The organism is Halomonas eurihalina (assembly GCF_008274785.1).
In the GTDB taxonomy this organism is placed as follows: domain Bacteria; phylum Pseudomonadota; class Gammaproteobacteria; order Pseudomonadales; family Halomonadaceae; genus Halomonas; species Halomonas eurihalina.
Genome location: NZ_VTPU01000010.1, coordinates 114,182 through 165,315 on the forward strand (window position 1 = coordinate 114,182; position 51,134 = coordinate 165,315).

46 protein-coding genes (1 of these 46 cut by a window edge) are annotated in these 51,134 nt (G+C 62.4%); 26 read left to right on the forward strand and 20 right to left on the reverse strand.

Annotated features, from left to right (window positions below; translation table 11 throughout):
• Positions 1-48 carry the start of an acyl-CoA thioesterase gene (locus FZZ93_RS11525; RefSeq protein ID WP_149322477.1) on the reverse strand. Its footprint begins 375 nt before the window's first position, so the window shows 48 of its 423 coding nt (coding positions 1-48); it begins with the start codon at positions 46-48; its stop codon lies off the left edge, out of view.
• Positions 49-201: 153 nt separating this feature from the next.
• Here FZZ93_RS11525 and FZZ93_RS11530 point away from each other — a divergent pair, with 153 nt between their 5' ends.
• The 8 genes from FZZ93_RS11530 to nth all read left to right on the forward strand — a co-directional run bounded on the left by FZZ93_RS11530 (position 202) and on the right by nth (position 9,402).
• Complete coding sequence (locus FZZ93_RS11530) at positions 202-1,134, forward strand: recombination-associated protein RdgC (protein WP_149322478.1); 933 nt, start codon at positions 202-204, stop codon at positions 1,132-1,134.
• A 25-nt stretch (positions 1,135-1,159) separates the two neighbouring features.
• Entirely contained in the window at positions 1,160-2,323 is a 1,164-nt protein-coding gene (locus FZZ93_RS11535; RefSeq protein WP_149322479.1) for a 1-acyl-sn-glycerol-3-phosphate acyltransferase, read from the forward strand.
• 6 nt (positions 2,324-2,329) lie between these two features.
• Entirely contained in the window at positions 2,330-3,493 is a 1,164-nt protein-coding gene (locus tag FZZ93_RS11540; RefSeq protein ID WP_149322480.1) for a cation diffusion facilitator family transporter, read from the forward strand.
• Between the two features lie 85 nt (positions 3,494-3,578).
• Positions 3,579-3,860 carry a hypothetical protein gene (locus FZZ93_RS11545; RefSeq protein WP_149322481.1) on the forward strand — a complete coding sequence of 94 codons (282 nt, stop codon included), beginning with the start codon at positions 3,579-3,581 and terminating at the stop codon, positions 3,858-3,860.
• A gap of 256 nt (positions 3,861-4,116) precedes the next feature.
• A complete protein-coding gene (thiI, locus tag FZZ93_RS11550; RefSeq protein ID WP_149322482.1) occupies positions 4,117-5,595 on the forward strand; it encodes a tRNA uracil 4-sulfurtransferase ThiI in 1,479 nt (492 codons plus the stop codon).
• A 126-nt stretch (positions 5,596-5,721) separates the two neighbouring features.
• On the forward strand, positions 5,722-7,758 hold the full coding sequence (metG, locus tag FZZ93_RS11555) for a methionine--tRNA ligase (RefSeq protein ID WP_149322483.1): 2,037 nt from the start codon (positions 5,722-5,724) through the stop codon (positions 7,756-7,758).
• A 9-nt stretch (positions 7,759-7,767) separates the two neighbouring features.
• Positions 7,768-8,745, forward strand: a complete 978-nt coding sequence (locus FZZ93_RS11560; RefSeq protein WP_149322484.1) for an RnfABCDGE type electron transport complex subunit B — start codon at positions 7,768-7,770, stop codon at positions 8,743-8,745.
• Positions 8,746-8,766: 21 nt separating this feature from the next.
• The gene (nth, locus tag FZZ93_RS11565) at positions 8,767-9,402 is read left to right on the forward strand and encodes an endonuclease III (protein ID WP_149322485.1); all 636 of its coding nucleotides are present in this window, start codon (positions 8,767-8,769) and stop codon (positions 9,400-9,402) included.
• An 83-nt stretch (positions 9,403-9,485) separates the two neighbouring features.
• Here nth and FZZ93_RS11570 read toward each other — a convergent pair whose 3' ends face one another.
• The 4 genes from FZZ93_RS11570 to FZZ93_RS11585 all read right to left on the reverse strand — a co-directional run bounded on the left by FZZ93_RS11570 (position 9,486) and on the right by FZZ93_RS11585 (position 13,348).
• Positions 9,486-10,508: an ArsA family ATPase gene (locus FZZ93_RS11570; protein WP_407650227.1), complete on the reverse strand. Its 1,023-nt coding sequence runs from the start codon at positions 10,506-10,508 to the stop codon at positions 9,486-9,488.
• A 9-nt stretch (positions 10,509-10,517) separates the two neighbouring features.
• Positions 10,518-10,811, reverse strand: coding sequence for a cory-CC-star protein (locus tag FZZ93_RS11575; protein WP_013332491.1), 294 nt, complete (start codon positions 10,809-10,811; stop codon positions 10,518-10,520).
• Positions 10,812-10,825: 14 nt separating this feature from the next.
• On the reverse strand, positions 10,826-12,496 hold the full coding sequence (locus tag FZZ93_RS11580) for a carbon starvation CstA family protein (RefSeq protein WP_149322486.1): 1,671 nt from the start codon (positions 12,494-12,496) through the stop codon (positions 10,826-10,828).
• Positions 12,497-12,670: 174 nt separating this feature from the next.
• On the reverse strand, positions 12,671-13,348 hold the full coding sequence (locus tag FZZ93_RS11585; protein ID WP_149322487.1) for a glutathione S-transferase family protein: 678 nt from the start codon (positions 13,346-13,348) through the stop codon (positions 12,671-12,673).
• Between the two features lie 159 nt (positions 13,349-13,507).
• Here FZZ93_RS11585 and FZZ93_RS11590 point away from each other — a divergent pair, with 159 nt between their 5' ends.
• The 4 genes from FZZ93_RS11590 to FZZ93_RS11605 are packed head-to-tail and all read left to right on the forward strand — an operon-like array spanning position 13,508 to position 18,851.
• Positions 13,508-13,879 carry a response regulator transcription factor gene (locus FZZ93_RS11590; protein WP_149322488.1) on the forward strand — a complete coding sequence of 124 codons (372 nt, stop codon included), beginning with the start codon at positions 13,508-13,510 and terminating at the stop codon, positions 13,877-13,879.
• Positions 13,879-15,921 (forward strand): exonuclease domain-containing protein, encoded by a 2,043-nt coding sequence (locus FZZ93_RS11595; protein WP_149322489.1) that lies wholly within the window; start codon positions 13,879-13,881, stop codon positions 15,919-15,921. The genes FZZ93_RS11590 and FZZ93_RS11595 overlap by 1 nt, the downstream gene beginning before the upstream one ends.
• Positions 15,918-16,103: a hypothetical protein gene (locus tag FZZ93_RS11600; RefSeq protein ID WP_149322490.1), complete on the forward strand. Its 186-nt coding sequence runs from the start codon at positions 15,918-15,920 to the stop codon at positions 16,101-16,103. The genes FZZ93_RS11595 and FZZ93_RS11600 overlap by 4 nt, the downstream gene beginning before the upstream one ends.
• 6 nt (positions 16,104-16,109) lie before the next feature.
• Positions 16,110-18,851 (forward strand): ATP-binding protein, encoded by a 2,742-nt coding sequence (locus tag FZZ93_RS11605; RefSeq protein ID WP_149322491.1) that lies wholly within the window; start codon positions 16,110-16,112, stop codon positions 18,849-18,851.
• Between the two features lie 139 nt (positions 18,852-18,990).
• Here FZZ93_RS11605 and FZZ93_RS11610 read toward each other — a convergent pair whose 3' ends face one another.
• On the reverse strand, positions 18,991-19,305 hold the full coding sequence (locus FZZ93_RS11610) for an HlyU family transcriptional regulator (protein WP_149322492.1): 315 nt from the start codon (positions 19,303-19,305) through the stop codon (positions 18,991-18,993).
• 105 nt (positions 19,306-19,410) lie between these two features.
• A complete protein-coding gene (locus tag FZZ93_RS11615) occupies positions 19,411-20,631 on the reverse strand; it encodes an argininosuccinate synthase (RefSeq protein ID WP_149322493.1) in 1,221 nt (406 codons plus the stop codon).
• 168 nt (positions 20,632-20,799) lie between these two features.
• On the opposite strand from FZZ93_RS11615, the gene rnt reads away from it, so the two are divergent.
• Positions 20,800-21,465, forward strand: coding sequence for a ribonuclease T (gene rnt / locus FZZ93_RS11620; RefSeq protein ID WP_149322494.1), 666 nt, complete (start codon positions 20,800-20,802; stop codon positions 21,463-21,465).
• A gap of 234 nt (positions 21,466-21,699) precedes the next feature.
• On the opposite strand, the gene FZZ93_RS11625 is transcribed toward rnt, so the two are convergent.
• Complete coding sequence (locus FZZ93_RS11625) at positions 21,700-22,047, reverse strand: Grx4 family monothiol glutaredoxin (RefSeq protein ID WP_149322495.1); 348 nt, start codon at positions 22,045-22,047, stop codon at positions 21,700-21,702.
• A gap of 156 nt (positions 22,048-22,203) precedes the next feature.
• Between FZZ93_RS11625 and argF the strand changes: the two genes are divergently transcribed.
• From argF to ampC, 7 genes are all read left to right on the forward strand, one after another.
• Positions 22,204-23,124, forward strand: a complete 921-nt coding sequence (gene argF / locus FZZ93_RS11630) for an ornithine carbamoyltransferase (protein ID WP_149322496.1) — start codon at positions 22,204-22,206, stop codon at positions 23,122-23,124.
• Between the two features lie 196 nt (positions 23,125-23,320).
• Entirely contained in the window at positions 23,321-24,241 is a 921-nt protein-coding gene (locus tag FZZ93_RS11635) for a beta-keto acid cleavage family enzyme (RefSeq protein WP_149322497.1), read from the forward strand.
• The gene (locus FZZ93_RS11640; protein WP_149322498.1) at positions 24,238-25,194 is read left to right on the forward strand and encodes an L-carnitine dehydrogenase; all 957 of its coding nucleotides are present in this window, start codon (positions 24,238-24,240) and stop codon (positions 25,192-25,194) included. Before FZZ93_RS11635 ends, FZZ93_RS11640 begins: the two co-directional genes overlap by 4 nt.
• Entirely contained in the window at positions 25,194-25,658 is a 465-nt protein-coding gene (locus FZZ93_RS11645; protein WP_149322499.1) for a thioesterase family protein, read from the forward strand. The genes FZZ93_RS11640 and FZZ93_RS11645 overlap by 1 nt, the downstream gene beginning before the upstream one ends.
• A 168-nt stretch (positions 25,659-25,826) precedes the next feature.
• The gene (locus FZZ93_RS11650; RefSeq protein WP_149322500.1) at positions 25,827-27,428 is read left to right on the forward strand and encodes a BCCT family transporter; all 1,602 of its coding nucleotides are present in this window, start codon (positions 25,827-25,829) and stop codon (positions 27,426-27,428) included.
• The gene (locus FZZ93_RS11655) at positions 27,428-28,246 is read left to right on the forward strand and encodes an alpha/beta hydrolase fold domain-containing protein (protein ID WP_149322501.1); all 819 of its coding nucleotides are present in this window, start codon (positions 27,428-27,430) and stop codon (positions 28,244-28,246) included. The genes FZZ93_RS11650 and FZZ93_RS11655 overlap by 1 nt, the downstream gene beginning before the upstream one ends.
• A gap of 157 nt (positions 28,247-28,403) precedes the next feature.
• Positions 28,404-29,540, forward strand: coding sequence for a class C beta-lactamase (ampC, locus tag FZZ93_RS11660; protein ID WP_187774518.1), 1,137 nt, complete (start codon positions 28,404-28,406; stop codon positions 29,538-29,540).
• Between the two features lie 75 nt (positions 29,541-29,615).
• Here the strand turns inward: ampC and FZZ93_RS11665 are convergent, their stop codons facing one another.
• Both FZZ93_RS11665 and FZZ93_RS11670 read right to left on the reverse strand, forming a co-directional pair.
• Positions 29,616-30,578: a GlxA family transcriptional regulator gene (locus FZZ93_RS11665; protein ID WP_149322503.1), complete on the reverse strand. Its 963-nt coding sequence runs from the start codon at positions 30,576-30,578 to the stop codon at positions 29,616-29,618.
• 68 nt (positions 30,579-30,646) lie between these two features.
• Positions 30,647-31,585, reverse strand: a complete 939-nt coding sequence (locus tag FZZ93_RS11670; RefSeq protein ID WP_149322504.1) for an ABC transporter substrate-binding protein — start codon at positions 31,583-31,585, stop codon at positions 30,647-30,649.
• A gap of 186 nt (positions 31,586-31,771) precedes the next feature.
• Here FZZ93_RS11670 and FZZ93_RS11675 point away from each other — a divergent pair, with 186 nt between their 5' ends.
• Positions 31,772-32,731, forward strand: coding sequence for a GlxA family transcriptional regulator (locus tag FZZ93_RS11675; RefSeq protein WP_149322505.1), 960 nt, complete (start codon positions 31,772-31,774; stop codon positions 32,729-32,731).
• 112 nt (positions 32,732-32,843) lie between these two features.
• Positions 32,844-34,070, forward strand: coding sequence for a TauD/TfdA family dioxygenase (locus FZZ93_RS11680; RefSeq protein WP_149322506.1), 1,227 nt, complete (start codon positions 32,844-32,846; stop codon positions 34,068-34,070).
• 145 nt (positions 34,071-34,215) lie between these two features.
• Here FZZ93_RS11680 and FZZ93_RS11685 read toward each other — a convergent pair whose 3' ends face one another.
• Positions 34,216-36,876 carry an aldehyde dehydrogenase family protein gene (locus FZZ93_RS11685; RefSeq protein ID WP_149322507.1) on the reverse strand — a complete coding sequence of 887 codons (2,661 nt, stop codon included), beginning with the start codon at positions 36,874-36,876 and terminating at the stop codon, positions 34,216-34,218.
• 156 nt (positions 36,877-37,032) lie between these two features.
• Between FZZ93_RS11685 and FZZ93_RS11690 the strand changes: the two genes are divergently transcribed.
• Positions 37,033-39,342, forward strand: a complete 2,310-nt coding sequence (locus FZZ93_RS11690; protein ID WP_149322508.1) for a hypothetical protein — start codon at positions 37,033-37,035, stop codon at positions 39,340-39,342.
• A 15-nt stretch (positions 39,343-39,357) separates the two neighbouring features.
• On the opposite strand, the gene FZZ93_RS11695 is transcribed toward FZZ93_RS11690, so the two are convergent.
• From FZZ93_RS11695 to FZZ93_RS11705, 3 genes are read right to left on the reverse strand one after another with little or no spacing between them, the layout of a single operon-like run.
• Complete coding sequence (locus FZZ93_RS11695; RefSeq protein ID WP_149322509.1) at positions 39,358-40,431, reverse strand: phosphotransferase; 1,074 nt, start codon at positions 40,429-40,431, stop codon at positions 39,358-39,360.
• Positions 40,432-40,442: 11 nt separating this feature from the next.
• Positions 40,443-41,207, reverse strand: coding sequence for an SDR family NAD(P)-dependent oxidoreductase (locus FZZ93_RS11700; RefSeq protein ID WP_187774519.1), 765 nt, complete (start codon positions 41,205-41,207; stop codon positions 40,443-40,445).
• Between the two features lie 47 nt (positions 41,208-41,254).
• Positions 41,255-41,713 carry a MaoC family dehydratase gene (locus FZZ93_RS11705; protein ID WP_149322511.1) on the reverse strand — a complete coding sequence of 153 codons (459 nt, stop codon included), beginning with the start codon at positions 41,711-41,713 and terminating at the stop codon, positions 41,255-41,257.
• A 177-nt stretch (positions 41,714-41,890) separates the two neighbouring features.
• On the opposite strand from FZZ93_RS11705, the gene FZZ93_RS11710 reads away from it, so the two are divergent.
• Genes FZZ93_RS11710 through FZZ93_RS11720 form a run of 3 tightly spaced genes read left to right on the forward strand, consistent with a single transcriptional unit; the run spans position 41,891 to position 45,275 of the window.
• Positions 41,891-42,553: a histidine phosphatase family protein gene (locus FZZ93_RS11710; RefSeq protein WP_187774520.1), complete on the forward strand. Its 663-nt coding sequence runs from the start codon at positions 41,891-41,893 to the stop codon at positions 42,551-42,553.
• Between the two features lie 14 nt (positions 42,554-42,567).
• Positions 42,568-43,356: an SDR family NAD(P)-dependent oxidoreductase gene (locus FZZ93_RS11715; RefSeq protein WP_149322513.1), complete on the forward strand. Its 789-nt coding sequence runs from the start codon at positions 42,568-42,570 to the stop codon at positions 43,354-43,356.
• On the forward strand, positions 43,353-45,275 hold the full coding sequence (locus FZZ93_RS11720) for a feruloyl-CoA synthase (protein ID WP_149322514.1): 1,923 nt from the start codon (positions 43,353-43,355) through the stop codon (positions 45,273-45,275). The genes FZZ93_RS11715 and FZZ93_RS11720 overlap by 4 nt, the downstream gene beginning before the upstream one ends.
• Positions 45,276-45,495: 220 nt before the next feature.
• Here FZZ93_RS11720 and FZZ93_RS11725 read toward each other — a convergent pair whose 3' ends face one another.
• From FZZ93_RS11725 to FZZ93_RS11750, 6 genes are all read right to left on the reverse strand, one after another.
• A complete protein-coding gene (locus FZZ93_RS11725) occupies positions 45,496-46,854 on the reverse strand; it encodes a TRAP transporter large permease (protein ID WP_149322515.1) in 1,359 nt (452 codons plus the stop codon).
• A 54-nt stretch (positions 46,855-46,908) separates the two neighbouring features.
• Positions 46,909-47,418 (reverse strand): TRAP transporter small permease, encoded by a 510-nt coding sequence (locus FZZ93_RS11730; RefSeq protein ID WP_149322516.1) that lies wholly within the window; start codon positions 47,416-47,418, stop codon positions 46,909-46,911.
• Between the two features lie 107 nt (positions 47,419-47,525).
• A complete protein-coding gene (locus FZZ93_RS11735) occupies positions 47,526-48,518 on the reverse strand; it encodes a TRAP transporter substrate-binding protein (RefSeq protein WP_187774521.1) in 993 nt (330 codons plus the stop codon).
• Positions 48,519-49,150: 632 nt separating this feature from the next.
• A complete protein-coding gene (locus FZZ93_RS11740; protein WP_149322518.1) occupies positions 49,151-49,945 on the reverse strand; it encodes an IclR family transcriptional regulator in 795 nt (264 codons plus the stop codon).
• Positions 49,946-50,132: 187 nt separating this feature from the next.
• On the reverse strand, positions 50,133-50,900 hold the full coding sequence (locus tag FZZ93_RS11745; RefSeq protein ID WP_149322519.1) for an enoyl-CoA hydratase: 768 nt from the start codon (positions 50,898-50,900) through the stop codon (positions 50,133-50,135).
• 20 nt (positions 50,901-50,920) lie between these two features.
• Positions 50,921-51,134 (reverse strand): 4Fe-4S dicluster domain-containing protein (locus FZZ93_RS11750; protein ID WP_187774522.1); only part of this gene is annotated, 214 nt, incomplete at its 5' end.

A 51,134-nucleotide genomic window follows, 5' to 3' on the forward strand; every position in this document is an offset into this window, starting at 1 on the left:
GTGATAGCCTCGTACACGCAAGCGAATAGTGGACCAACGCGAATCCATGGGTGATACCTCTATATCAGGAAAGACTCGATTCTAGCCATGGCGGCACCATACACTCAAACTCCCGTTTGAATCGGCAATCCCTTGAGCACCGCTGGCACCGCCGCCTCCCTTTCGCCATAATGTGCGTCCTTTGCATGCAGGAAAGGCTCCATGTGGTTCAAGCACTTGCATCTGTATCGCCTGCACGGCGCCCCCGAACTCGATCCGAGCGAGCTGGAAACAGCGCTGGAAGCACAGGCCTTCCGCCCGCTGGGAGGTAGCGAGGCGCGTCGCCTCGGCTGGTGCGCCCCCGCCGGGCGGGCCAGCACCCAGCGGCTCCACGAACTCCAGGGCCAGCGACTGCTGACGGCGCTGCGCCAGGAACGCCTGCTGCCGGCTGCCGTGGTGCGCGAGGAACTCGAGGAGCGCGTAGACGCCCTCGAGACCGCCGAAGGTCGCAAACTGCGACGTCAGGAAAAGCTCGCCCTCAAGGAACAGATCTACGAGGAATTGCTGCCACGCGCCTTCGTGCGCAACCAGAAAGTCGACCTCTGGTGGGACACTCGGCGTGGCTTGATCGCCATCAACACCAGCAGTCGCAAACGCGCCGAAGAGCTCCTCGACCTGCTGCGCGAGACACTGGGCACTCTTCGCGTCACTCCCTTGGCGAGCCAGACACTCCCCATGCGCGCCATGACAACCTGGCTCGGCGACCCGGCCTCACGCCCCGCTGATCTGCAGCTCGGCGATCAGGTAGAACTCAAGGCCAAGGGCGATGACGGCGTGCTTCGGGCTCGCCAGGTGGATCTGGACAGCGACGAGATCCAGCAATTGCTGGAGAGCGGCCGACAGGTCAGCAAGCTCGCACTCGCCATCGAGGGCCGCCTGAACTTCGTGCTGCACGATGACCTCGCCGTAAAAGGCCTGAATTTCGACGATGCCCTGATCGACGAGGCCTCCCAGTCGGATGACGGCGACGACGCCGTGGTTCGCCTGGAGACCGACTTCCTGCTGATGACTCAGGCGCTGGCCGAGAGCATCGAGCGACTGATCGCCTGGCTGGGCGGTGAATCCAGCCCGGCGAACAACGCCCCATCCGCATGACCGATACCGACCACGGCCGCATCCAATGAACAACACGCAAGCGACACTCTCCGACGATCCCTGGGCCGAGATTCGCCCCTATCAGGACGAGGAGGTGGCCGATGTCCTCGCGCGACTGGCCAGGGACCCGGAACTGCTGGACGCGCTCACCCGCTTCCGGCTGCCGCGCCTGGCCCGGCTGATGCCACGCCTTTCCCGCGCCCTCGCCAGCTTTGCCATTCGCCGCGAGGTACGCGGCGTCAGCGACATCAGCGCCTTTCAGGATCGCATCGCCGACTACATGCAACGCATGATCCGCAACTCGACCACCGACTTCCGAGTCGATGGCCTCGATCAACTGGATCCCAATACCGCCTATCTGTTCATCGGCAACCATCGCGACATCTCGCTCGACCCGGCCTTCGTCAATTACGCCCTCTATCTCGCCGGGCGCGACACGGTGCGCATCGCCATTGGCGACAACCTGCTCCAGAAGCCATACGTCAACGACCTGATGCGCCTCAACAAGAGCTTCATCGTGCCGCGCAGCGCGCGCGGCAAGCGCGCCATGCTGGCCGCCTACCAGAAGCTTTCTGCCTATATTCGCCACTCCATCATCGAAGACAATCACTCGATCTGGATGGCCCAGCGCGAGGGGCGCGCCAAGGACGGCATCGACCGCACCGACCCGGCCATCATCAAGATGCTGACCATGGCGCGGCGCGGTGCGGAGCGCCAGGCGGGCACCGGCGAGGCCATTGCCGAACTGCGCCTGGTGCCCGTATCGATCAGCTACGAGTACGACCCCTGTGACGTGCAGAAAGCGCGCGAACTGCACGCCATCAATGCCAGCGGCAACTACGAGAAGAGCGAGTTCGAGGACATCCGCTCAATCGTCGCCGGCATCACCGGCCAGAAAGGCCGCGTCCACCTGCGTTTCGGCACGCCGCTGAGTGCCGACTTCGACAGCCCCGAAGCCGTCGCCGAGGAGATCGACCGTCAGGTACTCGCGGGCTATCATCTGTTCCCCAGCCACTATCTGGCACTCGAGGCGCTGGGCGATGCGCCGCACCTGCTCGATCTGAGCGAGGTTACCGATGCCGATCGCGCCCGCTTCCAGGCTCGTCTGGCCGAAGTCCCCGAGGAGCTGCGCGACTGGTGGCTGACCCAGTACGCCAATCCGGTCCGCAACTGCGCCACCAGAGAGTGACGTCCCATGAGCACCGCCCAGGAACGTGCGGCACAGGCACGCGAAGCCCACAAGGTCACACTGCTCGGCGCCGCTGTCGACCTGGTAGTGGGACTGGCCAAGCTGGTCGCCGGCTGGCTGGTCGGCTCGGCCGCCTTGATCGCCGACGGCATCCATTCCTTCTCGGATATCGTCACCGATCTCTTCGTGCTCGCGGCCACCCACTTCGGCCGCCAGGCGCCGGACCACGATCACCCCTATGGCCATGGCCGCATCGAGACCCTGGCCACCCTCTGGCTCGGCGGCATGCTGATCTTCGTCGCCGGCGGCATCGCCTGGGCCAGCCTGGCCCGCCTGCTGGCCGGTGATGTCGCCACGGCCCCCGGGCTCTGGGCCATCGGCGTCGCCATCGTCGCACTGCTGGCCAAGGAATGGATCTTTCGCTATACCCTGCGCATTGCTCAGCGTATCGACTCTCGATTGCTCGAAGCCAACGCCTGGCACTCGCGCTCCGACGCGCTCTCTACGCTGGTCGTGCTGATCGGCCTGCTGGCGGCACAGATCGGCATCGGCTGGATGGACGCCGCGGCGGCCATCGTGGTCGGCGTGATGGTCGGCCAGGTCGGCGGGCGCCTGCTGTGGGAATCCGGCCAGGAACTGGTCGACACCGCCCTGCCCGAGCAGGACCAGGCTACCCTCTACGATGCCGCCATGGCCGTTCCCGGCGTCGAGGGCGTGCACGACCTGCGTACTCGACGGATCGGTGGCGAGGTGCTGCTCGACCTGCACATCGTGGTATTCCCCAGGGTGACGGTCTCGGAGGCCCACGAGATCGGCAACGAAGTCAGTCGTCGATTGCGTGGCGTCTACCCCAACCTGTTCGATGTCACCTTCCACATCGACCCCCAGGACGATGCCGGCGAAACCGAACACAGCCTGCGCCCCGGCCTGCCCCTGCGCGCCGACATCGAAGGCATCCTGAACGAGGCCTGGCATGGCCTGTCGGCCTGGCACGATCGAGTGGCGCTGGATCTTCACTACATCGATGATCATGTCGATGTCTCGGTCTATGTTCACTCCCTGCCCGAAGGCCAGGATCTCGATGACGCCGCCCAGACCCTGCGCGACGCCTCACATTCACTGACCTGGGTGGGCCGCCTGCGGGTCTGGCAGGGGCCGGGCAAGAGCTGAGACTCACCACCTGGATGTCCCATGCCAAGAGACAATCATGATATCGTACCGGCAGGTAATGACTGTCGCGTACAAGGAGAGCGCCATGTCCTCATCGGAGATTCAAAAGACCCGTGTCATCAATGAGCTACGCGGCTTCATCAAGAAGCTGCTACAGGATCCCCGGATCATGGAGCAGTCCCTTGAGATCACGCGCCACGAGCTCACCAGCGACGACCAGAGCGACGCCATGACCCGCATCGCCAACCGGATCTCGGATACCACCAGCGTGCACATCCCGGATGACCCTGCCGAACACTCCGAAGCGGACAAGCTGTTCCTGGAGTTGCTCAAGGAGGTCGTGAACGAAGAGCAGGCCCTGTATTAGGCACTGTCCGAAAAGTGCCTACGCTCGGTTATACGACGTTGAAAATCCGCTCAAATGCTCATTTACTCCTTGTAAACTCCGCGTTTTCGCAAATTTTCGCCTTGTCTAACCTTCGCTCGTCGACTTTTCAGACAAGGCCTAGGAAAGCGCTTCCTTGGATAGAGAACGGCCCTCCGCACGACCCGCTCAGCGGAGGGCCTGCGCCGCAGCGGCTCGGCTGGTAGAATACGGCGACACTTTCTTCTTGCACTGTCGCATGACCTACCTGATCAAGCTCTACCCCGAGATCACCATCAAGTCCCGCTCCGTGCGTCAGCAGATGACCCGTTGCCTGACGTCCAACATCCGCAATACGCTGAAGCGTCACGACGAGGGCGTGCGCGTCCGCGGTCGCTGGGATGCCATTCAGGTACGCCTCTCGCCCGACCTGGATGCCGCACGAGTTCGGGATGCCGAAAGCGCGCTGACGCGGATCTCCGGCATTCACCAGATACTGGCCGCCGAGGAAATCCAGATCGACGACCTGACCTCGATCGCCGAGCACGTCGTGCCGCTCTGGGGCCCGGAGATCGCCGGGCAGCGTTTTCGCGTCAAGGCCAAACGGCGTGGCCAGCACGATTTCAGCTCGATGGATCTCGAGCGCTACCTGGGCGCGCGCCTGCTCGAGGCAGCGCCGGACGCCCAGGTGGATCTGACCACGCCCGAGGTCATCGTGCCGGTCGAGGTCACCCACAACCGTCTGCAGTTGATTCGCGCCAAGTGGCCAGGGCTCGGTGGCTTTCCCATGGGCATTCAGGGACAGGTCCTGAGCCTGATCTCCGGCGGCTTCGACTCCCCGGTGGCGGCCTGGCGCATGATGCGCCGTGGCGTCAAGTCGCACTTCGTCTTCTTCAACCTCGGCGGCCCCGCCCACGAGGCGGGCGTTCGCGAAGTGACGCATCATCTCTGGCAACGTTACAGCGCCTCGCATAACGTTCACTTCATCTCGGTGCCTTTCGAAGGCGTGATCGGCGAAATCCTCAAGACCATTCCCGACGGCCTGATGGGCGTGGTGCTCAAGCGCATGATGGTCCGCGCCGCCAGCCGGATCGCCGAGCGTGCCGACATCCCCGCACTGGTCACCGGCGACGCCATCGCTCAGGTTTCCAGCCAGACGCTATCCAATCTGGCGCTGATCGACGCCGCCAGCCCGATGCCGATACTTCGCCCGCTGCTCACCGAAGACAAGCAGGCGATCATCGACCAGGCGCGACAGATCGATACCGCCCGTCACGCCGAAGTGATGCCGGAATACTGCGGCGTGATCTCAAAGCGCCCGCACATCAAGGCTGATCCGGCCAAGGTCGCCGAGGCCGAGGTAGACTTCGATTTCGGTGTTCTGGACGCCGCCATCGAAGAAGCCGTCACCACGCGCAGCAACCGCCTGCTGGAGCGCCCGGCCCCGGTGTCCGACGACGCCTTGCTGGTCATCGACTCCCCGGAAGCGCTGGGTAGCGTTGATGCTCCCTGCGTGATCGACATCCGCGCGCCGCACGAACGCGAGGACGCCCCGCTGGAACTCGACCGGGTACCGCAACTGCAGATCCCGTTCTACGAGCTTCAGGAACGCGCCCCGACGCTCGACACGGACCACCACTACCTGCTGTTCTGCGACCAGGGCGTGATGAGCCGCATGCAGGCCCTGCATCTCATGGACCGTGGGCTGCGGCACTTCGGCATCTACCGTCGCCCCTGAAACGTCGGGTGCAGCCACCCTGCAAAATGCTACAATCCCTGATTTCACGGACATTTCTCGTGGCGACTCCGGCTCCAGGAGACGTCGAGTCGCCACGTCACGCTTCACGGGAAACCCAACGTCGCCATGTCGAATACCGCTCCGCGCAAGATTCTGGTCACCAGCGCCCTGCCCTACGCCAACGGTGCCATTCACCTGGGCCATCTCCTGGAATACATCCAGACCGATATCTGGGTGCGCTTCCAGAAGAGTCGTGGTCACGACTGCCACTATGTGTGCGCCGACGATGCCCATGGCACCGCCATCATGTTGCGCGCCGAACTGGAAGGCATCACCCCGGAAGCGCTGATCGACCGAGTCTCTCGCGATCACCAGGCGGATTTCGCCCTTTTCGGCGTGGGTTTCGACAACTATCACTCGACCCACTCCGAGGAAAACCGCTATTTCAGCGAGTTGATCTACACCCGGCTGCGTGAAAAGGGGCATATCGCCACCCGCGATATCGAGCAGATGTACGATCCGGAGAAGGGACTCTTCCTCGCCGACCGCTTCATCAAGGGCACCTGCCCCAAGTGCCGGACCGATGACCAGTACGGCGACAACTGCGAGGCCTGCGGCGCCACCTACACGCCAGCGGAGCTGATCGATCCCGTCTCGGCGATCTCCGGGGCCACGCCCGAAGTACGCAGCTCGACCCACTACTTCTTCAAGCTGCCCGACTTCGCCGACTTCATGCATGAATGGATCAATGACGGCCACGTACAGCCCCAGATCCGCAACAAGCTGCTGGAGTGGTTCGAATCCGGCTTCAACGAATGGGACATCTCCCGGGATGCGCCCTACTTCGGCTTCGAGATTCCCGACGCGCCGGGCAAGTATTTCTATGTCTGGCTCGACGCGCCGATCGGCTACCTGGCGAGCTTCAAGAACCTCTGCGACCGCGAGGGCATCGACTTCGACGCCTACTGGAAGCGCGATTCCGAGGCCGAGGTCTACCACTTCATCGGCAAGGACATCGTCTACTTCCACGCCCTGTTCTGGCCGGCCATGCTGCACGGTGCCGGAATGCGCACACCCACCGCGGTGAACTGCCATGGTTTCGTGACCGTCAACGGCGCCAAGATGTCCAAGTCGCGCGGCACCTTCATCAAGGCTGCCACCTACGCCGAGCACCTGAACCCGGAGTACCTGCGCTACTACTTCGCCGCCAAGCTTACCGCCGGCGTCGACGACCTGGACCTCAACCTCGAGGACTTCGCCCAGCGCGTCAATTCGGATCTGGTCGGCAAGGTCGTCAACATCGCCAGCCGCTGTGCCGGCTTCATCAAGAAGCTCGGCGGCGGCAAGCTCTCCGCCCATTGTGCCGAGCCCCAGCGCCTGGCGCGCTTCATCGCCGCCGGCGACGAGATCGCCGAACACTACGAGGCCCGGGAATTCGGCCGCGCCATGCGCCGCATCATGGAGCTCGCCGACGAGGCCAACACCTACATCGCCGAGGCCGAGCCCTGGGTGCTGGCCAAGCAGGAAGGCCGCGAGCAGGAAGTACTGGACATCTGCTCGGTGGGCATCAACCTGTTCCGACAGTTGATGGTCTACCTGGCCCCGGTGGTGCCGAGCATGGCCGAGGACGCCCGGCAATTCATGAAACTCGAGACCCTGGCCTGGGACAGCCGCCAGGATCTGCTGCTGGATCACGAGATCGCCAAGTTCAAGCCCCTGATGACGCGTGTCGAAACCGACCGCATCGACGCCATGATCGAGGCGTCGAAGGAGGATCTGGTGGAAGAACAGAAACTCAAGGAAACCCCCAAGGGCCCGCTGGCCGACGACCCCATCGCCCCGCAGATCGCCTTCGACGACTTCACCAAGGTCGACCTGCGCATCGCGCGGATCGCCAAGGCCGAGTACGTCGAGGGTGCCGACAAGCTGCTGCGCCTGACCCTGGATATCGGCGGTGAGACCCGCAACGTCTTCGCCGGCATCCGCTCCGCCTACGCGCCCGAGGCGCTGGAAGGCCACCTGACCGTGATGGTCGCTAATCTGGCGCCTCGCAAGATGCGTTTCGGCGTGTCCGAGGGCATGGTGCTGGCCGCCGGCGACGACGACGGCATCTACCTGCTCGAGCCCCACTCCGGCGCGCAACCCGGCCAGCGGGTAAGGTAAGCCTGCGCGGTGACGGAACAGCCGACCCTGATCGAGGCCATCGACGCCACACTGCCGCAGACCCAATGCGGCAAGTGTGGCCATGATGGTTGTCGTCCCTACGCCGAGGCCATCGCCGAAGGCGAGCCGATCAATCGCTGCCCGCCCGGCGGCGACGAGACCGTCGTGCGCCTCGCCGAGTTGACCGGCCGCTCGACTCTGCCCCTCGAACAGCCCGCCCAGTCGCCGCTGGTCGCCCGGATTCGCGAGGACGAATGCATCGGCTGCACCAAGTGCATCCAGGCCTGTCCGGTGGATGCCATCCTGGGTGCCGCCAAGCAGATGCACACGGTGATCGAGAGCGAATGCACCGGCTGCGAACTCTGCGTGGCACCCTGCCCGGTCGACTGCATCGACCTGCTGCCGCATCCCGAATGGCAGGCGGCCAGCGACGAACAAGCGCAGCGCGACTACCTGGCCAAGCGCGCCAAGCTGGGCCGGCAACGCCACGACGCCCGCAATCGGCGACTCGCTCGCCAGGCAGAGGAAAAGCGACGACGCCGCGCCGAACGCCAGGCACAACGCACCGCCCCTGCGAGTAAACCGGCCGAGGCGGCGGCGACATCTTCGACCAGCCTGCGTACCACCCGGGCCAGCCTGCTCGCCAGCCTCAAGCGCGTCGATCGACAACGCCAGGATGCCAGCCTCACCGATGCCGATCGCCGTGATCTGGAACGCCGCGCCGAAGAACTCCGTTCACGCCTTGCCGATATCGACCGCCAGTTGGCAGAAGGCACGGAAAGCGCAGCGCGGCCCGCGTCGTCCGATCGCCAGCGGCGCTTCGCGGTCAACGCCGCCGAACAGGCCCGGCGTCGCGCTCGCCAGCAACTGGCCCACGCCCAGCGTCAGGGCGACGACGACGCCATCGAGGCCGCCCGTGACCAGCTCGCACGTGCCGACCGTGTGCTCGAACAGGCCCGCGAGGCCCTGGCCCCTCCTTCTCACTGATCAACCCCGAACCGATCTGTCATGAACGCTCAGAAACGCCACGAGATCTTCGTCAGATTGCGCGAGCACAACCCCGAGCCGACCACCGAGCTCAACTGGGAAACGCCTTTCGAGCTGCTCACCGCCGTGCTGCTGTCCGCCCAGGCCACCGATGTGGGCGTCAACAAGGCCACCGCACGGCTGTTTCCGGTCGCCAACACGCCCGCCGGCATCCTCGAGCTGGGCCTGGATGGCCTGAAGGAGCACATCAAGACCATCGGCCTCTACAACACCAAGGCCGAGAACCTGATGAAGACCTGCCGCCTCCTGGAAGACAAGCACGGCGGCGAAGTGCCCCGCTCGCGCGCTGCCCTCGAGGCCCTGCCCGGCGTGGGTCGCAAGACCGCCAACGTGATCCTCAACACCGCCTTCGGCGAGCCCACCATTGCCGTGGATACCCACATCTTCCGGGTTTCCAACCGTACCGGCCTGGCCAAGGGCAAGAACGTCAACGAAGTCGAGCAGAAATTACTGCGTCACGTGCCCAAGGATTTCCGCAAGGACGCGCACCACTGGCTGATCCTGCACGGCCGCTACACCTGCGTGGCGCGCAAGCCGCGCTGCGGTAGCTGCGTGATCGAGGACCTGTGCGAATACCCGGACAAGGTCGATATATGAAGCCCGGCGCCCACCCATCCCCCTGACTCGCACCACTCTCGACCGGCGGGCCGATAGCGATATCGATAGCGGCACTTCCTACATCACAATCCCCCGGACTCCAGATGATCGGCCAGGGTCTCGAGTACCGCCATGCCCTGCACATCTGAGGGCAGCCAGGGTAAATGCGGCCGCGGCAGGTGTGAGAAGTCCTCATCGATGCGCGCCAGGTAGCTCGCCTCCTGGCGTCGCCGCGCGGCCAGGAATTCGCCATCGGCGTCCGCCGGCAATACCCGATTGACCAGCGCCGCCGCCACCGGAATGCCCGCCTGCTCGAGCGAGCTCACCGCACGAGCGGTCTCGAGAATCGGCAAACGCTCCGGGGTCAGCACGAACAGGAAGGCATTGGCCTCGGCATCCTCGATCCGCCGTCGCGCCTGGTGAAAGAGACGGCGACGCGCCAGCAGCGTCTCGGCGATATCCCGAGTACGCGTATCCAGGCTGTCACGTTTGCCTTCGGCGCCCTCGTCGAATGGCGAATCCAGGTCTCGGCCGGAGCCGGGCGTCAGGTGATCGAGCACCTTGCCCAACTGCTCGGACTTGCGATTGTGGGCCAGCAGGCCATCGGTCCAGGCCGCCATGGCCTCCGGCAGGCTCAGCAGACGCAGGGTGTGTCCAGTGGGCGCGGTATCGAAGATGATCAGGTCGTAGGGAGTGTCATCATCGGTCATCAACCGCGAAAGGCGCTCCAGCAAGGCCGCCTCCTGGGTGCCCGGCGACTGCCGCGACAGCCGCATCTGGCGCTCCAGTTCATCCATCATGCCCGGCGCGGCGTACCGGCGCATCTGCGCGGTCACCCGGGAGAGATGGGCCTCGACCTCGACATCCGGGTCGATCTCCATGGCGTCCAGGCCCGGCCTAACACGGCGCGGCGTATCGCCCAGCGCGATGTCGAAGACATCACCCAGGCTGTGGGCGGGATCCGTCGATGCCACCAGGACACGGCGACCGCGACGCGACGCCAGCACACCAAGGGCGGCGGCGACCGACGTCTTGCCGACGCCGCCCTTGCCGCCCACCCACAGCAGGCGGCGTTCGAGCAATTCCCTCATCGACTCATCAGGCATGATCGGCACTCAACAACAGCGGAAATCATCCAGCGGCGAGCGCTCCATGCCCATCCGCTGGTGCCAGTCATGGAAGCGCTCCATCAGCAACGGCTGCAGCTCCAGGGTGTAGTAGCCGACCGGATTCGGCATGCCCATCAATTCCGAGAAGACCAGCAGCATGAACAGGTCGTCTTCATCGCGACGCGCCCGGGCAATGGCGCCCCGGTATGGCGCCGAATAGGCTTCCTCGGCGAAGTGACGGGCTCGCCCCAGCCAGCGCCGCCAGCGCTGGGCCAAGGCATCATCCCGAGCATCGCGCATCGTCTCCTCCCGCCTTATTTGGCTGCCTGGACTTCGCCGCGCAGGCGCTTGAGCGCCGCGGTGCATTCCATGGCCACCAGCACCGACGCGATCAGTACCACGATATCCAGCCCCAGCAGGAAATAGTTACCTGCCTCGTAGAAGCTTCTTAACTGGGCCAGCAACGCCAGCACCGTCACAATGACCAAAAAGATCAGGGGCACCAGGGTATACCAGACAGGCCGCCCCTTGCGCATCAGCATCACCGAGACCACCAGCAGCGTCAGCCCCGCCAGCAGTTGGTTGGTGGTGCCGAACAGCGGCCAGATGATCAGCCCACCCGAACCATCGGCGCCGGCTCCGAAGGCCAGGATCAGGCAGGATCCCACCGCCAGCAGCGTCGCGACCGCCGGCTTCTTCATCCAGGCCAGGTCATAGATCTCGCCCCATTCCTGGAAGATATAGCGCTGCAGTCGCAGGCCGGTGTCCATGGTGGTACCGGCGAACAGCGCCGCCATCACCGTCAGCAGCGTGGCCGCCGTGGCTTCCGGAATGCCGATGCCATTGTGGATGATGAAGGCGCCACCCTCGACGAAGGCATTCACGCCGCCCTGGCCGAAGGCATCGTACATCGCCTGCCAGTCACCGAGGCTGGCAAAGCCGGCGGTGGCCGCCAGGATCGCGCCCAGCGCCAGCATGCCCTCGCCGACGGCACCGAAGTAGCCGACGAAGCGTACATCTTTCTCGCTGTTGAGCTGCTTGGAGGTGGTGCCCGAGGCGACCAGGCCATGGAACCCGGAAATGGCGCCGCAGGCGATGGTCACGAAAAGCAGCGGGAACAGCGAAGGCGTCCCGGCCGGCACATTGCTGTTGATGCCGGGCGCGACGATCTCGGGGTTGAGCACCGCAATCGCGCCATAAAGGATGATCAGGCCGATGAACAGCTGCAGGCCATTGATGTAGTCGCGAGGCTGCAGGAGCATCCAGACCGGCAGCAACGAAGCGATGGCGGCATAGCCGAACAGGATCAGAATCCATATCGCATTGCCCGGCATGAACCCAACCTCGGCGGGCATCTGTACGGGCACCGACGGCCCGATGCCGATCAGCGCATAGAGTGCCAGCACACCGAGCAGCGAGACCAGGCCAAGCCCGATGATGCGCCGGTAGATCAACTGGCCGATAACCAGCGCCACCAGGATGGCCCCCCACACCGGCACCACGGCCGAGGGAAAGTCCATCATCAAGCCGGCGATCACCACCGCGAAAACCGCGTTGACCATCAGCAACAGCAGGAAGATGACGATCATGAAGACGCTTCGCGCCCGGGCGCCGACCACCTCGCCGGTGAGCGCTCCCACGGAACGCGCCCGGTTGCGCACGCTGGCCCAGACCGCACCGGCATCGTGAATCCCGGCGAAGAAGATGGTACCCAGCACGACCCAGAGAAAGGCCGGCAGCCAGCCCCAGATCACCGCGATGGCCGGCCCCACGATGGGCGCCGCCCCGGCGACCGAGGTGAAATGGTGCCCCCAGAGCACATAGCGATTGGTGGGGACGAAATCGACGCCATCCTCGAACTCGTGGGCAGGCGTCTGGAAATCGGCGGTCAGGCGGAAGACCTTCTCGGCGATGAACTTCGAGTAGACGAGGTACCCGAGTCCCATCGCGCCAAGGCCCACGACCAGAAGCAGCACGGCACTCATGCGCGGTTGTCTCCTTGGAGCAGGGTGCGAGGATGTAAAGGGATCTTAATTAGCAAGCTTTGTATTATGCGACGGATCGCCGCGCAAATCCATTGCGCCCCCCCCCTGGAATGGAGCCAACACGCGGATTTTCGCGGCATATTAGACCAAAGTTGCAGCGTTTGATGATACCGTTCACACCACCGAGAACTCGCCTCCCCGCTCGATGGCCCGACGATACGCCTCGCGCTTCCGACAGCGCGACAGGAAATCCGCCAGGTTCGGCAAATTCGCGAAACCGCCCCGGCTCTCCAGCGCCAGGATCGGAAAGCTCATCTGGATATCAGCCGCCGAGAAATCCTCCCCGGCGAACCAGGGCGACTCGGCCAGGGCCTCGTTCCAGAAGCTCGCCAGCTCGCGCAGCCGTGGCCCGAGGAAACGTTGCTCGACGCCCTTGGCGAATTGTCGCCCCAGCGGGCGCATCAAGGCCGGCACCGGCGGCTTGTCCAGCCGCGAGAAGACCAGACGCATCACCAGCGGAGGCATCGCCGAGCCCTCGGCGTGATGCAGCCAGAAACGATAATGCTCGCGTTCGTCGCTCCCCGCCGGCGGCGCCAGTTGCCCCGACTCGTCGTAACGCTCCACCAGGTATTCGAGGATGGCCCCCGACTCGGCCACCGCCCGGCCATCACGCCCCTCATCGGTGATCACCGGCGCCATGCCCAACGGATGCACCGACTTGAGCGATGCCGGCGCCAGCAACGTCTCGGGATCGCGTCGATAGGTCACGAGCTCGTAGTCGACGCCGAGTTCCTCGAGGCACCAGATCACCCGCTGCGAACGCGAGTTTTCCAGATGGTGGACATGAATCATGCAATTTCTCCCTAGCCAATGTAGCCGCCAGTCTAGGCATGGTTGGCAATGTCGACGAGCGCCGGGCTTGGCCCAAGGTCGTCTTTGCCGCCCGCCGCAGGGCCACTAGACTGCCGGGAAAGACCCCGCCAATCACAACGAACGCAAGAGGGAACGCGCATGGCCCGTGTGCTGGTGGTCGACGATGAGCCAAATATCGTGTTGTCACTGGAATTCCTGATGGAACAGGCCGGTTTCGAGGTTACCACCGCCGAGGATGGCGAGACCGCCCTGCGTCTCATCGCCGAAGGCGCTCCCGACCTGGTGCTGCTCGACATCAGCCTGCCCGGCATCGGGGGCTTCGAAGTACTCGAACGGCTGCGCAGCGATCCCGCTCATCGGCATCTGTCGATCATCATGCTCACCGCCCACGGCCGCGAGGTGGAGCGTGAGAAGGGGCTGGCACTGGGCGCCGACGACTATATCACCAAGCCCTTCTCGACCCGTACGCTGGTCGACAAGGTTCGGGCCCTGCTCGACGGTGGCGCCTGATGGCCCGGCGTGCGTCAGGCCTGCCCCGCCGCCAGCGCCTGGTGGGCCTATGGCTGCTGTTGAGCGGCATCGGCCTGCTCGGTGGCGCGCTGTTCGCCGCCTGGCTGGACAGCCTCTACCAGCCCCAGGGCATGGCTCGCTTGATTTTGTGGCTCGGCTGCTTCTCGGGGGGCGTCACTCTGTTCGCCGCCGGCTTCGTCCTCGAGCGTTGGCTGTTCACGCCGCTGCGTCACCTGCAAGGCCAACTGGCCCGGCTGGCCGCCAATCCCGATGTCCCGGACGTCTCGCCGCCGGAAGGCTGGCTGCGTGGCCTGGGGCCTGACCTGGAACGCGTTCACGCCGCCTGGCGAGATGACCGGCAACGGCTGGCACATGCCCACGCCGATGGCGCACGCGAGGCGACACGGGTTCGCCAGCGGCTCGAGGTCCTGCTGCAGACCCTGGACACGCCGCTGCTGCTCTGCGATCGCCATCAACGCCTGCTGCTCTACAATCAGGCCGCCGAGCGCCTCTTCGCCGCCCACCCCGGCCTGGGACTGGGCAAGGTGCTCGGTAACCTGCTGCCGGCGAAGGGACTGGTCGATGTCATGGCCCGACTGCCCGACGACGGCAACTGTCGCGAGGTGCTGATTCCCCACGACGACCACTGGCTGCACGTCAACCTGCGTCGGGTCTCCGGCGACGAGACCCTGCTGACATTGACCGACGCCACCCTGACCTGGGCCCGCGAAGTCGGCCCGCAAGCCGAACTCGACAGCCTGCTGCCGGCATTGCGACGCCATGGCGCCGGCCTGATCAGCGCCGCCGACGCTCTGGCCCATCTACCCGGTGGCGACTCCCCTGAACTGCGCCGGCGCCTGGAAGCCGTCATCGACGAAGAAGGGGATGCCCTGGGCGCCAGCCTGGAACGGCTGGGGACAACGCATGATGCCTTGCGACGCCAGGGCGAGCGTCTGGTGCCTCTCTGGTCCAACGATCTCTGGGCGGCGCTGGGCGAGCGCCTGGCCGCGCCGAGCGTTACGCCCGTGGGCATGCCGGCCTGGCTCAAGGGCGACGCCCCGGTGCTGCTCGAAGTCCTCGCCAGCCTGCTCGAGACGCTCGCCGAACATACCGGCCTCGGCGCTTTCGACGGTGAGCTGTGCCTCGGCAACCGCCGGGTCTACCTGGATCTCTGCTGGCGCGGCGAAGCGCTTACCCAGCGTCACCTCGACGCCTGGCGGCATCGCCGCCTCGAGCGCCTCCCCCACTCACCCAGCGCCGAGGACGTGCTGCGCCAGCACGCCAGCGACGTCTGGAGCCTCAGCGACGGCGACGGGGCCAGGCTACGCCTGCCCTTGCCAGCTCTGTCCCGGAGTGCAGCCCCTCGCCCCGAGAGCCCGCCACGCCCGGAATTTCATGACTTCGATATCGCCAACCTGCCGGCTCCGGACACCGATCTTGCCAGCCGTGCCCTGCGCGACCTGGAAATCGTCGCCTTCGACACCGAGACCACCGGCCTGGCCCTGCGCGAGGGAGACCGACTAATCAGCCTGGGCGCCTGCCGCATCGTCAATGGGCGCGTCCTGGCCGACGAGGTCTTCGAACAACACGTCAATCCGCGCCGGCCGATTCCCTCGACCAACACCGCCATCCACGGCCTGAGCGACCAGGATGTCGAGGACGCGCCGACGGCCGAGCAGGTCCTGCCGCATTTTCGCGACTATGTTGGCAGCGCCGTGCTGCTGGCCCATAACGCCGCCTTCGACATGCTGGCCATCCAGCCCGCAGCCGATACCTTCGACATGCCGGTGCTCGATACGCTCTTGCTGTCACGCGCCCTCGACCCGGGCCTCGAGGGGCACGACCTCGACAGCCTGGCGACGCGTTACGGCCTGCGCTTTCCTCCCGGCACCCGCCACACGGCACTGGGCGATGCCAGAGTCACCGCCCGACTGTGGCTGGCCCTGCTGCGGCGACTCGAGGCCAGAGGCATCGAGCGCCTGTCGGATGCCCTGGCCTTCCAGGCCGATGTCCTCGACCGGGAGGACGCCTGCGCCCCATGAATGCCCCACACCGCAAGGAGCGCCTCGTCGCCCTGATCGCCCTGGCCACGGCGCTGTTTACGCCGCCGCTGCTGCTGATAGCCGATCGACTCGACGGCGGCCTGCCGCTCTATCTCTTCCTGGCCTGGGGCCTCGTCATCGGCCTGATGGCCTGGCTGATGGAAGACCGACGCGGGGAGTAAAGGCCCATGAGAGACGATGTCGTGGTCCTGGCGATCGCCTTCGGGTATCTGGCGCTGCTCTTCATCATTGCCGCCTGGGGGGATCGCCGCGCCGAGCAGGGGCGCTCGGTGATCGGCTCCCCTACCGTCTACGCCCTTTCCATCGCCGTCTACTGCACCGCCTGGACCTTTTACGGCAGTGTCGGCCGCGCCGCCGAGGCCGGACCCGGCTTCCTGCTGATCTACCTGGGACCGACCCTGGCGATGCTCATGGCACCGCTGGTGATCCGCAAGATGGTGCGCATCGCCGCCACCCATCGCATCACCTCCATCGCCGACTTCATCAGCGCTCGCTATGGCAAAAGTGCCGGGCTCGGTGCGCTGGTCGCCGTGATCGCCCTGATCGGCACCACGCCCTATATCGCCCTGCAGCTAAAGGCCATCACCCTGAGCCACGCCGTGCTGGTCGACTACGCGCCCGAAAGCCCCATGGCCACCGCCGAGTCGAGCTTCTGGGCCGACCGCTCCTTCTGGGTGGCACTAGTGCTGGCCGTATTCATCATTCTCTTCGGTACTCGCCACCTCGATGCCAGCGAACGCCATGAGGGCATGGTGGCCGCCATCGCCTTCGAGTCGCTGGTCAAGCTCGCCGCCTTCCTGGCGGTGGGTATCTTCACCGTTTTCGTGCTCTACCAGGGGCCCGGCGATCTTTTCCGCCAGGTCGCTGCCACCCCGGCACTCACCGATGCTCTGAGTCTTGAGTCGGTTCCCGGCGGCGCCCTCGGCTGGGTCGGCATGCTGGTACTGGCCTTCCTGGCCTTTCTCGGCCTGCCCCGCCAGTTTCAGGTGCTGGTGGTGGAAAATGTCGACGAGCGGCACATCCAGCGTGCCGCCTGGTTGTTCCCGCTCTATCTGCTGGTCATCAACCTGTTCGTGATTCCCATCGCCATGGCCGGCCTGCTCGGGGGCACCGGCGAGGACCCGGACAGCTTCGTGCTAACCCTGCCCATGGCGGCGGGCGTCGATGGCTTGCCGGTGCTGGTCTTCATCGGAGGCCTCTCGGCCGCCACCGGTATGATGATCGTCGAAACCATCGCGCTGTCGACCATGGTCAGCAACCAGTTGGTGATCCCCCTGCTGCTGCGTTCGCGTCATCTGCACCGAGGCCAGTCGGGCTCCCTGGCCAACCGCATCCTGGGCATCCGACGCATCGCCATCCTCGGTATCCTGCTGCTGGGCTACAGCTATCACGCCCTGATCGGCGATGCCTACAGCCTGGTCACCATCGGCCTGGTGTCTTTCGCTGCCGTCGCCCAGTTCACTCCCGCCCTGCTGATCGGGCTCTACTGGCGCAGCGCCAACCGGCTCGGCGCGGGACTGGGCATGACCGCCGGTATCCTCATCTGGGCCTGGACCCTGTTGATCCCCGGCTTCGCCCAATCGGGCTGGCTGAACGCCGACCTGCTCACCCAAGGCCCCTTTGGCATCGATTGGCTGCGTCCCTACGCACTGTTCGGCCTGGAAGGCTGGGATATCTACACTCACTCGCTGTTCTGGAGTCTCACCGCCAACATCGGCCTGCTGGTCGGCGTGTCGCTGTTCAGCCGAGCCTCGCCACTGGAACAGACCCAGGCTGCATTGTTCACCGAAGCCCTGCATCCTCGCCTCGACCAGAGCTCGCTATGGCGCGGCCATACTCTGCGGGGCGAACTGCGCGCCCTGCTCGACCGTTACCTCGGCACCGCCGCCACCCAGCGCGTCTTCGCCGACCATTCACCCGACGACGCCGACGACCAATCGGCCTCCACTGCCCTGGTCGCTCGTGCAGAGCAGGCCCTGGCCGGCGCCCTGGGCAACGCCTCGGCCCGGGTGCTGATCGATTCGGTAGTACGCGGCGAGGCACTGGATCTGGACGCTATCCTGCGCATCCTCGACACCACCTCAGAAACGCTGGAGATGAACCGGCGCCTCGAACAGAAATCTCGGGAACTGGCACGCATCGGAGAGGAACTTCGCGAGGCCAACGCGCGGCTGCGTGAACTCGACCGCCTCAAGGACGAGTTCGTGGCCATGGTCAGTCATGAATTGCGCACGCCCCTGACCTCGATCCGCGCCTTCGCCGAGATTCTGCGCGATAACCGCGAACTGCCCGAACAGCGGCGCGAGCACTTTCTGGACGTGGTGGTAAGAGAAAGTCAGCGGCTCTCGCGCTTGATCGAGGAAATCCTCGACCTGGCGCGCCTGGAAAGCGGCCGCCTGACGCTGGAGCCGCAACGGCTGGACCTGGTGGCCCTCACCCGTCAGGCCCTGGAGGCAATGCATCGCCCTCAGGAGGAACGCGGCATTACCCTGGAAACCACCTTCGAGGTCGATACCGCCGAGGTGATCGGCGACCCGGACCGCCTGGAGCAGGTCATCATCAATCTGATCGACAACGCCGGTAAATTCGCCGACGCCGTGGCTCCCCGAATCTCACTGCACCTGACACGCCACAAGCACGGTTTCCGTCTCGCCGTGGCGGACAACGGCCCGGGCATCGACGAAGCGGAGCGTGAACGGGTCTTCGAGAAATTCCACCAACTTCCCCACGCCGAAGTCGGCACCATGCGAAGCCGTCCTCGCGGCAGCGGACTCGGCCTGCCCATCAGCCGAGGCATCGTCGCCCACCTCGGCGGCCGGCTGTGGATCGAAGACGCCCCCGAGCTCGGCGGCGCCTGCCTGGTGATGGAACTGCCGGAGGCACCGCACGACGTCGATGACCGGAAATGATCGGCTTGGCGGCAACGCCGATGGCTGGGCGTGTCGATGGCCTCGCCCGACGAGCTTCATGACGGGCAGGAACGGAAAACGGCGCCACTGAGGGCGCCGTTCGCATCATGACGAGAAGCGAGGAAGAGGTCGTAGCAAGCTAGTGCGAGTCCTCGAACAAGGCATCGCCCAGTTCGTCGATGAGCCGCTCGGCCTTGCTGACCATCAGCGCATCGCAGGCTTCCCGGCCCGGTACCACGTCGGAACGCTCGAAGCGGTGCTCCAGGGGTTCGCCTCCCTCCGGGTCGGGCTTGCGAATCCAGCCGCTGACGCGGAACTGACCGCCCATGTCCTCGGCCTGGGGAACGATCACGTAGCCCTGATATTCCACCGGCTCGCCCTCGACGGACTTCGAGCCGGAGCGGGACTCGCCCGCCCCCTGGCCGAACAGGCCGGATAACAGTTTTTTCAACATTGAAGCCTCCCAGGACGATGGCGCCGATCAAACTGACACCAACTCTTCCAGATGGTAGGAAACAACTGATTTATGTTGCGAGCACAGCAATAAATCAGCGTTTCCTTAGTCCTGCTGGCGACCTTTCCCCGCCGCAATCCGCAGGCGCAAGGCGTTGAGCTTGATGAAGCCTTCGGCATCCTTCTGATCATAAGCGCCGGCGTCGTCCTCGAAGGTCGCGATGGACTCGTCGAACAGCGAGGCGTCGGAGCGACGGCCGGCCACAGTGGCATTGCCCTTGTAGAGCTTCATGCGCACCACTCCGGACACGTACTTCTGAGTCTCGTCGATGGCAGCCTGCAAGGCGCGACGCTCCGGGCTCCACCAGTAGCCGTTGTAGATCACCTTGGCATACTTGGGCATCAGCTCGTCCTTGAGGTGCGCTTCCTCGCGGTCGAGGGTGAGCGACTCGATGGCGCGATGCGCCTTGAGCATGATGGTACCGCCCGGCGTTTCGTAGCAGCCGCGAGACTTCATGCCGACATAGCGGTTCTCGACGATATCGAGACGGCCGATGCCGTTGTCGCCACCCAGTTGATTGAGTTTGGAAAGCACGTCGTGCGGGCGCATCGGCACACCATCGATGGCCACGATGTCGCCGCGCTCGTAGGTCAGCTCCACATAGGTCGGCTCGTCCGGCGCGGCCTCGGGAGAAACGCTCCAGCGCCACATGTCTTCCTCGGCCTCGACCCAGGGATCCTCGAGGTTGCCGCCCTCATAGGAGATGTGCAGCAGGTTGGCATCCATGGAATACGGCGACTTCTTCTTCTGGCTGGAGAAATCCACCGGGATGTCGTGCTGCTGGCAGTAGGCCATCAGCTTCTCGCGAGAATTGAGATCCCACTCGCGCCACGGTGCAATCACCTTGACGCCGGGCTTGAGCGCATAAGCCCCGAGCTCGAAGCGCACCTGGTCGTTGCCCTTGCCGGTGGCGCCGTGGGAGATGGCATCGGCGCCGGTCTGGTTGGCGATCTCGACCAGTCGCTTGGTGATCAGCGGACGGGCGATGGAGGTCCCCAGCAGGTATTCGCCTTCATAGATGGTGTTGGCGCGGAACATCGGATAGACATAGTCACGCACGAATTCCTCGCGCAGGTCCTCGATGTAGATTTCCTTGACACCCAGCGCCTCGGCCTTGGCGCGCGCGGGCTCGACTTCCTCGCCCTGGCCGATGTCGGCAGTGAAGGTCACCACCTCGCAGTCATAAGTCTCCTGCAACCACTTGACGATGACGGATGTGTCCAGGCCGCCGGAATAGGCGAGCACGACCTTCTTGACATCGGACATGCTGGGGAGCTCCTCTAGGTGAACGGTAACGTCGTGAAACCTCGATTATAGCGCGCCACACCACCTGCGAATACCGGCGACGGGACGACGCGCCACCGAAATGCTAGACTCTCGCGTCTTGGGGCTTTTGTGCCCAGCTTTTCTCGTGCCCAGGACAAGGAGAGGTGCATGACCGAGGCGGTCACCCGCGAACTCATGGCGCAGCGCTTTCGCAGCTTCCTGCCCGTGGTGGTGGACCTGGAAACCGGTGGTTTCAACGCGCAGGGCGACGCGATCCTCGAGATCGCCGCGGTTACCCTGACCATGGACCCCGAAGGCAACCTGATGCCCGACGCCACCTTCGCCTACCATGTCACCCCTTTCGAGGGCGCCAACGTCGAGCAATCGGCGCTGGATTTCACCGGCATCCGCCTCGACGACCCACTGCGCCGGCAAGTCGCGGTCAGCGAAGCCGAGGCGCTGGGGGAAATCTTCCGGCCGGTACGCAAGTCCATCAAGGCCCATGGTTGCACCCGTGCCATCCTGGTCGGGCACAACGCCGCCTTCGACCACGGCTTCCTCAACGCCGCCGTGGAACGTTGCGCTATCAAACGCAACCCCTTCCACCCGTTCTCAAGCTTCGATACGGCCTCGCTGGCCGGCATGACATACGGCCAGACCGTGCTCGCCCGCGCCTGCCGCGCCGCCGGCATCGAATTCGACAGCAGCGCCGCCCACTCGGCCCGCTACGACACCGAGCGCACCGCCGAACTCTTCTGCACGATGATCAACCGCTACAAGGACCTTGGCGGCTGGCGACTCGCACAACGCGAGCAAGGGGTCGAGGAGCCGTAAGACATAAGCCCGAAGTTTGAAGAACGCCGCTTCGCGGCTGGAAGAAAGAAGAAGGAAGTCCCCCAAAGCTGGAAGACAGCATGCTGGGCCTTGTCCTAAAACATCACCCCCTCCGCAGCACTGCCACGGAGGGGGTGACTTCCAACTTCCAGAAGCGAAGCGACGCTCTTCCCTCTTCAAGCGGCATAGCCGCAGTCTTGCCTCTTCCAGGCGCGAAGCGCCGCTCTTCGAGCTTCAGCCTTCCGGTTGCTCGTCGTCCTGGTGCTTGGCGGCGGTTTCCTTGATCAAGGTCTCGAGCTCGCCGTTCTCATACATCTCGACGACGATGTCGCAGCCGCCAACCAGCTCGCCTTCCACCCACAGTTGCGGGAAGGTCGGCCAGTTGGCCACCTTGGGCAGCTCGGCGCGGATGTCCGGGTTGTCCAGCACGTTGACGAAGGCGAAGCGTTCGCCGCAAGCCATCAGCGCCTGGACGGTCTGGGCGGAGAAACCGCATTGCGGTAACTGAGGCGTGCCCTTCATGTAGATCAGAATCGGATTCTCGCCGATCTGCCGTTGGATGTTCTCGACAGTAGTGCTCATGTGCTTTCCCTCTGGATCGCGTTGTTGACCATGGCGCCAGGGCAATACCCGAGCACGCCGGTTGGCCTTATGATGGAGCCATTCTACTGATGCAAAGCGCATTGCGCATCCCCCGTGGGCTGGCTAGGATGGTCGTTTTTCTCGCGGAGCGATGCCATGGCCACTCGCCATTTTCTGACCCTGCTCGACCTGAGTCCGGAGGAATCTCGTTACCTGGTCCAGCGTGCCATCTCGATCAAGAACGGCTTGAAGACCCATGGTCCGACCTATACACCGTTCGCCAATCGAACCCTGGCGATGATCTTCGAGAAGTCCTCGACTCGCACCCGGGTCTCCTTCGAGACGGCCATGGCCCAGTTCGGCGGCCACGCGCTCTTCCTGTCCCCGCGCGATACCCAGCTCGGGCGTGGTGAACCCATCGGCGATACCGCCCGGGTGCTCGCCGAAATGGTCGACATCGTGATGATTCGTACCTTTTCCCACCAGGGGCTCGAAGAATACGCCGCGGCCAGCGACGTTCCGGTGATCAATGCCCTCACCGACGATTACCATCCGTGCCAGCTGCTCGCCGATGTCATGACCTGGACCGAGCTGCGCGGCAATGTCCGGGGCCGCAGCGCCGTGTGGATCGGCGATGGCAACAACATGTGCCACTCCTGGATCAACGCGGCACGACAGTTCGACTTCCAGCTGCGCATCTGCTGCCCGGAAGGCTACGAACCGCGCCAGGACATCCTCGACGCCGCCGGCGACCGCGTGACCATCCACCGCGATCCGATGTCCGCCGTGGAAGGCGCCGACCTGGTGACGACCGACGTCTGGGCCTCCATGGGCCAGGAAGAGGAACAGGCCAAGCGCGAGGCCGATTTCGCCGGCTTCCAGGTCAGCGAGGCGATGCTGGACCACGCCGCCAGCGACGTGCTCTTCCTGCACTGCCTGCCCGCCCACCGCGGCGAGGAAATCAGCGAAACCCTGCTCGACGATCCACGCGCCGTAGTATGGCAGGAAGCCGGCAACCGCCTACACGCCCAGAAGGCATTGATCGAATTCCTGCTACTGGGACGCGTCGAGTCCTGAACGCCCGCCTGGCAATGACGGCCAAGTAATGCTCCTCTCCATCGCCCCGGCTTCAAGCCGGGGCGATGCGTTGCTTACCGCAAGACGTCAGCGCGCCAACATTTCGGCGTGTTAAATCAAGTCGACGTCGCCTTTTGCATATTCGGTTTCGCCATCTTCGCGGACACTCCTCTCAGGCTTACAGAGGAGGTCCATCATGAACCGCAACGTCATCCTGACCTGCGCCGTCACCGGCGCCGGCGACACCACCGGCAAGAACCCCAACGTGCCGGTGACCCCCAAGCAGATCGCCGACAACTGCATCGAGGCCGCGCGCGCCGGGGCCAGCGTGGCGCACATCCATGTGCGCGATCCGGAAACCGGCGGCATCAGCCACTCCCTGGATCACTTCCGCGAAGTGATGGAACGCGTCCGCGAGGCGGACACCGATATCGTCATGAACATCACCGCCGGTGGCGGCGGCGACTGGATTCCCGACGCCGAGAACCCGACACTCGGCGGTGCGGGCACCGACATCCAGACGCCGGCCCAGCGTCACGAGCCGGTGGGTGAACTGCTGCCGGAACTCTGCACCCTGGACTGCGGCAGCCTGAACTTCGGCGACATGGTCTACATCAACACCGCCGACTGGCTGCGCGAACACGCCCGGCTGGTGCAGGCCGCCGGCGTCAAGCCCGAGCTCGAGTGCTTCGATCTCGGCCATGTCTGGTTCGCCCGCCAGCTCCAGCAGGAAGGACTGATCGACGGCGACCCGCTGTACCAGCTCTGCCTGGGCATTCCCTGGGGCGCCGAGGCCGATACCGAAACCATGCTGGCCATGCGCAACAAACTGCCGGAAAACGCCAACTGGGCGGCCTTCGGCATCGGGCGCCATCAGATGCCGATGGTCGCCCAGGCGGCGCTGCTCGGCGGCCACGCCCGGGTCGGCCTGGAAGACAACCTCATGCTGGAGAAAGGCGTGCTGGCCACCAACGGCCAACTCGTCGAGAAGGCCTCCGGCATCATCGAAAACCTCGGCGGCCGCGTCATGACGCCGGCCGAAACCCGCGCTCACCTGGCACTGCGCGACCCAAGCACTGGCCAGGCCGCCAAGCAGACCGTCGGAGGTGAAGCATGAGCCAGCAACTGAGCGTCATCGGCACCGGCGTCATCGGCAATGGCTGGATCGCCCGGGCTCTCGCCCAGGGCTGGGACGTGGTGGCCTTCGACCCGGCGCCCGAGGCCGCCGAGCGTACCCACGCCTTCGTCGCCAATGCCTGGCCCTCGCTCGAGGCACTGGGCCTCGCCGAGGGGGCGAGCCCTTCTCGGCTGCGCTTCGTCGACAGCCTGGAAGCTGCCGTCGAGGGCGCCGATTTGATCCAGGAGAACGTGCCGGAACGGCTCGAACTCAAGCGCGAGATCCTCGCTGCCCTGGATGCCGCCGCCGCGCCGGGCGCGATCATCGGCTCCTCCACGTCCGGCTTCAAGCCCAGCGACCTGCAACGCGGCTGCACCAGGGCACCGGGACGCGTGATCGTCGCCCACCCCTTCAATCCGGTCTATCTGCTGCCACTGGTGGAGCTGGTGGGCGGCGAGGCGACGGTGCCCGCACAGCTCGACACCGCCCGTACACTCTATCAGGCACTGGACATGCGCCCACTGGTGGTTCGCCGCGAGATCGAGGGCCACATCGCCGACCGGCTGATGGAAGCGCTGTGGCGCGAGGCGTTGCATCTGGTCAACGACGGCGTGGCAACCACCGAAGAAATCGACGCCGCCGTGGTCTATGGCTGCGGCCTGCGCTGGTCACTGATGGGCACCTTCCTGACCTTCCATCTGGCGGGAGGCGACCAGGGCATGCGCCACATGCTCGAACAGTTCGGGCCCGCCCTGAAACTGCCGTGGACCAAGCTCGAGGCGCCGGAGCTGACCGATGACCTGATCGACAAGGTCGTCGAGGGCTGCGAGCACCAGGCAGCAGGCCGCCCGGTGGACGAACTCGACCGTCGCCGCGACGACTTCCTCGTCGAGCTGCTCGGCCTGGTGAAGAAGTACTGGCCCGAAGCCGAAGGCCTGGAGGGCAGAATCTGATGGCTCTACTCGAGACCCGTGTCGACCCTCAATGGGTCGACTACAACGGCCACATGAACGATGCCGAGTACGCCCGAGCCTTTTCCCTGGCGGTGGAAGCATTGATGGACCGACTCGGCCTCGACGAGAGCGGCCGGGCGCGTCATGGCTATACCCTCTACACCCTTGAGACGCATCTGTGCTATCGCCGCGAGGCTCACGAGGGCCAGGCACTGCACCTCGAGGTGGCACTGCTCGAACGTGACGCCAAGCGCCTGCATGTCTTCTTCGAGATGCGGGACGACGAGAACAACCTGCTGGCCACCAGCGAGCAGATGCTGATGGGCATCGACAGCCAGGCCGGGCGGCCAGCGCCCTTCCCAGCCGAGGTGGACGAAGCCGTCGAGGCACTGCCCCGGGCCGAGCCCGATGCCTGGCCGGAGCTTGCCGGCCGACGCATCGGCCTGCCCCCAGCCAAGCGCTGAACGACACCTTCATCGAGCTTCCGCCCGGTCGTGGCCGGGCGGAAACGGGATTCCCGGCCCGAGGTCCGGACCAAGAGGATATTGCTTATCGCTACTTCAACGCCTCCCACTCCGCCCGATGCACCGCAAGGCGACACCGCCTCGAGCAGTGTGACATCGACGGACTACATGGTGACCGAACTGTCGCAGAAGGGTCTTTTCCAGGGAATGCACAAGGGAATGACCCTGACCTCCGCCACCCTGGTCCTGGCCTTCGTGCTGTTCACTGGCCTCGGCCCTCAACTGGCTGGCGAGATATTCGGCACGGCGCGCACCTGGATCGAAAGCACCTTCAGCGGCTACTACCTGGTGACCGTCATGCTGTTGCTGGCGGTCTGCGCTTTCATCGTTGTCAGCCGCTTCGGCAGTATCCGTCTGGGCAGCGACGACAGCCGCCCAGAATTCAGTAATTTCGCCTGGTTCTCGATGCTGTTCTCCGCCGGCATCGGTATCGGCATTCTCTTCTTCGGTGTCGCCGAGCCGGTCTTCTACCTGGACGACAGCGGCGCTTTCGGCTATCCCAACAATCCCCACGCCGACATGGCCGGCGCCACCGCCATCGGCCACGAGCGCGCCATCGACGCCCTGCGCGTCTCGGTGTTCCACTGGGGACTGCACGGCTGGGCCATCTACGTCATCGTCGGCATGTCACTGGCCTATTTCGCCTATCGGCGTGGCCTGCCCCTTGCCTTGCGATCGGCCCTGTACCCCTTCATCGGCGAGCGCATCTACGGTCCCATCGGCCACCTGGTCGACATTCTCGGCGTGCTCGGCTGCGTATTCGGCGTCGCCACCTCCCTGGGGCTCGGCGTCAGCCAGATGGCCGTCGGCCTGCAGCGCCTGGTGGGAATCAGCGACGGCCTGGATACTCAGCTCATCCTGATCGCCGGCATCTCACTCATTTCCATTCTCTCAGCAGTGTCCGGCGTGCAGAAGGGCATCAAGCTCATCTCCGAACTCAACATCTGGGTCTCGGTGGTGGTGGTCGGCGCCTTCCTGCTGGGCGGCCCCACCCTGTGGCTGGTCCAGGCCTTCGGTGCGACCCTGCTCGACTACGCCGCCAACGTCATTCCCATGGGCCTTTGGTATGCCGACGAGCCCGGGCCGGCCGCCTGGCAACAGGCCTGGACCATCTTCTACTGGGGCTGGTGGCTGGCCTGGGCACCCTTCGTCGGCCTGTTCATCGCGCGCATCTCGCGGGGCCGCACCCTGCGCGAGTTCGTGCTCGGCGTGCTGCTGGTACCGACCCTGATCATCTTCGTCTGGCTGGTGATCTTCGGCGGCAATGCGCTCTACCAGGAACTCCACGCCACGGGCGGCCCCGGCAATGCCGGCATCATCGAGCTGGTCAATGCCTGGAACCTGCCGGCCGCGCTGTTCGCCAGCGCCGACGGCATCGCCGGCACCGGCACGTTGGGCTGGACTCTGTCGGCACTGATGGTGTTTCTGCTGATGAGCTGGTTCGTCACCTCGTCGGATTCCGGCACCCTGGTGCTGACCACCATCCTGTCGCTCGGCAACGACCATCCTCCACGGCGCTTTCGGGTCTTCTGGGGCGTGGTGATCGGCCTGGTCGCCGCTGTACTGCTGGTTGCCGGCGGCCTCAAGGCACTGCAGACCGCCCTGATTGCCGCCGCCCTGCCGTTGAGCGTGGTCATTCTGGTCATGACCGCCGGCGTGCTGGTCTCGTTGCTGCAGGAATCGCGCCGGCCGCGCGTGGTGAACGAGTGATGCAGATCGATGCCTTTCGCCGCTGCTTCGAGCGCGGCCTCGACGCCCTCGCCGGGCTACCCATCGAGGCGGCCTGGCGGCGTTACGATGCGCTTTGCATCGGCTTCGCTCCTGCCGACCCCGCCGGCATGACAATCACCGACGAGCGCATCGCCGGCATTGACGTGCGACGCTTCCAGCCAGCCGCCGTCGGGAGAGGCCCGGTACTCTATGCCCACGGCGGTGGCTGGAATCTTGGTTCAGTGCGCAGCCACCACGGCATCGCCGCCGACCTCGCCGAACGACTGGGGCTCGACGTGATCAGCGTCGACTACCACCTGCTCCCGGAGGCCTCCTACGCCGAGGCCCTCGACGACTGCCGTCGAGTGGCCGAAGCCTGTGCGCCCGTAGCCCTGGTCGGCGACAGCGCCGGCGGACGGCTGGTCATGGATGTCGCTCGGCTGTCGCCCTGGCGCGGCGTACTGGGCCTGATCTACCCACCGGTGGGCCGGCCGACCCCGGAGACACTGGGAGCGGACGCGCCACTACTCTCGCGGGACGATATCCTGACCCTGTGGCGCACCATCGCCGGCGACGTGCCGATGCCAGACGACGCCTCACCACCGACCGTGTCCCTCGAAGTGCTGGCGGTGGAGCACGACCCGCTCACCCGACCGCTCGAGATGGCCATCGCCGCCTGGCGTCTCACCGGCGCCAGCATCGGTTATCGATGCGCTCCTGGCATGCTGCACGGCGCCCTGCACGCCCATGCCGAGCTGCCGGCGATGCACGACGCCTGGCGGGATTTCTGTCAGGCCCTGGCAAACCGGCTGGCATGAGACCGCCGCACGCCGCGCCAGCTACAAATTCAATTTATATCAGCGGATAGAAATGATCGATTGTGCCGCCATTCCCGCCTGTCTAGGCTGCAGCAGCAGTGCCATGCCGCCTCGCGCATGGCATCGAGGCCATCGCTTTCACCAAGGAGTTCCACTCATGTCGTCCCGACTGCTTCCCCTCGCACTCGCTGTTGCCGCCGGTTCCGCCCAGGCGGCGGCTGACCCTTGCAACGACACCACCATGGACCAGCAGGTCGAGACACTGATGACCCGCCATGACATCCCAGGCATCTCCGTGGCCATGGTGGATCATGGGAAAGTGTGCGTCAGTCATTATGGCGTGGCCTCCCGGGACACCGGGGCTGTCGTGGACGATGCCACCCTGTTCGAGATCGGCTCGGTCAGCAAGACCTTCACCTCGGTACTCGCCGCCTGGGTGCACCAACAGGGTGGATTCAAGTGGAACGACACCGTCGCCAGCATCGAGCCGGACTTCGATGGCAGCCCCATAGGCGAGGTCTCCATGATCGAACTGGCGACCTACACGGCCGGCGGCCTGCCGCTGCAATTTCCCGAAGGTGTGACGGCTCATGACGTCCATGATTATTACGCGAGCTGGCAACCCGAGTATTCGCCCGGCACCCAACGCCTCTACTCGAACCCCAGCATCGGCCTGTTCGGCGAGCTGGCGGCCCGGAGTCGCGACATCACCTTCGAGGCGTTGATGCAAAAGCACGTCCTGCCGGCGCTCGGGCTGGAACACACCTGGCTCGAGGTGCCGGAAGGCCGGGCACGCCACTATGCCCAAGGCTACAATCGTGACAACGAGCCGGTGCGGGTCAACCCCGGCGCCATGGATGCCCAGGCCTACGGTATCAAGACCACGGCGCTGGACCTGGCGCGGTTCGTCCAGGCCAACATCGACGCTCATCAACGTGACGACTCGATCTCTCGGGTACTGCTGGAAACCCAGCACGGCTACGCTGCCGTCGGCGACATGCAGCAGGGCCTGGGTTGGGAGAGTTATGCCCTGCCAGTCACGCTCGACACCCTCCAGGCCGGCACCACCTCAGAGATGGCGCTGTCGCCTCAGCCCGCCAGCCTGCTGGGCACCGAGGGCGACCCGCAGCCACAGCGCTGGTACCACAAGACCGGCTCGACCGGCGGGTTCGGGGCCTACGCCGCCTACATGCCAGCCCGCGAACAGGGCATCGTGATCCTTGCCAACAAGGGCTATCCCAATGGCAAACGTGTCGAAGCGGCCTGGCACATTCTGACGTCGCCGGATCCCTGATCGAGACGCGTCTTCGGCGCGACCCAACCCAGGACCAACTCGTGTAGCCGCTCCCGGACATCGCCGGACCGAGCCTCATTCCTTTCGGATCTGTCGGGGGGAGCGGCCATAATGTCCGCGAAATGCCCGGGCAAAGCTCGAGCTCGAGCCGAAGCCACAGGCCAGCCCCACAGCCAGGACGTCCAGTTCGGTCTCCTCGAGCAGATAACGGGCCCGCTCCAGTCGCAGGCTCAGATACCAGTCGCGTGGCGACTGCCCGAGTTCACGCTCGAAGAGGCGCTGCAACTGGCGCAGCGAGATACCGCTGCGTCGTGCCACCTCCACCAGGGGCAACGGAGACTCCAGATGCTGCTCCATCAGCTCGACGGCCTCCACCAGACGGCGGCGATGAGTTCCCAGGCGACGCGCCAGGGTCATGCGCTGCTGGTCGCGGCGCGTACGGATGCGCTCGTGCACCAGTTGCTCCGAGACATCGATGGCCAGCTGGTTGCCATGGCGCCGGGCAATCACATCCAGAGCCATGTCCATGGCGGCCGCGCCTCCGGCGCAGGAAAAACGCCGGTGGCCGAGTTCGAACAACTCGTCCGAGGTTGCAATGGTTGGAAAGCGTTCCTGGAAGGCCGGCAGGCTCTCCCAGTGGAGGGTGACCCGCTCGCCTTCCAGCAGGCCGGCGGCGGCGAGCAGAAAACAGCCAGTATCGAGACCGCCCAGCACACAGCCCGCCTCGTCGAGGCGATGCAACCAGCGCATCAGGGCACGACTCAGACAGGCTTCCGGATCGAAACCGCTACAGACGGCGAGCGACGGGAGGTGATGCACCGCCTCGATGGACTGGTCGGCGAGCAGCGTCATGCCGTTGGAGGCGGTCACCGGCTCGCCGTCCTGGCTGAGCAGCGTCCAGTCGAACAGCGGCCGGCCGCTGATGCGGTTGGCGATGCGCAGCGGCTCGACGGCCGAGAAGAAGGCCATCATGGAGAAGCGCGGCAATAGCAGAAAGCCGACGAGCTCCGGCGTGGGTCCGGTGTAATCGAGGCGCATGACGGCAGGCCAAGGGAGAAAACGAGCCGGTCATGATGACCGGCTCGTTCCTGTCGAGCAATATGACCTCAGTCGAAGTGCGCCTTGACCGCCTCGATGGCGGGGCGGCCATCGCGCGCCTCGACACCCTCGAGCCAAGTCGCCACGGTGTCGTAGTGCGCCGGGATCCATTCGCTGGCCACCTCGTCGGCGGACCGCTCCTCATAACTATAGGCATGCACCCAGTCGTTCTGGTCGGTAGTATCCACCACGTACTGGGTCATGAAGCGATGGACATCGCCATCGCGTTCCTTCAGATCGCCCGGCACCACGGTCCAGACCGTGCTCTCGATCTCCGCCACGCCGGCATCATCGGCGCCTTCGAGATAGACGAGATCGAAACTGACATTCATCCAGTGCGGCTCCCAGCCAACGAAGGTCACCCATTCGCCATCGCGCATCTTCTGCTCGGCCTGGGCGAGCATCGCCGCCGTAGAACTCTCGCGCAGCTTCCAGTCGCCGAGATCGGCCAGATCCTCATCGATGGCCGCATTGAGAGCGGTATTGATGCCGGTGCCCGCCTCAATGCCCAGGATGGTAGCGTCGAAGCGCTCGCGTTGGGCATTCAAGTCCGCCACCGACTCGACACCGGCTTCGTAGACATAGCGCGGCACCACCAACCCGGAAATCGCCCCCTGGATATTGGCGGCGGCCTTTTCCACCTTGCCGTCGGCCACCAGGGGTTCGACCATGTCGGTCTGCACTGGATACCAGCCGCCCAGGTAAGCATCCAGGTCGCCCTCGGCAACGCCATTGAGGATCACGCTCACCGCCAGTTCCTCCTGACGAGTCTCATAGCCCATGGCCTCCAGCAGCTGGGCGGCGACTTCGGACTTGACGGTAACCCCCGGCCAGGGCGGTACACCGAGGCGCACTTCCTCGAGATCGGCCTGGGTCAGGGGCGCGACCAGGGACGTCAGCGCCAGGGTGGCGCCCAGCAGGTGGCGACGACAGTGCGAAATCGGCATGGTGAACTCCTGTTGCATAGGGAATGCCTCCAGTCTGACGTCTTTCGTCAGGGCAACTTTGCGAAAGTCGACCCATAAGCGACACCATGCGACATGCCCGATGCATCCTCGCTTCCATTGCAACGGCTCCGATGCCCTCTACAATCGTCTTCCCGATTCAACGCCCAACGGCCAGGTCCGACTGCCATGCGTCTACAGCCCCAGGTTCCCGAACCGGAATCCATCGGCTTTCTGCTGCTGCCGCGTTTCGCCATGGTGGCCTTCTTCTCGGCTATCGAGCCGCTGCGCATCGCCAACCGCATCAGCGGTCGTACGTTGTTCCACTGGGATGTCATCAGTCGTGACGGCGGCCCCGTCACCGCCTCCAACGGCATGCCACTCGCCGCCACCTGGTCGTTGCAGGACGCCCCTGAGACGCCGAGCCTGGCGGTCTGCGCGAGCTTCGCCCCGGAACAGGCCCTCGATGGCGAGCTACTGGAGTGGCTGCGCTCGCGTGCCCGAGCCGGCTGCGTGCTGGGCGGCATGGATACCGGCTGTTTTGCGCTCGCCGCCGCCGGCCTGCTCGACGATCAGACCGTGACCCTGCACTGGGAGTCGCTGCCCGAATTCCGCGCGCGATTTCCCGGGATCGAGGCAGTCGAATCGCTCTACGAAGTCTCGGCCGAAGGCTTCTCCTGCGCCGGCGGCAGTTCGGCCATCGACATGAGCCTGGACCTGATCGCCCGTCGACACGGCAACGAGCTGGCCGCTCTGGTACGCGAACAGCTCGTCCACGACCAGGGGCGCCTGCCCGCCAGCCGGCAGCGCCACGTCGCACGGCCGATCGGCGATGCCGACCCGATGCTCGACCGGGCCATCGCACTGATGGAGACCCACCTGGAAGCCCCCCTGGGCATCCAGGCGCTGGCCGATGAACTCGGCCTCTCCTGGCGCCGCCTCGAGCGCCTCTTCGAGCGTCACCTGGGCCAGACACCGCGGCATTTCTACCTGGAACGCCGCCTGGCCCATGCCCACCAGCTACTGATCGACACCCGCCACAGCGTCATGGACATCGCCCTGGCCAGTGGTTTTGCCTCGGCCTCCAGCTTCACGCGGGCCTTCCGTCGTCGCTACGGGCTGACGCCCAGCCAACTGCGGCAGCGTTGACCGGACGCCTCGACTGTCGAATCGTGCATAGTCGATGTCGAATCGGGTCGCTTGCGATCGCACGGCGGCTGGCACTCTGGGCGCCACTCGACACCGCAGCCCAGGAGGTTCCATGACGACCGACACCACCCTTCCGCTGACGCCGGATTACGATGCCTGGCCGATCGAAGCCCGCCTCCAGGCCGTGGAAAGCTCCCCGCGCCAGGTCTCGGTGCGCTGGAGCGACGGCCGGGTCAGCCGTTATCACAGCATCTGGCTGCGCGAGAATGCCGCCGACGAGACCACCGTCAATCCAGCAACCCGCGAGCGCATCCTCGACCTCTCCACCCTGCCTGCCTGGCCGGAGATCGCGAATGCCGAAATCGACGGCAGCGGCGCGCTGTGCATCGATTTCGTGCCCGAAGACCGTCGCCTGCGCTTTCACCCCGGCTGGCTGCGTGCCCACGACTATGACAATGCCACCGACGAGACCCCGCTGGTCCCGGTGACCACCTGGCGCGGCGGTCCCGGCGAGCGACCCGACAGCCTGGACGCCAGCGGCCTGCTCGATAGCGAACCCGGCGACGACGCCGAGGAAGCGATCCTCGCCCCGGCGCTGGAGGCCATTCTCGGCAAGGGACTGGCCCGTCTGCGCAACCTGCCCACCGAGCCCGGCTCGCTGGAAGCCATTGCCCGGCGCATCGGCCCGGTACGCCCCACCAACTTCGGGCAGTTGTTCGACGTGCGCGCCAAGCCGGAACCCGACTCCAACGCCTATACCTCCATCGCCCTGCCGCCCCACGTGGACCTGCCAACCCGCGAGTATCACCCCGGGCTCCAGTGCCTGCACTGCCTCGAGAACAGCGTGGCCGGCGGCGAGGCGGTGATGCTCGACGGCTTCGCCGTGGCCGAGGCGCTGCGCGAACGCGACCCGCAGGCCTACGCCACCCTGACCCGCGTGCGCTGGCGCTTCGCCAATACGGCCCGCACCACCGATCATGTCTGGCACGCGCCGATAATTCGCCTGGATGCCCGAGGCGAACTACTCGAAGTGCGCATCGCCGATTTCCTGCGCGGCCCCCTGCAGACCGATTTCGCGGAGGTCGAGCCGGCCTACGACGCCCTGATGACCCTGCAACGCCTGCTGCGCGAACCCGAGTTCGCCATTCGCTTCACCTACCAGCCCGGCGATCTGGTGATCTTCGACAACCGGCGCCTGCTCCATGCCCGGGATGCCTTCGAAGGCGACAGCGGACACCGCTGGCTGCAGGGGTGCTATCTGGAACGCGACGAGATCCGCTCGCGCTACCGCATGGTCCAGCGCGCCCGGCGTCAACGACGGATCGGCGCCGAGGGCTGATATCAAGTGGATGCCGGGCACATCCCGAAGACGCCAACCCCCTGGCCGAAGAACCAGGGGGTTGTAAAGCCCCGACAATATGCGGGGTTGGTCGGCAAGTTGAAGCTAGCCAGCGCCGACGGTGATCGCAGCGAAGCGTAACGCGTCAGTAAGCCTCCTCGTAGACTGCCATCACCTCCTGTGGTCCCTTGACCGGCCTGGCGTTGAACATGATAGCGGCATCCCCCATGGCATGGGCCGCCAGGTTCGACAGATTGTCCCGTGGGACGCCGAGATCGCTCAGATAGCGCGGATGGTCAACCGACTGCATCAGCGCCTCCACCGCTTGGGCCGCGGCCAGTCCCGCTTCGCGCGCATCCATCCCGGTGGTCTGCACGCCAAGCGCTTGGGCCGCCAGTGCCAGCTTGTGGCCGGCATGGTCGACGTTGAAGCGCATCACACGAGGCAACATGATACCGCAGGCCAGACCATGTGGAATGTCATGGATTGCACCCAGCGTATGGGCCATGGCATGGGCCAGGCCGACTTGCGCCACATTGAATGCCCAACCGGCCATGGTGGCCGCCAACTGAAGATTGGCGCGCGCGGCTTCGTCATGGGGCTTTGCCACCACCCGGGGCAGGTTCTCGCTGATGAGGCGGATGGCCTGCAGCGCCTGACCGTCGCAAATCGGCTGCGAGCGTGTACTGGTCAGCGCTTCGATAGAGTGAGTCATGGCATCCAGTGCCGTGGTCACCGTCATGCGATGGGGCAAGCCAAGGGTGAAGCGAGGATCGAGAATCGTGCTGTTGGGCACGATGTGCGGATCAAGAATATAGACCTTGCGTCCCACCGCCTTATTCTTTATTACCGCCACATTGGTCACCTCGCTGCCAGTCCCGGAGGTGGTGGGGATAGCAATATGAGGGGTCTGCGGTTCCTGCAATCGCAGCATGGCCATGTGATCGTTGCACTTGCCACCATTCTTCAGCACGACACATACCGCCTTGGAAGTATCGATTACGCTGCCCCCGCCAACGCTGACGATGGCATCTGCCCCGCACTCCCGGGCATAGGCCGCCGCCGCATCGACAGTATCCAGTGACGAGTCCTGTTCTATACGGTCGTAAACCCCAACACAGAAATCATCCAGCGCCTCTCTGACCAGCGTGGGCAAGCCCGTCGCGTTAACGCCCTCATCCGTCATGATCACGGCGCGCTTGCAACCCAGCTTGACCATCTCCTTGTAGATGGCCGGCAGGCTGCCGTGACCCGAGATGATATTGGTAGGCGCATTGTACTGGACGAAGGGAGTCTTCTTGTCATCCGACAAAATGGCCATGGCCGGACTGGCCCCGACCGACGCGTAGGCGCTGACATGGACCCGCTTGACCTGAACGAACTCCGACAGCCCGGAAGCTCCCATCTCGCGCCCGAAACCAGACTGCTTGTAGCCACCAAAGGGGCAGAAGTCACCGAAAGCGTGGTAATTGTTGATCCACACCGTACCCGTGCGTAACTGGGTGGCAACACGCTGCGCCCGGGCATTGCTGCCGGAATAGACGCCTCCCGCCAGGCCATAGATGGAGTCATTGGCAATGGCCACGGCTTCTTCATCGCTGTCGAACCGGATCACCACGACCACCGGGCCGAAGATCTCTTCCTGGGCGATACGCATGCGATTATCGACATCCGTGAAGATCGTCGGCGCATAGTAATGGCCACCCGAAATACCGGGCACCTCGACCCGATGTCCACCGGTCAGCAGGGTAGCCCCCTCCTCCAGCCCCAGCTTGACGTAGCCTTCGACGGTCTCGAGCTGTTTGCCACTGACCAGCGGCCCCAGGTGGCTCTCTGGCGAGAGCGGATAGCCGACCCGAAGGGCTTCGGTACGCGCCTTCAACTTATCGATAAAGGCGTCATAGATCTTCGATGACACCAGCAGCCGGGTACCGGACTCGCACACCTGCCCCTGATGCAGAAAAGTACCGAAGACCGCTCCCTCGACAGCCGCATCCAAGTCTGCATCGTCAAGGATGATATTGGCTGACTTGCCTCCCAGCTCCAGCGTGACACGCTTCGTGGAGTCGGCCGCCAGCTTCATGATGTTGTTGCCAACGCTGGTGCTGCCGGTAAAGGAGATCTTGTCGACATCAGGATGAGTGCAGAGCAGATTGCCCACTTCTCTGCCTTGACCGGTAATGACGTTGATGACCCCCTTGGGGATGCCTGCCGCCTTGGCGGCCTCGGCAATGATCAAGGCGGTAAGCGGTGTCTGGGTCGCCGGTTTCAGCACGATGGTATTACCCATGATGATGGCATGGGATATTTTCCAGAAAGCCATGCTGGCCGGGAAATTCCAGGGGATGATCCCGACACAGACCCCGATCGGCTCGCGACGGATATAGTCACGCCCCGGCGCCCCCACATTTCCGGAGTAGGGAATCTCTTCCTCCCAGGGAAAGCTGTTGGCCGAGTAGTGAGCCAAATTACGCAGCAGAGCGGCGCCGTTGGCAGCCCAGAACTTCGACAGGTTGATCACGTGGCCGGCATCCATGGATTCAGCCATGGCCAGACGACCGGCCAACTTAGTCACGTGATCAGCAAAGTCATAGATTCTTGCAGCGCGCTCCTGTGGTGTCATCTTCGGCCACTCACCGTGATCGAAGGCCCAGCGCGCCGCTTCAATGGCCCGCAGGGCATCTGCCTCCCCGGCCTGAGCCACCGTTGCGACCGGCTGCTCATTACCCGGATCAGTCGTAGTGAAGGTTCTGCCATCGGCGGCATCGACGAATTCACCGTCGAGAAAGAGCTGGTAGGAATCCATGGGGTGCATACCTCCTGATTGCCGGCTCCGTCGATCACACAGGTTCGAGGCTGCCGGCAATGACGCATTGTGATTGTGTTTGGATCGCCTTGCCTGGAAAACCCTACCAATGCCCTCTGAAACGACAAAGCAAATAGGGGTGTTTCAATAAAATTGATGTTTTACACTGAAACACCAACTGCTTCTTTCGCAGTGAAGAATAAAGGTTTGCCATACGCCCACAGGAGCACACCAATGATTGAGAGCAACCGCCAGGAAGGCACTGAGAACCAGCGCGCCGCATCGGCCATGCTGGCGATCTTTCCTACTTCCGACAGCCTGATGGACTTCGCAAAGTCGGGCGATAACGCTCCTCTGCTGGAATCTCTACTCGCCTTCGCTCAACGCCATGGCCTATTGGACAGCCCCGACATCGACGCATTGGTTCGCTTTATCGATGAACACGACAACGGCAAGCCGGAAGAGCGACCCGCCAAGGGCAAGCCACACACCCTGGAAGAGCTGCTCGACAAGCGGCAGCAACATCTCTCCTTGAGCTTCTCGATGCGAGCCTGGACCGAGCGCATCAATACCTTGCTCGAAAAGCAGCAAGTGGCCCTACCCAGAGTCAGCAACTCAATGCTGACACGCCTGAAAAGAGAGCCGGCCGACAACCTGCATAAACAGAACGTGCTGCGAAGCCTGGCTTTCTGGATAGGGCATCAACGTGGAGAGCTGGCCAGGGAGTGGCACTTCGAGGCGTTACAGGCGCTTTGCCAAGCCAGCAGACGCACCGAAAACTTCAATGCCGGCGTGCGCATGGGATTTTCTCTCAGCAGCCGTGGTGACCTGATCGACAATCCAGTCGTCAGTTGGTTAAAACGCACCCTGAAGCGCCATCTCGACCAACAGGATGAAGGCTCACCTGGGGGACGATGGAGCAAAGTACACTCGCACGATATCACCACTCTCTATATCGACATCCCCAAGCAGCTCGATGCCAGTACCCCGCTCGCCTATCGCCAATGCCTGCGCCGAGCAGTGTCCCTCGCCCACAAAATGGCCATCAGTTGGGCTCTGTCGGAACACTCAAGCCACAAGCGCTTTCTCTCTATCGGCCTGACAACCGGGACGTTTTCGAATCTTGACGGATATTTGCTGCCGCTACTCGGGGCCGAGCTGCCGGGCGACCCCGTGATCCGGGTGTCGAACTTCACCCGCCAAAGTTTACTGATCAACGATATCAGGGTCATGTACAACGAGCGCCCCACCGAAGTGACGCTCTTCAATGGTGAAGTTCTGCCGATCTGGCCACTGACCGCCCTGTGGAGCTTCATCTATTTTGATTTCGCTCCCGAACTCCAGAACGACCCGGCGCTCAGTCCTACCGAGGCAAGTTTCGAAATCGACACCTGGCAATCCCGTCATACGGATGACGCCAAGGATGCCATCAGTGCCTTCCTACGAACGCCCCATAACGCCATGCTGGGTATCGAGATCGCCAAGACGCTCTATTATCGCCACCGCTTTGCCGAAGCCTGCGACATTCTGCGTATCGTACTCAGTCTCGATCCACACTCCATCGTGGCCCGTACCCTGCGCATGATGATTTATCGCAACATGGCCGTGGAGTCCCCGACCCTCTCCGGTGCCGAAGCGCTGTTTCGAATGGCCGCCCAGGATGCCTGGTACACTCGCCAGCACACCCCGTCACTGACAGAGGATTATTACTGTGAAGTCGGCGTACTGGCATTGGCTGAGGCCCTCACACTCGCCAAATTCTCCCGAGCTGCGGGCAACGATGCCAGACCCGCACACTCTGCGGCGACACGCCTGCAGGCCCTGCTGGAGCAGGCCGGAGATCTTTTCGAGAAAGGCATGGCGATCTCGCCTGCCGGACTACGCTCAAGCTTCCTGCTGGCCGCTTCCCGACTGCTGAGCGCGCTTTTCCACGCAGACGGCGATCTGCTGCTGGAGGGTAAGCACCAAGTGGATATCAGCCGCGAACTGGCCACGGAGCAGACCATGAACCTGCTGAGACTGCGCGGCTATGACGTGGATAGCGCTCCCACACCGGAGGGGAACCGATTGATCGAACGCAAGTTTCTCGACAAGATCACCTTCCACAACGACGCCATTGACCTGGGAGCTTATCAACCCACCTCATGCTACACGGCCGCCGTGGCCCTCTGGGACTTCACTCCCCAGCGCACCGCAGGCCTGGCCCGCCAGGCCTTGGTACTGATCGAACAGGCCCGAGCGATGGCACGCGAACTCACCCGGAGTGGCGTTCATATCTACTCATTCAGCCGGATCCATGGCGAGATTCTCACACCCGCCCGCTTCCTCAAGCACATGGATAATGCCGAGCGGAGCATTCGCCGCGCGGCCGGTAACGCCATCGAGACGCAACCCGACCACTGGCCCTTGCCAGCGACCGAGCGGGTCGAACTGCTACTGATGGCGAATTTTCCTTCATTAGAGTGACAACAGTGGCGATGCCTAGCCATCCTGCGCAAGCTGGTAGGCGGTAACGGCCAGCAGGCCGGCACGCTCACCCACCTGACGGGCGTTATCGGAGCTGGCATTGCCCTGGAGTGCACGAGAGAAAACTCCTTGAAGAATAGCGGCCAGCCGAAATAGCGAGAAAGCCAGGTAAAAATTCCAGTGCTGAATACCGCGGCGTCCAACCCTGCGGCAGTACTCTTCGATCATCGCGGCTTCAGAGGGAATGCCTGCCGCTTCAAGATCGAGCCCCTGCAATCCCTTGATGCCGTTGTGGCCATGAGGAAGATGATAGGGGATACAGCAATAAGCGAGGTCCGCAAGAGGGTGTCCCAATGTGGCAAGTTCCCAATCCAGCACCGCCACCACCTTGGCCTCGTCGGGATGAAGGATGAGATTGCCGATACGATAATCGCCGTGCGCGATACTGGTAGCGGCATCATCGGGAATATTCTCGGGCAGCCACTCCATCAACCTCTGCATGGCAGCCGCTCCCTCGGCCCCTCCGGCGGGCCTATCGCACGAGGCCCGATACTGCGTTGACCAGCGATGTATCTGCCTGGAATAGTAGTTTTCCGCCTTGCCAAAGCTCGACAAGCCCGCCTGCTGCCAATCCACACAGTGCAGATCGGCCAGCGTTTCCAGCATGGAGGCGTATACTCCTCCGCGCGCTGTCGTCGACAACCCAGCCAGATCCGGCATCTCAAGCACTCGACCCTCGACATGATCCATGACATAGAAAGGCGTTCCGATAATCTCGCTCTCCTCGCACAGCAGGCGAGTCACCGGAACAGGAACGCCCGAGTCCTGTAGTGCACGCATTACCTGATACTCACGCTCAACCTGGTGAGCCGATGGCAGCAGCTTTCCGGGTGGCTTCTTGCGCAAGACATAGCGGCCTGCTGGCGTGGTCAGCAGAAAGGTGGGATTGGATTGTCCCCCCTGGAACTGCTGGATCGACAGCCCCTCCCCGACACCGGGTAGCTTGTCGCGGAGATAGCATTGCAGGGCCGCTTCATCGAACCGGTGACTCTCGCGGACCGGTGACAGGACAGGTTGGGATTCACTCATGCTGGGCCTCATCAGGAGATGGTTTCGCCGCCGTCGGCCACGATGACCTGACCGGTGACATAGCTCGACATGGGACTGGCCAAGAAGAGCGCCACCCCGGCGATATCCAGCGGCTGGCCAAGGCGGCGCAGCGGCGTGCTCGTCTCGACGCGCCGCCGGCGTTCCGGGTCTTCCACCAGGGCCTTGGCAAAGTCAGTTTCCACCACCCCGGGTGCAATGGCATTGACGCGGATACTGTCAGGCCCCCATTCGACGGCCAAGTTGCGCGTCAACGCAGCCTCGGCCGCCTTGGACATGCCATAACAGCCGATGCCCGTACTGCCGCGAAGAGCAGCGATGCTGGAGAGCATGATCACGCTTCCCCCGCTCTGCTCCGCCATCTTCGGCAATACCATGTTGCACAGCCAAAAGGTGCTCTTTACGTTGGTATCCATGATCTTGTCGTAGGCCTCATCGGTGAGATTCGACATGGGGCCATACAGAGGATTGGTGGCCGCATTGCAGACCAGAATGTCGATTTGCCCCCATTCTTCCAGGGCACGTGCCACTACGTTCTCGAGCTGGGCCTTGTCACCAATATGACAGGGTACCGAGATAGCCTCTCCCCCCTGCTCGCGTATTGCCTCGGCCACTGCGGCGCAGGCTTCCGGCTTACGACTGGAGACCACGACCTTGGCCCCGTGGTGAGCGTAAGCCTCGGCAATACTGCGCCCAATGCCACGGCTACTGCCGGTAATCAGCGCCACTTTCCCTTCGAGATTCAAGAACTCCGTCATATTCACTCCAATTGAAACTAGTGCGATCAAGACAGGCAATTGCCCTGTCAGGGTATGAGCAAGGTGAGCGATTGCGCCGCGCAGGCCGGCGTCTCCTGCCCCTCCAGTTCGATGTCGATATCGGTTACCAGTTGATAGCGCCCCCCCTCCTTGGAATGAACGGCCTGCGGGACGAAATGTGCACGAATCCGGCTTCCACACAGCACCGGCTGAATAAAACGTACCCGATTCAAGCCGTAGTTGAGCTTGCTGTGAAACCCATCCATGCGGAAGCAGTCATCCGCCATTGCGGCGACCAGGGACAGCACCAGGTAACCGTGTGCAACAGTCGTCCCAAAGGGGGATTCACGAGCGGCCCTTTCGACATCGCAGTGGATCCACTGATGGTCGCCGGTTAACTCGGCAAAGGCATCGATTCGCTGCTGGTCGATCTCGAACCAGCGACTGATAGCGAGAGTGCTGCCCAGGCTTTTTTCGAGTTCGCTAAGGGAATGGATAACCTTCAAAGGGTTCGCCTCATGCGGTTTATAAAATACAAGACCAATTTAGCGGAACTTTATTCCGCATAGCGATCTAAAGTGTTACCTTGGAAATCAGGAATGTCAATCGAGCACGTCCTCCCGGTTTCACTCCTGAGAGGAATACGGCGCACGCCAGGCAAGCACCGAGCAGATAGGCGAGAAATGACAGAACTGATACTGATACGGCACGGGCAAGCATCGTTTGGCAGCAGCCACTACGATCGCCTCAGCGACAGGGGGCGCCAGCAAGCCCAAGCGCTAAAGAACCATTGGCAACGTATCGGCTGGCGCTTCGACCGGACCATCAGTGGCACCTTGGAACGTCAGCTAGATACGGCCAAGCTGGCCAGCCATGCCCCGGCCCTGATCGTTCAGGACAATGCCTTCGACGAGTACTGTGCCCAAACGCTGTTGCACCACCATGGTGGGCCGCCCCCCTTTGAAACACCGTCGCCACGTGACGCTCGACACTTCCATCTGCAATTGGAAGGGGCGCTGCGCGGCTGGATCAAGGCTTCGTCCCACACCTCGTCCCCCGAACCCTGGCCACACTTCAATGGCCGTGTGAACGACCAACTGCATCAGCTAGCGAGAACGGCTGACGTTGATGAACGTCTCGCGGTTTTCACCTCGGCAGGCGTTATCGCCTGTGCCGTGGCCAGTGTGCTGAACCTTGGCACAGAGGGCTTTCTGGCTCTCAATCGGCGCCTATGGAATGCATCGGTCACGCACCTGGCCTATGGCCGGTCCGGTTTTTCGCTGCTCGGATTCAATGATGTGGGAGCCCTGCGCCTGGCAAGTCCCGAACTGGTCACCTACCGCTAGCAGAAGGAAGTGTCATGAATCATCGCTTTACCGACAGGATCGCCATCGTCACCGGCGCGGCCAGCGGCATCGGTCGCGCCATTGCCCAGCGTCTCTACACCGAGGGAGCGAGCCTGATGCTGGCCGATCGCAGCATGGAAGGCCTGGATGCCCTTCAGCAGCATTTCAATGATGCCTCCCGGGTGGCCATCCAGGCCGTGGATGTTGCCGATGAACAGCAAGTCCAGCAGATGGTCGAGGCCACTCTCGAGCGCTACCAACGCCTTGACCTGCTATGCAACAACGCCGGCGTAGCCAGCAATCGCAACATAGCCACCGAACAGGACCGGGAAGACTGGCAGCGAGTGCTGGAGGTCAACCTTCTGGGAGTGGTCAACGGCACCAAGCACGCCTCGCGCCACATGGTGGCAGCAGGTCGAGGCGCCATCGTCAATACGGCCTCGATTGCCGGAATGCGCTCAGGAGCGGGCGGTAACGCCTACAGTGCCTCAAAGGCTGCCGTACTCAATTTCACCCAGACCACTGCCTGTGATCTTGGCCAATATAATGTTCGCGTCAACGCCGTTTGCCCCGGGCTGATCGAAACCGGCATGACCCGGCCGTTCTTCGACAAGGCCCGAGAAAAAGGCACCATGGATCGCCTTGGCGCGCGTTGCGAGCTGCTCCGCTACGGTCGCGCCGAGGAAGTGGCCTCGGCCGTCGCCTTCCTGGGGAGTGACGATGCCAGCTTCATTACCGGACAGGCACTTGCCGTCGATGGCGGAAATACCGCGTCTCTCAACATGCCTGGCATGAAGGTATGACGACGACTCCATCTTCAGCGAAAAAAAAACCAACCAATGACAAAACCGAAGCAACAAGGGTATGCGCCATGACTTACACCGACCTCCCTCCTTTCAAGCAGAATGACTGGGAGGCGCCCGCGGTTAGCGTCGAGGTACTCGACTCGGGTGTCCAGATCGTAAACTCACCTCGCAAGCCGCTAGCGGTGGCCGGCAACCTGGTCGAGGTGCTTGCCAGAGCGGCTGAAAAATACGCAGAACGCACCTTCCTGGCACAACGGGACAGCGACCGCACCTGGGCGCGACTCAGCTTCAAGCAAGCCGACGAGCGCTCCTCTCGAGTGGCCCAATGGTTATTGTCACTGGAGCTTCCCGAAGCAACGCCGGTCATGATCCTTTCGGAAAACTCGCTCGAACACGCCCTGTTCATGCTCGGTGCCATGAAAGCCCGGCTACCGATCGTCCCCGTATCGCCCGGGTATTCCCTGATGAGTCGCGACCATCGCAAGCTGCGTCATATCCATTCGCTCGTAAAGCCGGGTGTCGTGTTCGTGCAGGATGCACAACGCTATGCCAAGGCCTTGCAGACATTGGAATTAGGTGACACTCACCTGGTCGCTGTGACCGGACATGGCGAGAATGAATCGCTCACTCCATTCGCCAGGATTGAGGCAAGCAAGGCCAGCCAGGAGGTAGCGGCATCCTGCGCGGCCATCCAGCCCGATACCGTTGCCAAGATACTGTTCACTTCCGGTTCGACCGGTGAGCCGAAAGGCGTCATCAATACCCATCGCAACCTCTGCTTTACCCAGTCGACTCTGGGCAGGATCGTTCATATCGATGCCGACAATCGTCCCCCGGTCATGCTTGACTGGCTACCCTGGCACCACACCTTTGGTGGCAACCAGAATTTCAATCGTAGCCTGCGCTACGGCGGTGCGCTTTATATCGATGACGGCAAGCCACTCCCCGGGTTGTTCGAGCGTACTCTACGGAACCTGCGAGACATTCAAGTAACCACCTTCAGCACCGTACCAGCCGCCTTTGGAGCACTGCTCGATGCTCTTGAACAAGACGCCCCATTGCGCGAGAACTTCTTCAGCAAGCTCGACTGGATCAGCTATGGCGGTTCTGACATGCCCCAGCACATCTTCGACCGCATTCAGCAGGTAGCCATCGAGGCAACCGGCAAGCGCATGCCGGTGATCACCGCCATGGGATCCACCGAAACATCGGCCATCATCACCGCCACGCATTGGCCCACCGAGCAGATGGGTAATATCGGCTTACCGGTACCAGGTACCACCGTCAAACTGATGCCACTCGGCGACAAGTTCGAAATGCGCGTCAAGGGACCTCAAGTCATGCAAGGCTACTTTCGTGACAATGCCCGGACCCGGGAAGCCTTCGACGAAGAAGGCTTTTTCTGCACTGGAGATGCCGTACGCTGGATTGATCCGGAACAGCCCCGGCACGGCCTCAAGTTTGCTGGACGAGTGGCGGAAGACTTCAAGCTTTCAAACGGTACCTGGGTGCATACCGGCAGCCTGCGAAGTGCCGTGGCCTCGGTCTTGGCGCCTTTGATCACCGATCTGGTCGTCACCGGACAGGATCGCGATTGCATCGGCTTGATGGCCTGGCCCAACGAACCTGGTATCCGTGCCCTACTGGATGACGACACAACGCCGTTCGACAGCCTGGTGAATTCACCGGAATTGCGCCACCTGCTGTTACAGCGTCTCGAACAACACAACCAGACGCACAATCACACCTCGATGCGTATCAAGCGCCTGCTATTGCTGAGTGAGCCGCCTTCGCTGGATCATAACGAGATAACGGACAAGCGCTATATCAATCAGCTGGCCGTGCTCGAACGACGCGCCGAACAAGTTGAGCGGCTTTACGCCACAGCGCCCGACCCTGGCATCATCTATCTGTAAACCCTTGCCGATAAATGCGTATGTCAGCGCCACCGCTGACATACGCAAGACACCACCTCCCCCTGGACTTTCCTGACAATTCGGTGTGCAATAACCAGAGTCTGTCTCTTAGCTTTATCCTCTACTTTCCATGCACCACCCGGCATGAACCTTGGGCATTACGAAACCGCCCCACCTGCGAACAGATGGGGCGGAATTTTCTATCTTATTCATAAAAACTCTACATATTGCTGGGAATCCAGGTAGCGATACTGGGAAACAGCACAACCAGAAGCAATACGAGCAGTATCATGGATATCGGCAACAAGGCCCCCTTCATCACCTTGACAATGGGAATAGAGCCAATATGCGATACGACGAACAGCACTCCCCCCATTGGAGGTGTAATCAGCGCCAGGTTGACATTGAGCAACATGATGACCGCAAACCATACATTATCCCACTCCATGTAGGCGATAACTGGCACCAATAGCGGAATCGCCAGATACATCAAGGCCATGACTTCCAGAAACATGCCCAGCAGGAAGAGACACAAATTGATGAGCAGCATTAATTGCAAGGGCGAAAGGTCCAGGGAAACAATAGTTTCCAGGAGCTGCTGCGGAATCCGACCAAACGACACCACATGGCCGAGTACGGCCCCACCCACCACGATGACCCCGACCATCGCCGACACGGCCGCAGCCTCCATCAAGATGTTGATGAGCTTCTTAATGGTAAGCGTTCGATAAACGAAAAAGCCGATCAGCATGCAGTAGATGACCGCTATGGCCGCGGCTTCCGAGGCAGTGAAGACACCTAAATAAATTCCCCCCAGGATGATGACGGGTGCCATCAACCCCCAGAATGCCTCTTTGAGAGCCTTACGCTTACTCATTCTTTCCACAGGCGCGGCGGAGTTTTCATCGCCACATCCCGCCTGTACCGACTCAGCTCGGGTTGCCGCCGCTCCTACCTGCAGAGGAGGAGTTGACCGATAATTTCTACTAATAAAGAAGGAAAGGGCAAAGGAATAAAGCAGAATCAGCATTATACCTGGCACGATACCGGCCATGAACAGCTTGCCAATCGACTCATCCGTCAGATATCCGTAGATGATCATGACAATACTGGGTGGAATAACACTGCCCAGGGATCCCCCCGCCGTAATGGAGGCCGCTATCAATGAGTCGGAGTACCCCGCTCGACGCAGCTCAGGCGTTGCAATCAAGCCCATGGTGGAAGCAGAGACAAAGCTTGACCCCGTCATGGCAGAAAAAACCCCACTACTGGAAATAGTGGCAATACCAAGCCCCGATTTCGACCACCACAGAAATGACTTGGCTGCATCAAAAAGACGCTTCCCCATTCCTGTTTCCGAAATAAGCTGCGCTGCCAAAACGAACAAGGGAATGGCAACGAGAATACTGGAATCCATGGCGGCGTAGGCTTTTTCTACACTGATGCTGGCCGCTGCATCAAAGCCAATATAGGTCGTCAACAGCGCAATCCCGAGAAACCCAAGACCAAAGCCTACCGGAAGTCCGCTAGCCATCACCAGCAGGAAAGTTATCACGAAACCTATTATATAAATCGTCATGCTATTCACCTTAGGGATTAGTGATGACTGCCACAGCCTTTATCTATACAGACTTCACCGCCCCTCTTTGTTGACTATCTCTTGCAACAACTTATTAAAGAATTGAAGAGAAAGCAGCGCCGCACCTATAGGCAGAAGAGATCCCGGGATCCACAAGGGAACCTGAATCAGCCCTGTACTGACATCCCCCATTTCATAATTGAAATGGACCATCTCGATACCCTTGATGACGAATATTATTGAGTACCCCAGCCCTATCATATGGGTCAGCATTTTCAATCGTCTGCTATTTTCTTCACTTAACCGATCTACCAAGATGGTCACCGCAAAGTGGCTATCGTTGCGTAATGCATAAGCTGCCGCAAGAAATGCAATCGCCATCCATAGGTAAACACTGAACTCTTGCACCCAGGCAGTAGGACTGCTAAAGAAGTAACGCATGAAAACTTCATATGTAATTATCAGCGCCAGAAACATCAGACAACAAGCCGCCACAATGCCGCCAACAGCGCTACTCGAGTCGATCCAGCGTGAGATCAGGTTTCTATCTGGTTGACTTTTCATCACCACTCCCAATAACCAAACCACTCTTCACAAATAAGTAAAGCGTCGAAATTGGTGGTGTGGCCGATCAGGCTATGACTAGTCAGCCCCACCTTTCGATTGATAACTTACTGAAGATTAAGCTCAAGTAGGCGCTGAGCTTCCGGGCCATTTTCTTCTGCCCACTCCTGCCAAACCTCGCTACTGATTTCGCGCACTCTTGCCATCTCGGCATCGGGAAATTCCGATACAGTAGCGCCCTCTTCCGCGGAGGCTGCCATAAACTTCTCCTCCCAGGCTATGGCTTCCTCAAGACTCCTGGCTTGCATCCGTTCACCAGCGCTCAACATGATTTCCTGCACATCTTCAGGCAGTGCTTCCCACTTATCGATATTCATTGCAACCATGATGGTAGGGAAACTCAGATCTATTTTCGTTAGATAAGGTGCCACTTCATGCATCTTCTGAAAATAGCCATTGACGAAAGAGTTAAGGCTGGCATCAGCAACCCCCAGCTTGAGAGACATATACTGCTCTGTCTGGGGAATGGAGCTATCAGGAGAGGCTTCCAGGCGAGAAAATATATTGGTTGCCATAGGGCTTGTGGAGAGTACTCGCAAATTCTCGAAATCCTCTAGTGTCTCTACATTTTTATTTGTACTATAAATTTGCACACCATCTACAAAACTGGTGTATATCAGCTTCATGCGCCGCTTCGCCATCGCCTCTTCAATGATATCCAACGATTCACCTTGATAAACTTCAGCAACCTGCTCCAGCGAGTCGAATGCAAAGGGAAGGTAAACCCCTTGCAGTAAAGGCACCATACCCATAACACGCGGCGATAATAACACTCCAATATCGACATGCCCTCGTGCCACGGCGTTATGCATGTCCTTGTCATCATAGAGCTGTCCACCTGGGTACTCGACAATCTTGACTCTGCCTGCGGCAGCTTCATTGACCTCTTCAATCCAATCAGCACGCGCTTGAGCCACGAAGTGGCTTGGCGGCCCCCAGGAGGCTAGCTTGATTTCAACTTCCTCGGCCATGGCAGTGGCAGAAGATAGTACCCAGGCTGCCGCGAGAGCAGCGAGGGGCAGCAGGACTCTTGGCTTCATCATGTACTCCAGGACTCATTGTAAGTTGTTTTAGCGTGCCATGGCGTCAAAACTTCCCCCACAAGCACAAAAGCGGAAAGTTATTTCGCAATACGAAATACAGTGCCATATTAAACATCGGCAGTAGCAAGCGTCAAGCGTAATAGCGCCACTAGCAGCCTTGGCGCCTAGCACTTTGGTCGAATGCAGTATTTCCTGGCTGAGCAATCCAGGTCTTGTGCGAAAAGTTGACGAGCGAAGGTGAGGGCTAGGCCCGTTCCCTACGGGCCCGCGCATTTCCCACATCCATGTGGGTCACACGGCGAAATCGGTCGACAAATCGTCAGGGCTGACGATTTGGGCATCTCCGCGGCTCGAAGAGCGAGTGACAAGGATGTCGCAAGTCAGAACGCGGAGTTTACAAGGAGTAAATGAGCATTTGAGCGGATTTTCAACGTCGTATAACCGAGCGTAGACACTTTTCGGACAGCGCCTAGATACCAGCGCAGAGATTCCGCTTCTGGCTTGAGCTCAGGCCCGAAAGGTAAGAGTAAAGAAAGACGAAGGGGTAGAGGGGCAGATAAGACAGGAGGGAAAGCCTGGCCAGGAACACTTGGCCTGTGCCCTGTGGAGAGACCTTCCCGCTCACGCGCTTAGACGCCGGTAGACAGAATATCCTTGGCCACATGGACTAACTGTGGACCTAGCGACTGCTGGGCATCTTCGGCAGACACAAGATAGTTGGGGCCGCCGCAGTTCAGTGCCAGTACTCGACCATCCTGGAGCTGCAGAGGAACACCGACAGCATTGACCGTCTTGTCCCACTCGCCCAAGGATGAGCAAAACCCCTTCTCCTCGAACTCTTCGAGAGCCTGATCGATGCCTGCCTTCCAGCCAGGCCACCGCTCTCCCCCTACACGCTCGAGGTCGGCAAGGATATGATTACGCTCGAGTTCCTGAAGACCAGCGATAAAGGCACGCCCCGCCGCCGAGGTGGCTATCGGCAAGCGCGAGCCGACTTCCATCCGCAACGCCTGGGCCTCATCCCCGCGGCAATTTTCGACATAAATCATCGAGAGGCGCTCACGAATGGTCAGCCCCACCGATATGTCGACACGGTTGGCGAGCCGCTCCATGAAGGGCTTGGCGATCTGTCGGACATGGAGGTTGGACGTATACGCATAACCCAGCGCCAGCACGCCGGCATCGAGCTGATACTTTTCCAAATGGCTCGAATACGCCAGATAGCCGAGTTTGGTCAGGGTATATGTCATGCGGGAGATCGTCGGCTTGGGCAAGCCGGTTATCCTCGCCAGGTCCTGATTGCTCAACACCCCTCCCTGCTGACCGAAAGCACGTAGGACATCCATCCCCCGCGCCAACGCCTCAACAAATTTACGATCCTTTTCGCCATTCGTGTCGCGGGGTAAATCGAAGTTCTCGTTCATTAGCCTTATCTTTTTTAGGCTCGAAACGAATCCAGCTATCGCTTCGGCAGCACGTGCAGTTAAACATTGACGCATTCATGCGTTTTCACTTTGAACTATAGTACCACAGACATCGCATCAAGTCTCTGTTCCTACTCTTTGCAGTTCGCTCTGTAGAACACTTGTCCAGTTTGTATCAATAGTGCATCTACCGAAACCGAGGGGGGCGCTTCTCGCGAAACGCCAGGCGCGCTTCCCGCGCGTCTACTGAGTCGAGAAGCCGATTGAATGTTGCCAACTCATGCTCGACGCATTCCCTGAGCTCAGTACGATGCGTGCGCAGCAGCCTTCTCGTCTGCCAGACCGCCTCGCTTGGCTGTGCCGCCAGATGTCTGGCACGCGCCCGAACCTGTGACATAAGCGCCACTGTATCGAATACCTCGCCGACCAGGCCGAACCGTTCCGCTTGGTGGGCCTCGAACCAGTCTCCCATCAAGAGAAGCTCCGTCGCACGATGAAAGCCCATCAATCGAGGCAACAAGAGACTCGATCCTGCCTCCGGCACCAACCCAAGGTTCACGAAAGGTAACCGAAAGCGGGCGCAATCCGCTGAATAGACTAAATCACAGTGCAAAAGCAACGTGACACCAATGCCGACGGCAACGCCATTGACTGCCGCCACAATGGGTTTCTCGCAGTCGATAAGCGCCTCGATGAAGGCCCGTGCAGGAGCGGTATCGCGGTCTTTGGCCGATGTCTCAAAGCCATCGATATCGCTGCCCGCGGTAAAGGCCTCCCCTGCTCCGGTGAGCAGCACGACCCGCACTTCCTGATCCTGGCTGGCAAACTGCAGTTGACAGGCCAGCTCGGTGTACATGTCGGCTGACAGCGCGTTGCGCCGCTCTGGTCGATTGAGCGTCAACTCCAGGACACCTTCGCTCAACTGTGCCTGCACATATGGTGGTATCTCCCCCATGAGACTCACTCCTGGCCGTCTTACATGTTCGGATAATTGGGACCGCCGCCGCCTTCCGGTGCCACCCAGGTGATGTTCTGGGCCGGGTCCTTGATGTCGCAGGTCTTGCAGTGCACGCAGTTCTGGAAGTTGATCTGGAACTGCGGCTTGCCGTCGTCGTCGTCGCCTTCGACCACCTCGTAGACACCCGCCGGGCAGTAGCGGCTTGCCGGCTCGGCGTATTCGGGCAGGTTG

Coding starts and splice junctions, on each gene's coding strand:
- FZZ93_RS11530 (WP_149322478.1), top strand. CDS start 202: ATGTGGTTCAAGCACTTGCATCTGTATCGCCTGCACGGCGCCCCCGAA.
- FZZ93_RS11535 (WP_149322479.1), top strand. CDS start 1,160: ATGAACAACACGCAAGCGACACTCTCCGACGATCCCTGGGCCGAGATT.
- FZZ93_RS11540 (WP_149322480.1), top strand. CDS start 2,330: ATGAGCACCGCCCAGGAACGTGCGGCACAGGCACGCGAAGCCCACAAG.
- FZZ93_RS11545 (WP_149322481.1), top strand. CDS start 3,579: ATGTCCTCATCGGAGATTCAAAAGACCCGTGTCATCAATGAGCTACGC.
- thiI (WP_149322482.1), top strand. CDS start 4,117: ATGACCTACCTGATCAAGCTCTACCCCGAGATCACCATCAAGTCCCGC.
- metG (WP_149322483.1), top strand. CDS start 5,722: ATGTCGAATACCGCTCCGCGCAAGATTCTGGTCACCAGCGCCCTGCCC.
- nth (WP_149322485.1), top strand. CDS start 8,767: ATGAACGCTCAGAAACGCCACGAGATCTTCGTCAGATTGCGCGAGCAC.
- FZZ93_RS11570 (WP_407650227.1), bottom strand. CDS start 10,508: ATGCCTGATGAGTCGATGAGGGAATTGCTCGAACGCCGCCTGCTGTGG.
- FZZ93_RS11575 (WP_013332491.1), bottom strand. CDS start 10,811: ATGCGCGATGCTCGGGATGATGCCTTGGCCCAGCGCTGGCGGCGCTGG.
- FZZ93_RS11580 (WP_149322486.1), bottom strand. CDS start 12,496: ATGAGTGCCGTGCTGCTTCTGGTCGTGGGCCTTGGCGCGATGGGACTC.
- FZZ93_RS11585 (WP_149322487.1), bottom strand. CDS start 13,348: ATGATTCATGTCCACCATCTGGAAAACTCGCGTTCGCAGCGGGTGATC.
- FZZ93_RS11590 (WP_149322488.1), top strand. CDS start 13,508: ATGGCCCGTGTGCTGGTGGTCGACGATGAGCCAAATATCGTGTTGTCA.
- FZZ93_RS11595 (WP_149322489.1), top strand. CDS start 13,879: ATGGCCCGGCGTGCGTCAGGCCTGCCCCGCCGCCAGCGCCTGGTGGGC.
- FZZ93_RS11600 (WP_149322490.1), top strand. CDS start 15,918: ATGAATGCCCCACACCGCAAGGAGCGCCTCGTCGCCCTGATCGCCCTG.
- FZZ93_RS11605 (WP_149322491.1), top strand. CDS start 16,110: ATGAGAGACGATGTCGTGGTCCTGGCGATCGCCTTCGGGTATCTGGCG.
- FZZ93_RS11610 (WP_149322492.1), bottom strand. CDS start 19,305: ATGTTGAAAAAACTGTTATCCGGCCTGTTCGGCCAGGGGGCGGGCGAG.
- FZZ93_RS11615 (WP_149322493.1), bottom strand. CDS start 20,631: ATGTCCGATGTCAAGAAGGTCGTGCTCGCCTATTCCGGCGGCCTGGAC.
- rnt (WP_149322494.1), top strand. CDS start 20,800: ATGACCGAGGCGGTCACCCGCGAACTCATGGCGCAGCGCTTTCGCAGC.
- FZZ93_RS11625 (WP_149322495.1), bottom strand. CDS start 22,047: ATGAGCACTACTGTCGAGAACATCCAACGGCAGATCGGCGAGAATCCG.
- argF (WP_149322496.1), top strand. CDS start 22,204: ATGGCCACTCGCCATTTTCTGACCCTGCTCGACCTGAGTCCGGAGGAA.
- FZZ93_RS11635 (WP_149322497.1), top strand. CDS start 23,321: ATGAACCGCAACGTCATCCTGACCTGCGCCGTCACCGGCGCCGGCGAC.
- FZZ93_RS11640 (WP_149322498.1), top strand. CDS start 24,238: ATGAGCCAGCAACTGAGCGTCATCGGCACCGGCGTCATCGGCAATGGC.
- FZZ93_RS11645 (WP_149322499.1), top strand. CDS start 25,194: ATGGCTCTACTCGAGACCCGTGTCGACCCTCAATGGGTCGACTACAAC.
- FZZ93_RS11650 (WP_149322500.1), top strand. CDS start 25,827: ATGGTGACCGAACTGTCGCAGAAGGGTCTTTTCCAGGGAATGCACAAG.
- FZZ93_RS11655 (WP_149322501.1), top strand. CDS start 27,428: ATGCAGATCGATGCCTTTCGCCGCTGCTTCGAGCGCGGCCTCGACGCC.
- ampC (WP_187774518.1), top strand. CDS start 28,404: ATGTCGTCCCGACTGCTTCCCCTCGCACTCGCTGTTGCCGCCGGTTCC.
- FZZ93_RS11665 (WP_149322503.1), bottom strand. CDS start 30,578: ATGCGCCTCGATTACACCGGACCCACGCCGGAGCTCGTCGGCTTTCTG.
- FZZ93_RS11670 (WP_149322504.1), bottom strand. CDS start 31,585: ATGCCGATTTCGCACTGTCGTCGCCACCTGCTGGGCGCCACCCTGGCG.
- FZZ93_RS11675 (WP_149322505.1), top strand. CDS start 31,772: ATGCGTCTACAGCCCCAGGTTCCCGAACCGGAATCCATCGGCTTTCTG.
- FZZ93_RS11680 (WP_149322506.1), top strand. CDS start 32,844: ATGACGACCGACACCACCCTTCCGCTGACGCCGGATTACGATGCCTGG.
- FZZ93_RS11685 (WP_149322507.1), bottom strand. CDS start 36,876: ATGGATTCCTACCAGCTCTTTCTCGACGGTGAATTCGTCGATGCCGCC.
- FZZ93_RS11690 (WP_149322508.1), top strand. CDS start 37,033: ATGTTTTACACTGAAACACCAACTGCTTCTTTCGCAGTGAAGAATAAA.
- FZZ93_RS11695 (WP_149322509.1), bottom strand. CDS start 40,431: ATGAGTGAATCCCAACCTGTCCTGTCACCGGTCCGCGAGAGTCACCGG.
- FZZ93_RS11700 (WP_187774519.1), bottom strand. CDS start 41,207: ATGACGGAGTTCTTGAATCTCGAAGGGAAAGTGGCGCTGATTACCGGC.
- FZZ93_RS11710 (WP_187774520.1), top strand. CDS start 41,891: ATGACAGAACTGATACTGATACGGCACGGGCAAGCATCGTTTGGCAGC.
- FZZ93_RS11715 (WP_149322513.1), top strand. CDS start 42,568: ATGAATCATCGCTTTACCGACAGGATCGCCATCGTCACCGGCGCGGCC.
- FZZ93_RS11720 (WP_149322514.1), top strand. CDS start 43,353: ATGACGACGACTCCATCTTCAGCGAAAAAAAAACCAACCAATGACAAA.
- FZZ93_RS11725 (WP_149322515.1), bottom strand. CDS start 46,854: ATGACGATTTATATAATAGGTTTCGTGATAACTTTCCTGCTGGTGATG.
- FZZ93_RS11730 (WP_149322516.1), bottom strand. CDS start 47,418: ATGAAAAGTCAACCAGATAGAAACCTGATCTCACGCTGGATCGACTCG.
- FZZ93_RS11735 (WP_187774521.1), bottom strand. CDS start 48,518: ATGAAGCCAAGAGTCCTGCTGCCCCTCGCTGCTCTCGCGGCAGCCTGG.
- FZZ93_RS11740 (WP_149322518.1), bottom strand. CDS start 49,945: ATGAACGAGAACTTCGATTTACCCCGCGACACGAATGGCGAAAAGGAT.
- FZZ93_RS11745 (WP_149322519.1), bottom strand. CDS start 50,900: ATGGGGGAGATACCACCATATGTGCAGGCACAGTTGAGCGAAGGTGTC.